Genomic DNA, 57,189 nt, shown 5'->3' on the forward strand with positions numbered 1-57,189 from the left:
ACCCGTGCGCCACTAAGGCCGAAGCCTTCGTTCGACTTGCATGTGTTAGGCATGCCGCCAGCGTTCGTTCTGAGCCAGGATCAAACTCTCAAGTTTGATGCTCGATACACACCCGGCGGAATAACCAGATATGCACCGCTCACTTCAAGGAGCCGTTCCTGCACTTCACATATGGATACGTGAAAGACACATGAAACGGCTTAAACTCTGACGACCCCAACGCACCTTGAATGCGCCAGACCCGCAGACCACCGTCCACATGTCCCTTCATCTATAACCTACAATGTCAAAGAGCCGCCGACGAAGAAACCGGACAACCGCCCATCCCCCGTATCCCTACCGGGGAGAACAGCGTCCTTCCTATCTGACGACCGACCAAGCAACGCTGCCTCAGCAGCCCGCCCCGTCCGGTGACGACGCATATATGCAGCACACACAAAGGGGTCAAGCGATTCGATGACAGTTTTTTGGCGCCGAGATGTCAGTTCGTCGCACGAGCCATCCAGCGGACAGACCGGCTGATTCACGTCAATGGTCGGAACGTCACCCGCACTCCGATCGGTTGACCGCCCGACCCATGATGGAGATCGCGCCGTGACCGACCGCCCCGCCCCGCCCTATCCCGAGCAGCAGCAGCCGATGCCCGGCACCACCGCGGCGATGAACCCGCGCCCCGACCATGGCGAGCACAGCTATGTCGGCCGGGGCCGGCTCACCGACAAGAAGACGATCATCACCGGCGGCGACAGCGGGATCGGCCGAGCGGTCGCGCTCGCCTTCGCGCGCGAGGGCGCCGACGTGCTGATCTCCTACCTCAGCGAGGAGGAGGACGCGCGCGAGACACAGCGACTGGTCGAGCAGGCCGGGCGCCGGGCGGTGCTGGTCCCCGGCGACATCAGTGACCCCGCGCACGCGCGCGCCGTGGTCAATCGCGCCGTCGAGGCGTTCGGCCGCATCGACGTCCTCGTCAACAACGCCGCGCACCAGGCCAGCTTCCAGTCGATCGAGGACATCGCCGACGACGAGTGGCAGCGCACCTTCGCCACCAACATCCACGCGATGTTCTACCTGTCGAAAGCCGCGGTGCCGTACATGCGCGAGGGGTCGTCGATCATCAACACCACCTCGATCAACGCCGACCAGCCCAACGAACAGCTGCTCGCTTATGCCACCACCAAGGGCGCGATCCACAATTTCACTGCCGGGCTGGGACAGATGCTCGCCGCGCGTGGGATCCGCGTCAACGCAGTCGCGCCGGGTCCGGTGTGGACGCCGCTGATCCCATCGACCATGCCGCCCGAGAAGGTGCGGAGCTTCGGCGACAACACGCCGATCGGCCGGGCCGCCCAGCCCGCCGAGCTGGCGCCGGCCTATGTCATGCTCGCCAGCGACGAGGCGAGCTACATCCTGGCCGCGACGATCGCGGTCACCGGCGGCCGCCCCTTCCTGTGAGGGGCTGGCGCGATCGGACGACCCTGCCCGCGCGCCGACCTGACGTGCCAATGCCATGGTCGACGAGCGGGGCGCAAACCGTCGGCAAGCGCGGCGCGGGGTGGCCGGCGCCGCCTCGGCCTGCGCCCGCACGGCCGAGGCGCCACCGTTGCGCGCCGGCCACAGCCCGCGCGCGATCGTCCCGGACCGGTCCCGCCGGCTCTTTGAAATCGATTAACGCGGGCATAAAGCCAGCTCGACGCTGCCACCATCGAGAGAGCAGCGCGACTCACGTCCGTCAGGAGGGGAAGATGCCGCTACTCACCTCGCGCCGCGCCGTTTTGCTGGCGGGCGCCGCGCTGTTGCCGCTCGCGCCCGCGTCGGCGCAGACCGTCGCCACCGATCCGCCCGCCGCGACCCAGCCTATTGACCAGGCCGGTGCGCCCTCCGCCGCGCAGGACGCGCCGGGCGCCGCGCCCGCCGCGGCGCCGGCGGCCGACGACGCCGACGGGCTGCAGGACATCGTCGTCACCGGCCAGACCTCGCGCGACCGCCCGCTGATCACCTCCTCGGCCGACATCACCTACGCCACCCGGGACGACATCGATCGCCGCGCGCCACGCTCCACCGCCGACATGCTCGAGCTGGTGCCCGGCATCTTCGTCGAGGGCACCGCGGGCGAGGCGTCGAACAATTACTCGGTGCGCGGCCTCCAGGGTGGCGGGCAACGCTTCGTCCAGCTCGAGGAGGACGGCATGCCGATCCTCTACGGCGGCGGTGGCGCCGACTTCTTCTTCCAGCAGGACCTCACGATCGACCGGCTCGAGGCGGTCAAGGGCGGCTCGTCGGGCGTGCTCACCGTCAACGGCGCGGGCGCGACGATCAACTTCATCTCGAAGCGCCCCAATCAGGACCGCTTCGAGGCGATCGCGCGCGGCACCTACTACAATTACGGGCTCAAGCGCGCCGACCTCTACGTCTCCGCGCCGCTCGCCGAGAATCTCGCCTTCAGCATCGGCGGCTATTATCAGAGCAGCCCGGGGGTGCGGCGCAACCCGTTCGACTATGACGGCTATCGCGTGAAGGCGATGCTGGAATACCGCTTCGACGACGGCGGCTTCCTGCGGCTCTCCGCCAAACGCGGCGACATGAACACGGCCTATTACGCCAGCATGCCGTACCGCTACGACAACGGCAAGCCGAGCGGCTTCCCGGGCCTCGACACACAGCGCGACAATATCGGCGGCGACGCCTTCCGCAACATCGCGGTGCCGGTATCGACCTTCGTGGAGAGCGACGGCATCCGCGACTTCCGTTACGACCAGGGCATCAAGGCGATCTCCAACCAGTTCCGCGTCGACTTCGAGAAGCCCGTGACAGACACGTTCGACGTGTTCCTGCGCGGCCGCTATCTCGACTACAAATACGATTTCAACGGCCTATTCCCCGGCTCTGGCACCGGTAACGCCGGTCTGGCGAGCGCGGTCAGCTACCTGACGCCGGGCAGCGGCTCGCCGATCAGCGACCTGCTGTCGCTCGGCTCGTTCGCCTTCCCGACGACCGCACGCTTCGGCATCCGCAACCTGCGCACCGGCACGGTGCTCGGCTCGAACCAGACGAGCGAGCTCAACGCGCTCAACGGCAACGGCTTCCTCCAGCGCACCACGCTCAACCACGACCGGCTCGACGCGCACGACTTCGGGCTCAACCTGGGCGGGCGCTGGGAATATCAGGGCGGCAGCTTCACCAACTCGCTCACCGCGGGCATGATGTACTACGCCGTCCACCGCCGCCAGAACCAGTCGGCGGTCGCCAGCGTCGTCAACGACGTGCGCAACGACAGCGACATCTACGACATCGTCGCGCTCGACGGCGGCAACAACGTGATCGGCACGCTGAGCGACAACGGGCTGGTCTCCTACGGTGACTGGGGCAACGGCATCCGCGTGCGCGACGACAACGCCGTGTCGCTCTACGCCAACGACGAGCTGGCGATCGGCAAGCTGCGCATCGACGGCGGCATCCGCTTCGAGAACATCCAGTCGACCGCGCGCGACGGCATCGACGCCGCCGCGATCGACGCCGCCAACCGCATCGTCGAGATCCGCCCGGGCGTGTTCCAGCAGCTGGTACCACAGGGCACCGCCGGCCTCGTGCCGACGGTCGGCCCGACCTTCGCCGGTCGATATGCCACGCTCAACCGCACGCAGGAGAAGATCGCCTGGACCGTCGGCGCCAATTACCTGATCACGCCGAACCTCTCGATCTACGCCCGCTACGCCGACGGTTTCCAGACCAACAGCGCCGACCCGATCACCACGATCAAATTGTACGAAGCGGGGATCCGTTATCAGTATGAGCGTTTCTTCAGCGGCTCGGTCACGGCATTCCGCACCAACTTCGACGACCAGAACTACAATTTCGCCAACCCGGAGAACCCGGCGCAGCAGCAGAACATCAACGCCGACCTGCGCACGAAGGGCATCGAGGTCGACCTGATGCTGCGCCCGGTGCGCTGGTTCTCGATCGACGGCCAGGCGGTGTTCCAGGACCCGCGGCTGGAGAACCTCCAGCTCGATGGCGCCACCCAGGCGGGCTATGAGGGCAATCGACCCGAGCGGACGCCCTCGACCTTGTGGACCGTTACCCCCGCGATCCAGCTGCCCAACGGGCTGGGCGACATCTACGCGCGCTACAAATATGTCGGCAAGATCTTCGCCGACGCGGGCAACGGCGTGGCGCTGCCGGGCTATGGCGTCACCAGCGCGGGCATCAACGTCAACGTCACGCCGCAGCTGCAGGTGAGCTTCAACGCGGAGAACATCTTCAACGTCGTCGGCCTGACCGAGGGCAACCCGCGCCAGGGGCAGACGCAGGCGATCACCGAGGGCTACTTCTACGCCCGCGGCATCGTCGGCCCGACCTATGGCGGGTCGGTGACGCTGCGCTTCTGAGTGGATGGGGGGCAAGCGGTGTCGCATCGCCCCCACCCCGCGTTCCCGTCCACGCGGTCACATGAGGCCGTTACCCTCGAGGGTCGCGCGCGAGCCGCCCCACGGGATCCGAACCGTGCTCCCGCGCACGCAGGAGTCCCGCGTCGACCGCGCGCCGGCCGCGATCCTGGGCTCCCGCGTGCGCAGGAGCACGCCGGGCGCTACTATGCTGATGCTGCAGCCCCTCTCATCCGGAGCCCGACCATGACCCGCGCCGCCCGTCTTCTCGCCGCGCTGCTGCTCGCGGGCAGCGCCGGTGTCGCGCTCGCCCAGCGGCCGCCCGAGCTGGCCTATCAGCTCAACGAGGGCGACAATCTCAACGCCTTCCTGCGCGACGGCGCCACCGCGGCGCACCTGCTGCTGCGCGACGGTGCGGAGCCTCGCATCCTCGTCGCTTTCCCCGCCGGCAACAGCGGGGTCGGGCTGTGGTTCGCGCGCACCGCCGCGCCGGTCACGTGGCGGCTCGACCGTGCGCCCGCGGCGATCACGCTGCCCGACGCCCGCGGGCGCCCACTCCACGGTATCCGCGCCGTCGCCAGCCTCGCCGCGCCGCGGCTGGCGCTGCGCCAGGCGGTGCTCTCCAACGTCCGGTTCCTGCGCGACTATCAGTCGGTCGGCCGCTTCCCGTCCGAGGTCGCGGTGGCGCCGCGGGTCAACCGCGACACGATCACCTACGCGCGCGACCGGGCCGACGGTGCACCCGGTTATCGACTGACGCTGCGGGTGCTCGCCGGCCGGGTCGAACGCGGAACGCTGGTGGCGGGGCGCGACGGCCGCATCCGGGTCGAGATCACCGCCCTCACCGGCGACACTCCGCTCACCGGCATCGCGCTGCCCGAGCTGCTCAACGCCGCGGCCGCCGACGATCCCGCCGCGCGCGACGCGCTGCGTTTCCTCAGCTATCGCGAGAAGTTCCTGGCGGGCTCGTGGCGCTTCGACACCTATTTCGGGCGCGACACGCTGATGTCGGTGCGGCTGCTGATGCCCGCGCTCCAGTCCACCGCCGTGGAGGCGGGGCTCGGCGCGGTGCTGGCGCGGCTCGCCGCCGACGGCGACGTCGCGCACGAGGAGGGCCTCTCCGAGTTCGCCCTGCTCGAGAACCGCAAGGCCGGGCGCAACGGCGACGCCGCGACGCTCGACTATGCGATGATCGACGACGATTTCATGCTAGCGCCGGTGGCCGCGGCCTATCTGCTCGAGCACGCAGACCCATCGCGCGCGAGCGCCTTCCTGGCGCGGCCGATCGCGAGCGAGGCGCGCCCCGGGACCAGCGAGCCGGCGGGCGCCTCGCTGTTGCGCAACCTGCGATTGGTGATCGAGCGCGCGCGCGGCTTCTCCGAGGCGCCCGCGGTCGACCGGCTCGTCGCGCTGCGCCCGGGCCGCATGACCGGACAGTGGCGCGACAGCGAGGAGGGGCTCGGGCGCGGGCGCTACCCCTATGACGTCAACGCGGTGCTGGTGCCCGCCGCGCTCGACGCGGCGGCACGGCTGAGCGCGGCGGGCCTGCTCGAGCCCTATGCGAGCGCCGCCGATCGCGACGGACTGGCGCGCGCCGCGGCGATGGCGGCGACGTGGCGCGAGCGCGCGCCCGCCTTGTTCCGCGTCGAGCTGCCCGCGCGCGAGGCGGCCCCGAGGATCGCGGCCTATGCGCGCGCGCTCGGCGTGTCGGCGGGGCCCGCGTTGTCCAGCCTGGGGCAGACGCCGCTGGTCTATCACGCGCTGTCGCTCGACGAGCGCGGCCGGCCGGTGCCGATCCTCAACTCCGACGAGGGCTTCGCGCTGCTGTTCGGCGCACCCCCCGCGGCCGAGCTCGAGCGGGACGTCGCCGCGCTGATGCGCCCCTTCCCGGCCGGGCTGATGACCGATGTCGGGATGCTGGTCGCCAACGCCGCGCTGGCGGACGCCGCGACCCAGGCGCGCTTCACGCCGGCGGCGTATCACGGCGCGGTGGTGTGGTCGTGGCAGCAGGCGCTGTTCGCCGCTGGGCTCGAGCGCCAGCTGAAGCGGCGCGACCTGCCCGCCTCGACCCGTACGGTGCTGACCGAGGCGCAGGCGCGGCTGTGGCGCGCGATCGCGGCGACCCGCGCGACGCAGAGCTCGGAACTGTGGTCCTGGGCCTATGCAGACGGCCGCTACAAGGTGGTGGCGTTCGGCGCGGGCAAGAAGGACGTCGACGAATCCAACGCGGCACAACTGTGGAGCACGGTGTACCTGGCGGTGCGTCCGCCGCATTGAGCGCGCCACCGCTGCTGCGCACCCAGGCACCCAGAGCCACGGCGCCGCGCCCCTGGGCTTCGGGGTCCGCCGGAGCGCGCAACGCTGTGACCGCCTCGCCGGCGCCTCACCCCATCGCCGCCGCCAGCGCGGCGTCGTGCGCGGGCAGCGTCGGCGCGGCGCGCGCGATCAGCGCGGCGAGCGCGCGTACCTGCTCGGCGTTGGCGGCACCGTCCAGCGCGTCGGCGAGCGGGTGGTAGCCCTCGGCCGCGATCCCCTGCCCCTCCAGCACCGCCAGCCAGCTCGCCTCGCGGAAGAGCTCGTCGGGCTCCAGCATCAGCCGCCCGCCGCGGCGGTACAGCGCCTCGCGCTCGACCAGTGCCGCGGGCAGCGCCATCTCCCGACACGCCGCCCATAGCGGCTCGGGCTTCCCGCGCTGCGCGTGATAGTGGAGGATCAGGAAGTCGCGGATCCGCTCCATCTCCGCCGCCATGAGCCGGTTGTAGCGTGCCGCCAGCGCCGCGTCGTCGCCGCGCTCGGGGAAGAGCGTCAGGAGCTTGGCGATGCCGCTCTGGATCAGGTGGATGCTGGTGGATTCGAGCGGCTCCAGGAAGCCCGCCGATAGCCCGATCGCGATCACGTTGCCGCGCCACGGCTCAAGCCGCGCGCCCGCGGTGAAGCGCAGGAAGCGCGGCTCGGCCAGCGCCTCGCCGTCGAGCCGGGCCAGCAGCGTCGCCGCCGCCTCGTCGTCGGATAGATGCGCCGAGGCGTAGACATAGCCGTTGCCGGTGCGGTGCTGCAGCGGGATCCGCCACTGCCAACCCGCCGCCAGCGCGGTCGAGCGCGTGTAGGGCAAGGTCGGCCGCGTCGCCGCGCACGGCACCGCCACCGCGCGGTCGCACATCAGCCAGCGCGACCAGTCGTCGTAGCCGACGCCCATCTCACCCGCGATCAGCAGCGCGCGGAAGCCCGAGCAGTCGACGAACAGCTCGCCCGCGAGCCGCTCGCCGCGTCGCGTCGTCAGCGCCGTGATCCGTCCGCCCTCCGCGTCGCGCTCGACCGTGCCGAGCCGCCCCTCGATCCGCATCACGCCCGCCGCCTCGGCGAGCGCGCGCAGATGCGCGGCGTAGCGCGCGGCGTCGAAATGATAGGCGTAGCCGAGCGTCGACAGGATCGAGCGCTGCTCCGCCGCGGGCTTGGCGAAGCGCCCGTCCAGCGCCGCCCGGGTGGTGAGCGACAGCGCCGCGAGCGGCAGGTCGAGTCCCTCCCCGCGGGCGCGCAGCCAGCGGTGATGGAAGGCGACGCCGGGCAGCGCCGCGCCATATTGGCCGAACGGGTGGAAGTAGCGATGCCCCGGCCGCGCCCAGTCGACGAACTCGATACCGAGCTTGTAGGTCGCCCCCGTCGCGCGCAGGAAGGCGGGCTCGTCGAGGCCGATCAGCTCGTTGAACCAGTGGATCGTCGGGATCGTCGCCTCGCCCACGCCGACCGTGCCGATCTCCTCCGACTCAAGCAGCGTGATCGCGACCGAGCGGCCGAGCTGGCGTGCGAGCGCGACCGCGGTCATCCAGCCAGCGGTACCGCCGCCGAGGATCACCACCCGCCTCACCCGCTCCCGCTCCGCCACGCCGGTCTCCTCTCCGGCACCGGTGTAGAGCGGAACGCGGCATTAGGGGAGCGGGCACGCGTGCGATGCACTTCGTGCCCGCGCCGCTTTCGCGCCGCGGTCATCCTGGGACGAGTGCACGATGGTACGAGAAGAGGATCCAGGACCAAGCGCGCCGATCTCACCCCGACCCGCACTGGCCGCGCCCCTCCCGGCTCTGCTATCGCCGCGGCGATGACCTGCTCCTCGCTGTACGCTCGCGCGCGCGTCGCCGCCGCGCTGTCGCTGCTGGCGCTGCTGGCACTGCTGCCGGCGCCACTCGCCGCCGCCGAGGTCGACCCGGTCACCGCCGCCACCGCGCGGCTGATCAAGGCGGAGCGGGAAGTGCGCGCGGTCGACGGCGCGCTCGACCAGTCGGCCGATCGCGAGGCGCGCGACACACTGCGCGAGCGAGTCAATGCCGCGCGCGAGGACGCCGCCGCCGCCGCCGACGACCTCACCGACCAGCTCGCCCTGGTCGACGCGCGCGCCGCGCAGCTCGGCCCCGCCGCCGCGAGCGAGGCGCCCGACTTGGCCGCGCAGCGCGCGCGGCTGGCGCGCCAGCGCACCGCGATCGATTCGAACAGCAAGCGCGGGCGACTGATCGCGGTCGAGGCGCAGCAACTGGTCGAGGAGATCGACCGCACCGAGGCCGAGCAGTTCAGCCAGACGATCGCGGCGCGCGTTCCCTCGCCGCTGTCGCCCGCTTTCTGGGGAGCGGTGCTCCAGGCGGCACCGCGCGACCTGCGCCGGATCGAGGTGATGCTCACGCTCGGCACGCGCCAGCTCGCCGCGGGCTGGCGCGACGCGCCGATCTGGCCAGCGCTACTCGGCCTGCTTGTCGCGCTCGCGATCGCCCTGCCGGGGCGCGCCGCGGCGGTCCGGGTCGGGCTGCGCTTCCTGATCGACGACGCGCCGGGCCATCGCGTGCGCCGCTCGGGCAACGCGATCTGGCGCGTACTGGTCGGCACGCTCACCCCGCTGCTCGCCAGCTTCGCGCTGGTGCAGGGGCTGCGCTGGTCCGGGCTGGTGCCCGCGGTGTGGAGCGACCTGGCGGACTCGTTCGTCCAGGCGACCTCCTTCGCCGGCTTCACCGTCGCGGTCACCGGCGCGGTGCTGATGCGCCACCAGCCGAGCTGGCGGGTCGCGCCGATCGCCGACGACGTCGCGCGGCGGCTGCGCCCGTTCAGCTGGCTGCTCGCCGCGGTCGCTTTCTTCGCGATCATGGTCGAGCGCTTCAACACGTTGGTCGGCGCCAGCGCCGCCGCGCTGAGCGCGACCCAGGCGATCGAGGCGCTGCTCCACCTCGCGCTCCTCGCCGCGGCCCTGGTCGCGCTCGGGCGGCTGCGCGCCGCGCGTGCCGAGGACGAGGAGGCGCCCGCGCGCGCGGGGCTCGGCGCGGCGGCACTGGTCGCCTGGGTGGTGGTGCTGGTCGCCACCTTCGCGCTGCTGCTCGGCTATCTCGGGCTCGCGCGCTTCGCCGGGCAGCTGGTCGCCTGGGGGCTGGTGCTGGGCAGCGCCACCTTCCTGCTGATGGCGGCGATCGACGACGTCGCCACCACGGTGTTCGCGCGCGACGGCGGACTCGGGCGGACGCTGTCGCGCGCGCTCGGCGTGCGGGGCGCCCTGATCGAGCAGTTCGGCGTGCTCGCCTCGGGCGTGCTGCGGCTGGTGCTCGCGCTGACCGCCTTCGGGCTGCTCTTCTCGCCGTTCAACGGCGGCAACGGCGTCGGTGCGCTGGCCTCCCGCCTGGGGACGCTGGCGCAGGGCGTGCAGGTCGGCGGGATCGCGATCTCGCCGGGGACGATCCTGCGCGGCATCGTCGTGCTGTTCGTCGGGCTGGCGCTGGTGCGCGGCTTCATGCGCTGGCTCGAGCAGCGCTACCTGCCCGCCACCGACCTCGACGGGTCGGGGCGCAACTCGGTCAGCCTGGTGGCGCGCTACGTCGGCGTGGCGCTGGCGGTGATCTGGGCGCTGGCCTCGCTCGGCATCGGCGTGGAGCGGATCGCGCTCCTGCTCTCCGCGCTGTCGGTCGGCATCGGCTTCGGCCTGCAGGCGATCACCTCCAACTTCGTGTCGGGGTTGATCCTGCTGGCGGAGCGGCCGATCAAGATCGGCGACTGGATCCGCGTCGGCACCGACGAGGGCGACGTCAAGCGCATCAGCGTGCGCTCGACCGAGATCGCGCTGCCCGATCATTCCACGCTGATCGTTCCCAACAGCGAGCTGATCACCAAATCGGTGCTCAACAAGACGCTGGCGAGCCCGCTCGGCCGCATCCAGGTGCAATTCTCGGTGCCGCTGGAGAGCGACGCCGACCGGGTGCGTGCGATCGTCGCCCAGGCCTTCGCCGACGAGAGCGCGATCCTCGACGATCCTGCTCCCGCGATCTTCATCGACTCGATCGTGGACGGGCGAATCTTCTTCAACTGCTTCGCGCACGTCGGCTCACCCCGCGCCGCGTACAGCGCCCGCAGCGCGATCTTCACCGTGCTGCTGCGGCGCTTCCGCGAGGAAGGGATCGAGCTCGGCACGGTGCCGCAACGGCTCGAGCTGCTCTCGCGCGACGCGGCGAGCGGCCTGGTTCGGGCCGACCTGCCGGGGGACGAGCGGCGCCCCTCCGCTTAGCCGGTCGCTATGCGAGTCCGCCCCGTGATCGAACCGAGTCCGGGGTGACGGAGGTGTGTGGCGCCGCTCTTCTCGAACAGGCGAGGACATCGGGTCGGCACGATGGAGTCGGATGGATCCAGCATCGGATTCGAGAGATCGGATGTGCGTACGCGGCGCTCCCCCCTCCGAACAGGGGGGCTCTCGAACACGGAGCCCACTATCACTGCGGCTCCGCAACGTTCGGGCAATTGGAAGGAATCGCGGGCACCGGGTTAGTGTATCGTCAGCCCATCCGCTCTATGGCTCGACGCGGGGAAGGCGCGGGCACGCGATCGGGGGTGCGATGGTGAGGCGGCTGTATCGTTGGTACGCCGGGATCGGGGACGATCCGCGGCTGGCGATCGCGCAGGTCACCAACCTCTATCGCCAGGTGCCGCTGCTCTACGGCCTGCTGCTGATCAACTCCTTCGCCGTCGCGGTGACGCATCGCGACAGCGCGCCGGCGTCGCTGACCGTGACGATCCCGGCGCTGCTGTTCGTGGTAACGTTCGTGCGGCTGGTGCGCTGGGCGCGCGCGGGGCGGAGCGGCGTCGTGCCCTCGCCCGCGACGGCGCGGCGACAGCTGCGCACGATCACCGCCGCCGCGGCGCCGGTCGCCACCGCCTATATGGTGTGGTCGCTGCTGCTGATGGGATACGGCGGCGCGGCGCAGCAGACCCATGCCGCGGTCTATCTCTCCACTACGGTGATGGGATGCGTCTTCTGCCTGATGTCGCTGCCCCAGGCCGCGCTGCTGGTGGCGATGATGGTGGTGCCGCCCTTCATCGCCGCCTGCCTGGCGCACTATCAGGTCATGTTCGCGGTGATCGCCACCAACGTCGCGCTGGTGGTCGCCGTTTTGCTGCGCGTGCTGTTCAACAGCTTCGACTATTTCCGCGATCAGGTGGCGGCGCGCGCCGCGCTGGAGCGTCAGCACGCCGAGCTGGTACGGCTCAACGCCGAGAACGGCCGGCTCGCGCTGACCGACAGCCTCACCGCGTTGCCCAACCGCCGCCAGTTCCACCACGACCTCGACCTGCTCGCCGCCGCGCGCGACGAGATGCCCTTCGCGGTGGGGCTGCTCGACCTCGACCGGTTCAAGCCGGTCAACGACACCTATGGCCATCAGGTCGGCGACCTTCTGCTGGTCGAGCTGGCGCGGCGGATGTGCGCCATCGCGGGCGGCGCCACCACCGTCTACCGGCTCGGCGGCGACGAGTTCGGGCTGCTCACCGTCGGCGCGCGCGACGAGGCGGTCGCGGCGGCCGAGTGGCTGTGCCAGAGCATCGCCGCGCCGTTCAGCGTCGGCGAGCTGCGCGTCGCGGTCGGCGGCTCGCTCGGGCTGGCGCTGTCGGGCGATGCGGGCGCACCCGTCAAGCCGGCGGGCGAGCTGTTCGATCGCGCCGACTACGCGCTGTATCATGCCAAGCGGGTCAACGGCGGGGGCACCTGCGTCTTCACCCCCGACATGGCGCGCGCGATCCGCACCGACCGCGCGATCGAGGCGGCGCTTCAGGCGAGCGCGCTCGACGAGGAGCTGCGCGTCGTCGCCCAGCCGATCCTCGCCGCGGCGAGCGGTACCGTGGTCGCGGTGGAGTGGCTCGCGCGCTGGCGCAGTCCGCTGGTCGGCGAGGTGCCGCCGGCCGAGTTCATCGCCATCGCCGAGCGATCGTCGCTGATCCACGGCATCACCCTGGCGGTGGTGCGCAAGGGGCTGGCGGCGTCGCACGCGCTGCCGGGCGACCTGGCGCTGTCGTTCAACCTCTCGGCGTGCGACCTCCACTCGCCCGCGACCATGGCAGCGATCGAGCGCGAGATCGCCGCCTCGGGCGTGGCGCCAGAGCGAATCTGGATCGAGGTGACCGAGACCGCGGTGATGCGCGACCCGCCCGCCGCCGCGCGCGCGCTGACACAGCTGCGCGCCCGCGGCATCAAGGTGGCGCTCGACGATTTCGGCACCGGCCACTCCAGCCTCAGCAACCTTCACCAGCTACCGCTCGACAAGGTCAAGATCGACCGCAGCTTCCTCGCTGACGTGGAAGCGTCGCGCGGCTGGGCGGTGGTGGCGGCGGTGGTGGCGTTGTGCCGCTCGCTCGCGCTGGAATGCGTGGCCGAGGGAGTGGAGACCGAGGCGCAGCTCGACGCGCTGCTGCGGATCGGCTGCGGCGCGGTGCAGGGCTATCTGTTCTCGCCCCCGGTCGAGGCCGAGGCGGCGGCGGCGCTGGTGCGCGATTGGCAGCGGCGGCGCGAGGCGGCCTAGTTCGGCATGCTGCGCGAGATGCCGACTCCCTTTCTTCCGTCTTCCTAAACTCGTCTCGGAGTCCACCGCCGCGCTAGCTCCTCACGCTTCAGGAGTGCGGCCCTGTTGATCCCGATGATCTCAGGATGAGGCGAGCGAGATAGGCGACCTGTCCGCATGGGATCAACAGCGCCCCTCTCACCGCGGCTTCGCGGTCGAGGCGCGGACCTTGAGCTCGCCCGCGATCACGACCGGCGCGGCGGGGCGCGCGCGCCCGCCGAGCTGCGCGATGATCAGCTCCACCGCGCGCGCCGTCGTCGCCGCGATCGGCTGCTCCAGCGCGGTGAGTGGCGGGTGCGCGAAGCGCGCGATCGGCGTGTCGTCGAAGCTCACCACCGACAGATCCTCGGGCACGCCGAGACCGCGCTCGCGCGCCGCGGCGAGCACGCCCAGCGCCATCTGGTCGCTGCTCGCCAGGATCGCGCTCGGCGGTACCGTGGCACCGAGCAACCGGCGCGCCGCCGCCTCGCCGCTCGGGAAATCGAAGTTGCCGACCTCGAGCAGCCCCTCGCAGCTCGCCCCGGCGTCGCGCATCGCGCCGCGCCAGCCGTCGGCGCGCTGCGCGCTGGTGGTGTAATCGTCCGGTCCGGCGACGAAGCCGATGCGGCGATGGCCCAGCGCGAGCAGATGCTCGGTCGCGCGCCGCGCCCCCGCCTCGTCCGCCATCGACAGCACGATCCCCGCACCTCCGCCCTGCGCGCCGATCCGCGCGAAGGCGATGTCGTGGCGGTCGAGCAGCTCGGCGATCAGCGGGTTGTCCGAGTGCGGCGGGGTGAGGATCACGCCGTCTGGCTGGAGCGCGGCGATCGTCGCGGCCAGCTCGCGCTCGATCCGGTCGCCGTGCGTGTCGACCAGCTCGAGCAGCAGGCGATAGCCGTGGCGCGCGCAGGTCAGCATGCCGCCGAGCAGCATCTGGTCGACCCAGTCGGTGCCCTGCCGCGCGCGCCAGTCGCTGATCGTGCGGTCGCGGTCGTTGAGCGCGAGGATGAGGTAGCTGCGCGAGCCGCCCATGCGCTGCGCCGCGAGCGAGGGGACATAGCCGAGCCTGGCGATCGCCTCGCGCACGCGCTCGGCCATCGCCGGGCGGACGTTGGGCTCGTTGTTGATCACCCGGCTGACGGTCTGTAGCGAGACGCCGGCGTCCGCCGCGACATGCTTGATCGTGACCGACTGACGCCGCCGTGCCATCTGTGCTCCCCCGAACGCCGGTCACTCCGGTCGGCCTGCCATAGCCAAGCCCGCGGCGCCCCGCCATCGCGTTGAGGTCCGGGGTGGCGCACCCGGCACCTGGGCCTATCATGCGCGAGTCCATGGCCTTCACCGCCCTTCCCCGACCAGCGCGCCCGGCGTGGTTCCTGCTCGCCTTCGCGCTCGCCAACGCCGGCGGGGTGATCGGCTACCTGCCGCTGCTCACCTTGCTGCTGCCGCTCAAGATCCACGCCGTCGCGGGCGACGCGCGCATCCCGCTGCTGAGCCTCACCGCGATCTGCGGCGCGGTGGCGGCGAGCGCGTCCAACGTGCTGTTCGGCTGGCTGAGCGACCGCTCGGTGGTGCGCGGCGGCGGCCGGCGGCGCTGGATCGCGGGCGGGCTGGTCGCGACCGCGGCGAGCTACGCGCTGGTGGCGGCGGCGCCGGGCGCGGCGACGATCGTGGCGGCGGTGGTGCTGTTCCAGGTCGCGATCAACGCGGTGCTCGCGCCGCTGCTGCCGATCCTGGCGGACGAGGTGCCCGACTCGCGCAAGGGTCTCGCCGCCGGGCTGATCGCGCTCGGCAACCCGGTCGCGGCGCTGGTCTCGGCGCTGCTGGTGGCGGACGAGGCGCTCGGCGACGCCACGCGGCTGGCGCTGCTGCCGCTGCTCACCGCGCTGACGCTGCTGCCGCTGCTGCTCCTTCGCGGCGACGCTGGCGCGGGCGATCCTGCCCCGGCGACCGCGCCGCGATTGCCGCGCCGCGACCTGCTGATCGCCGCCGCGGCGCGGCTGCTGATGCAGCTCGCCAACGCCGCGCTGTCGCTCTACCTGCTCTACGTGTTCGAGAGCGTCGCGCCGGGCGAACGCCCGCTCGTGCTCGCGCGCCAGGTCGGGACGCTGCTGACGATCTGCTACCTCCTTCCCTTGCCGCTCGCGCTGCTGGTCGGACGCTGGTCGGACCGAGTCGGGCGGCGCCAGCCCTTCCTGGTCGCCGCGGGATCGGTCGCGGTCGCCGGGCTGGCGGCGATGGCGCTGGCGGGCGGCACCACCGCCGCGGCGGTCGGCTTCGCGACCTATTCGATCGGCTCGGCGGTGTTCCTCGCGCTCCACTCGGCCTTCGCGCTGCAGCTGCTGCCCGACCCCGGGCGGCGCGGGCGCGATCTGGGGCTGCTCAACCTCACCAACACGCTGCCATCGCTGCTCGGCCCGCTGCTGACCTGGTCGCTGGCCACGCCGCGGGACTTCGCGCTGCTGCTGACGGTGCTGGCGGTGCTCACCGCGCTCGGCACCGCGGCGGTGACGCTGGTGCGTGCGCGGCGCTGAGGCGGTTGCCAGCGCCCCGGCAAGGTCGCACATCAGCGCCATGTCCACCGGCCGCGCCGACCTGCCCGACCTCAGCTATTTCCTCGCGATCGCGCGCCACCTCAGCTTCGCGCGCGCGGCGGTGGAGCTGCGCGTCACCGCCTCGGCGCTGAGCCACTCGATGAAGGCGCTGGAGGCGCGGCTCGGCGTGCGGCTGCTCCACCGCACCAACCGCAGCGTCACGCTGACCGCCGCGGGCGAGCAGCTGCGCGACTCGATCAGCGACCCGCTGCGCGCGATCGACGGCGCGATCGAGGCGCTCAACCGCTTCCGCGACGCGCCGGCGGGGCGGATCCGGCTCAACGTGGTGGTCGACGCGGCGCGGCTGCTGCTGGCGCCCGTGCTGCCCGGCTTCGTCGAGCGCTACCCCGACATCGAGGTCGACGTGGTGGCGAGCAATCGGCTGGTCGACGTCGTCGGCGAGGGCTTCGACGCGGGCATCCGCTACGGCGGGACGGTGCCCGAGGACATGATCGCGCTGCGGCTCTCGCGCGACATCCGCTGGGTAGTGGCGGCCGCCCCGGCCTATCTCGAGCGCTTCGGCACGCCGTCGCACCCGCGCGACCTGGTGGGGCACCGCTGCGTGCGGCTGCGCCAGGGAGCGGGGCGGATCTACCATTGGGAGTTCGAGCGCGGCGAGGAGGCGCTGGCGATCGACGTGCCCGGCGCGCTGACGATCGACGACACCGAGATCGGGCTGGCGCTCGCGCGCGGCGGTGCCGGGCTGATGTACGGGCCCGAGCCGGTCTTCGCGGGCGCGCTGGCGGCGGGCGCGCTGCGGCTGGTGCTGGACGACTGGGCGGCGGTGGGTGGCGGCTACCATCTCTATTACTCGAGCCGCCGCCAGGTGCCGACCGCGCTGCGCCTGCTCGCCGACCATATCCGCGAGCGCCGGCCGCTGGGGTGAGATCGGGGGGGAGCGGCGGAGCGCACGTGTGACGCGCGCGCGGCCGATCTCACCCGGCGCGGTTCGCCAGCGCCGCCTGCGCCGCGGCGAGCCGCGCGATCGGCACGCGATAGGGCGAGGCCGAGACGTAGTCGAGGCCGACCTGCTCGCAGAAGGCGATCGACGCCGGGTCGCCGCCGTGCTCGCCGCAGATGCCGAGCTTGATCCCCGGCCGCGTCGCGCGCCCGCGCTCCGCCGCCAGCGCCACCAGCTCGCCCACCCCCTCGACGTCGAGGCTGACGAACGGGTCGCGCGCGTAGATGCCCTGCTCCACATAGGCGCCGAGGAAGCGCGCCGCGTCGTCGCGGCTCACCCCCAAGGTCGTCTGCGTCAGGTCGTTGGTGCCGAAGGAGAAGAACTCGCCGCTCTCGGCGATCTCGCCGGCCCGGAGCGCGGCGCGCGGCAGCTCGATCATCGTACCGACCAGATACTCCACGCGCTGCCCGCGCTCGGCGAACACCGCCTCCGCGGCGCGGTCGACCACCGCTCTCATGAGGTCGAGCTCGCGCTTGGTCGCGACCAGCGGGATCATCACCTCGGGGATCGGCGCCTCCCCGCTCTTCCCGGCGACGTCGAGCGCGGCCTCGAAGATCGCGCGCGCCTGGGTCTCGTAGATCTCGGGATAGGTCACCCCCAGCCGGCAGCCGCGATGGCCCAGCATCGGGTTGAACTCGTGCAGCTCGGCGGCGCGGCGGCGGAGCACATCCACCGCCACCCCCGCCGCCTCGGCCACCTCGGCGAACTCCTTCTCCTCGTGCGGCAGGAACTCGTGGAGCGGCGGGTCGAGCAGCCGCACCGTCACCGGCAGACCCGCCATCACCTCGAAGATCGCGGTGAAGTCGGCGCGCTGCGCGGGCAGCAATTTCTCCAGCGCGGCGCGGCGGCCGCGCTCGTCGCTCGCCAGGATCATCTGGCGCACCGCGGTGATCCGGTCGCTCTCGAAGAACATATGCTCGGTGCGGCACAGCCCGACGCCCTCGGCGCCGAAGTCGCGCGCGGTGCGGCAGTCCGCCGGCGTCTCGGCGTTGGCGCGCACCTTGAGGCGGCGCACCGCGTCGGCCCACACCATCAGCGTGCCGAAGTCGCCCGCCAGCTCGGGCTGGATCGTCGCGACCTCACCCGCCATCACCTCGCCGGTGGCGCCATCGATCGTCAGCACGTCGCCCTCGCGCAGCTCGCGGCCGCCGACGCGCGCCACCTTCGCGCGCGCGTCGATCGCCAGCGCCCCCGCGCCCGAGACGCACGGCCGCCCCATGCCGCGCGCCACGACCGCGGCGTGGCTGGTCATCCCGCCGCGCGCGGTGAGGATGCCCTTGGCGGCGTGCATCCCGTGGATGTCCTCGGGGCTGGTCTCGGTGCGCAGCAGGATCACCGCGCGCCCGTCGGCGGCCCAGCGCTCGGCGGTGTCGGCGTCGAACACCGCCGCGCCCGAGGCGGCGCCCGGGGAGGCGGGCAGCCCCTTGGTCAGCACGTCGCGCGCCGCCGCGGGATCGAGCGTCGGGTGGAGCAACTGGTCGAGCGCGGAGGGGTCGACCCGCGCGATCGCCTCCTCGCGCGTGATCAGCCCCTCCTCCGCCATGTCGACCGCGATCTTGAGCGCGGCCTTGGCGGTGCGCTTGCCCGAGCGCGTCTGGAGCATCCACAGCACGCCCTGCTGCACCGTGAACTCGATGTCCTGCATGTCGCGATAATGCGTCTCGAGCGTGTCGAACACGCGCGCCAGCTCGGCATAGACCGGCGGCAGCGCCTCCTCCATCGACAGCGGCCGCGCGCCCGCCCGCTCGCGCGCGGCGCGGGTGAGATACTGCGGCGTGCGGATGCCCGCGACGACGTCCTCGCCCTGCGCGTTGATGAGGAACTCGCCGTAATAGGCGCGCTCGCCGGTCGAGGGGTCGCGCGTGAAGGCGACCCCCGTGGCGCTGGTGTCGCCCATGTTGCCGAACACCATCGCCTGGACGTTCACCGCGGTGCCCCAGTCGCCCGGGATGTGGTTGAGCCGGCGGTAGACCTTGGCGCGGTCCGACTGCCACGAGCCGAAGACCGCGCCCACGGCGCCCCAGAGCTGGTCGTGGACGTCCTGCGGGAAGGCCTTCCCCCAGAGCTGCTCCACCAGCTGCTTATACTCCGCGACCAGCCCGCGCAGGTCGTCCGCGGACAGCTCGGTGTCGAGCGTGTAGCCGCGGTCCTCCTTGGCGATCTCCAGTGCCTCCTCGAACGCGCCGTGGTCGAGCTCGAGCACCACGTCGGCGTACATCTGGATGAAGCGGCGGTAGCTGTCCCAGGCGAAGCGCGCGTCGCCGCTCGCCGCCGCCAGCCCCTCGACCGTGGCGTCGTTGAGGCCGAGGTTGAGGACGGTGTCCATCATCCCCGGCATCGAGACGCGCGCGCCGGAGCGGACCGAGACGAGCAGCGGGTCCGCCGCGTCGCCGAAGCGCCTGCCGGTGATCCCCTCGACATGCGCGATCCCCGTCGCGACCTCGGCGCGCAGCGACTCGGGGAAGCGTTCGCCCTCCTCGTAGTAGCGCGCGCACATCGCGGTGGAGATGGTGAAGCCCGGCGGCACCGGCAGGCCGATCGAGGCCATCTCGGCGAGGTTGGCGCCCTTGCCGCCGAGCAGGTTCCGATCGCCCGCCTTGCCCTCGGACACCCCGCCACCGAAGCGATAGACATATTGCTCGGTCATGCTTGCAAGTCCTTGTTTCGGCGCGGGCGGACGGGCGAATGTTGTGTAAGTTGAGTCGCTGGCGCGGTGTGACTCAACCTTCGATCCGGCCGAAATCGGCGACGGTATGCACCGCGGCGCGGACGCGCGCGAGCAGCGCCAGCCGCGCCGCGCGCTTGGCCGGATCGGGGTCGTTGACGGTCACATTGTCAAAGAAGGCGTCGATCGGGGCGCGGAGCGTCGCGAGCGCGGCCATCGCGCCCTCGAAATCCTCGCGCGCGACCGCGGCGGCGGCGGCGGGCTCGGCCGAATCGAGCGCGGCGATGAGCGCGGCTTCGTCCTTCTCGGGCGTGTAGGACAGGGGCGCGTGCCGCTCCGCGGGCGCGTGCTCCTGCGCATGCAGGAGCCCAGGGTCACCGGGTGCGTCGCCATCCTGGGCTCCTGCGTTCGCGGGAGCACGGTCGAGGATGCCTTCCTTCTTGAGGATGTTGGCGGCGCGCTTGTAGCCGGCGAGCAGGTTGGCGCCGTCCTCGGTGCCGACGAACGACTGGAGCGCGCGAACGCGCGCGAGCAGGCGGACGAGATCGTCCTCGCCGCCGAGCGCGAAGACGGCGTCGATGAGGTCGTGGCGCACGCCCGCCTCGCGCTGCTGTACCTTGAGGCGGTCGGCGAAGAAGTCGAGCACCTCGCGCGATGCGACCTGGCCCAGCGGGAAGCGCAGGCCATTGTCGAGGATCAGCGCGATCACGCCCAGTGCCGAGCGACGCAGCGCGAACGGGTCCTTGGAACCGCTCGGGCGCAGGTCGGCGGCGAAGAACTGCGTGATGCTGTCGAGCTTGTCGGCGAGGCTCACCGCCACCGTCACCGGCGCGGTCGGCACCTCGTCGCCCTGCCCGACCGGCTTGTAATGGTCGCGCACCGCCTCGGCGACCGCGGCCGGCTCGCCCTGCGTAGCGGCGTAATAGCCGCCCATCAGGCCCTGGAGCTCGGGGAACTCGCCCACCATGCCGGTGACGAGGTCGGCCTTGGCGAGCGTGGCGGCGCGATACGCCTGCTCCGCAAGTGACCTCAGATCCTCCCCGGTACGGAGTATCGGGTCGGATCGTCCCCCGGACGATCCTTGAACATGCGGGGCATGTTCAACCCGATACTCCGTGCCGGGGAGGATCACCCCCTCTTCCACCAGCCAGCGCGCGAGCTGGGCGACCCGCTCCACCTTGTCCGCCACCGTGCCGAGCTTCTCGTGGAACACGATCTTCCCGAGCTTCTCCGCCTGCTGCTCGAGCGGCACCTTGAGGTCGGTCTCGTAGAAGAAGCGCGCGTCCGACAACCGCGCCGCCAGCACCTTGCGGTTGCCGTCGACGATCTTCGCCCCGCCGTCGCTGGCGGCGATGTTGGCGGTGCACACGAACGCGTCCGCGAGCCGCCCCTCGCCGTCGCGGCACACGAAATACTTTTGGTTCACGCGCGCGGTGAGCTGGATCACCTCGGGCGGCACGTCGAGGAAGGCGGGGTCGAAGCGGCCGAGCAGCGGCACCGGCCACTCGGTCAACCCGGCGTTCTCCGCCACCAGCCCCTCGTCCTCGACCAGCTGCAGCCCCGCCCCCGCCGCCAGCGCGGCGGCGCGATCGCGGATCAGCGCGGCGCGCTCGTCCTGGTCGACGATGACGTGGCAGGCGCGCAGCTTCTCGACATAGTCCGACGCCGAGCCGATCGTGATCGCGCCGGGATGGTGGAAGCGGTGGCCGAGCGTCGCCGCGCCGCTCTCGACCCCCGCGACGCTGACCGGCACGACCTGCTCGCCGAACAGCGCGACGATGCCGTGGAGCGGGCGGACCCAGCGCAGGCTCTCGGTCGAGCGCGACTCCGCGCCCCAGCGCATCGACTTGGGCCAGGGGAAGGCGCGAAGGATGCGGGGGATGATGGCCGCCAGCACATCGACGGTCGAACGTCCCGGTGTGGTCGTCTGCGCGTAATAAGTAAGTACGCCTTTGCCGTCCGGCTTTTCAAACAGCTCGCCGCGCGACAGGCCAACCTTCTTTAGAAAGCCCTCGATCGCCGCTTCTGGCGCATCAACTTTCGGCCCCTTGAACTCCTTAGTGTCGCTCTCGGTTTTCTCAGCAAGCCCTTCTGCGATCAAGACGAGCCGACGCGGTGTTGCATAGGTTCGCACCTTGCCTTGAAAAAGCGCACCCTCCGTGCGGATCTCTGTCTCAAACGCCCATCGTAAATCCTCGCGCGCCTTCGCCTGCATGCGGGCGGGGATCTCCTCCGAGCGGAGTTCGAGCAGGAAGTCGGTCATGCTTCTGGACGCTTCATGTGAGGTGAGCCCCCTCCACCATCGCGCTGCGCGCGACGGTCCCCCTCCCCGCGAGCGGGGAGGATCAGCTCCTCCCCGGCACGGGGAGGGGGACCAGCCGAAGGCTGGTGGAGGGGGATGGCCGCGAACGCGGCGACCGCTTGGGCCGCCGCGTCGGCGTCACGGAGGATCTCGGCCGCAGGTAGGTGGAGCACGCGATAGCCTTGAGTGCGCAAGAAGGCGTCGCGGCTTACGTCGCGTTCGGGCCGCTCGCCGCGGCCATGGGCCTCGCCGTCGACCTCGACGATCGTGCGCGTGGCGGCGCAGTAGAAGTCGGCGACATACGGCCCGAGCGGGTGCTGGCGGCGGAACTTCACGCCCGCCGCGGCACCTCTGACGCGCTGCCACAGGAGCACCTCGGGCAGCGTCATCTCGCGGCGGAGGCGCCGGGCGGTGGCTAACTCGGGGCGCAGCGCCCGCGGCGCGCCCCCTCCACCATCGCGCTGCGCGCGACGGTCCCCCTCCCCGCGAGCGGGGAGGATCTTCTCGGTCGCTCCCGCGGCGACGGACCGATCCTCCCCGGCACGGAGCAGCGGGTCGGATCGTCCCCCGGACGATCCTTGACCATGCGGGGCATGGTCAACCCGATGCTGGGGACCGCCCGGCGCAGCCGGGTGGTGGAGGGGGCTCTCCGCGGGCAAAGCGCCCGCCGCACCGCCCGCGCCGTCCCCGAAGCGGCTCACGCCGCCCACCCGTTCTTCTCCATCCACGCGCCGCACGCGCCCTTCGCGAGGTCGCGGACGCGGCCGATATAGGCCTGGCGCTCCGCCACCGAGATCACGCCGCGCGCCTGGAGCAGGTTGAACGTGTGGCTCGCCTTGATCGCCTGCTCATAGGCCGGGATCGGCAGCCCCGCGGCGAGGCTGTTCTCGCACTCGGCCGCGGCCTTGCGGAAGGCGTCGAACAGCGCGTCCGTGTCCGCCACCTCGAAGTTCCACGCGCTCATCTGGCGCTCGTTCTCGAGGAAGACGTCGCCGTAGCTTACCCCGGAGTCGTTGAAGCGCAGGTCGTAGACGTCGTCGACGTCCTGGATGTACATCGCCAGCCGCTCGAGCCCGTAGGTCAGCTCGCCCGCGACGGGCCTCATGTCATAACCGCCCATCTGCTGGAAATAGGTGAACTGGGTCACCTCCATCCCGTCGCACCAGACCTCCCAGCCGAGCCCCCAGGCGCCGAGCGTCGGGCTCTCCCAATCGTCCTCGACGAAGCGGATGTCGTGCACGCCCATGTCGACGCCGATCGCGGCGAGGCTGCCCAGGTACAGCTCCTGCAGGTCGGGCGGGCTCGGCTTCAGGATCACCTGATATTGGTAATAATGCTGGAGCCGGTTGGGGTTCTCGCCGTATCGGCCGTCGGTCGGGCGGCGGCACGGCTGGACGAAGGCGGCGTTCCACGTGTCGGGCCCGAGCGCGCGCAGCGTGGTGGCGGGGTGAAAGGTGCCCGCGCCCATCTCCATGTCATAGGGCTGGAGGATCACGCAGCCGCGCTCCGACCAATAATGGTGGAGCCGCAGGATCATCGCCTGGAAGCTGAGCGGGCGGTCGGTGCTGGCGTCGGTCACGTCGGCGCTGTGGCGGAAGCCCGGCGGGGAATCAAGCGAGTGGCCCGCGTGGCGACGGCGCGCACCGACGGCCTGCCAACACCAAGTAGTTGAGAGAACTGCCGCGCCATGCCGCAGAAGAAACCGAGCCCGGCGTCAGGACAGGTCCGTGATCGACCAATCGAGTCGGCGATTGTTCAGCAACACGCTGCTACGCCGCACGCCGCCAGATCAACGGAAGGAGTGCACATCTTGGCGTATCCCTTTCTCTTCACTACCCTTCTACTCGCCGGCACGGTGCCGCCGGCGCCCGTACCTTCGTCCTCGCCGGCGATCCCGGCCCGGCTCGCGCGCGATCGCCCCGCCTGCCGCCCGCTCGGCCTCGCCCCCGGGGTCGTGCCGGCGACCTCGGTGCTGGCGGCGCGCGCCAACATGCTCCAGGCGGATATCGGCAACGCGCGCAGGGCGCGGACGCTGACGCCGGAACAGGCCGACTCGCTGTGGCACCAGGCCGACCAGGTCCGCCAGCGGGTCGCGGGCAAGGCGCGGCTGCCGGTGACGGTGCGCGGGGAGGCGAACCGCGCGCTCGAGTCGGTCGCCGCGCAGCTCTGCCGCGGCTGAGCGCGCCCGCGCCGAGGCCCCGCGCCGCGCTTGCCCGACGCGGCGCGGGCGCCGATAGCGCACCCTTTCCTTCGCCGGGACGCCGCCGCATGAACGCTGCCATGAAGACCGCTTTCTCCGCCCTCGCGCTGCTGCTCGCGCTCCCCGCCTGCGCGCAGCAAGCGCCCGCCCCCGCCGCGCCGGCCGACGCCGACCCCGCCCTGTGGGTGGTGAAGGACGCGGACACGACCATCTATCTGTTCGGCACGATCCACGTGCTCAGGCCCGGCCTGTCCTGGTTCGACGAGGGCGTGAGGAAGGCGTTCGACCGCTCGCAGACCCTGGTGCTCGAGATGGTCGAGCCCGACCCGCAGACCGCGCAGCAGATCGTGGCGGCCAAGGCGTTCGCCCCCGCGGGCAGCGCGCTGACGAGCCAGCTGCCGCCCAACTACCGCCCCGCCTTCGCCAAGGCGATGGGCGAGGGCGGCGTCACCGCCCAGGCCTATGACCGGATGCGCCCGTGGTTCGCCGCGGTGACGCTGTCGCTGCTGCCAGTGCAGAAGCTCGGCTACCAGGCCGCCAACGGCCCGGAGAAGGTGCTGACCGAGGCGGCGCGCGCCGCGGGCAAACAGGTCGTCGGGCTGGAGACGTTCGAGGGCCAGCTCGGGATCTTCGACACGCTGTCGCAGCCGGCGCAGCTCCAGCTGCTGGAGAGCACGCTCGACGAGCTGCCCACCGCCGAGCGTACCTTCGACCGGCTCGTCACCGCCTGGTCGAAGGGCGATCCCGACGGCGTGGCGAGCGAGATGAACGACTCGCTCAAGGACTCGCCCGAGGTCGCCAAGGCGCTGCTGGTCGACCGCAACAGGCGCTGGGCCGCCTGGATCGCCGAGCGGATGAAGCGGCCGGGGACGGTGTTCGTGGCGGTCGGCGCGGGGCATCTCGCCGGCGCGCAGAGCGTCCAGGCGCAGCTCGGCGCGTATCGGCTGAAGGCGGTGCGGGTGAACTACTGATTGCGTTCCGGGCGCGTCGCGGCTAAGCGCGCGCACTTCCGTCATGGTCATCCCTGGAGGCGTGGCGGGAGCATATCAGTCATTCCACGTTTCGGAGCACCAACATGAGCGATACCATCACGCTCGCGGCCGAGACGCGTGACCGGGTTGGCAAGGGAGCCTCCCGCTCGCTGCGTCGCGAAGGCCGCGTCCCCGCCGTGATCTACGGCCAGAACAAGGAGCCGTCGGCGATCCACCTCGAGGAGAAGGCGCTGGTCAAGGCATTGATGACCGGCCACTTCATGAACTCGGTGATCATGGTCGACGGGCAGCGCACGCTGGCCAAGGACGTCGCCTTCCACCCGGTGACCGACCGCCCGACCCACGTCGACTTCTTCCGCATCGCCGCCGACGCGACCGTCACCGTCGCGGTGCCGGTGGTGTTCGCCGACGAGGAGGAGTCGCCCGGCCTGAAGAAGGGCGGCGTGCTCAACGTCGTGCGCCACGAGCTCGAGCTGGTGGTCGACGCCAGCAACATTCCGACCGAGATCACCGTGTCGGTCGCTGGCAAGGACGTGGGCGACACGATCCACATCAGCGAGGTGACGCTCCCCAACGGCGCGACCCCGGCGATCGAGGACCGCGACTTCACCGTGGCGACGCTGGTCGCGCCGTCGGCGCTGAAGGCCGAGGGCGCCGCCGACGAGGCCGAGGACACCGCGGCCGAGGGCGAGGCGTCGGGCGAGGCCTGAGCCGCGCGCTCCGCGTGAGCCGTACGGGGGCAGGGCAGCGGCGACGCTCCCCTGCCCCTTCGCTTTCCGGGCCGGGCCCGTCGCCCCGCTTGCGCCTATCGGGAGACCATCACCGTGCAACTCTGGGTGGGCCTGGGTAATCCCGGCGCGCAATATGCGATGCACCGGCACAATGTCGGCTTCATGGCGGTCGACTCGATCGCCGAGGTGCACGGCTTCGCGACGCCGGCGAAGAAGTTCCAGGGCTGGCTCCAGGAGGGGCGCGTCGACGGGACCAAGGTGTTGCTGTTGAAGCCCGCCACCTTCATGAACGAGAGCGGCCGCTCGGTCGGCGAGGCGCTGCGCTTCTACAAGCTCGGCATCGAGGCGCTGACCGTCTTCCACGACGAGCTCGACCTCGCGCCGATGAAGGTCAAGGTGAAGCAGGGCGGCGGGACGGCGGGGCACAACGGGCTGCGCTCGATCGACCAGCATCTCGGGCCCGACTTCCGCCGCGTGCGGATCGGGATCGGCCACCCCGGCCACAAGGACCGCGTCACCGGCCACGTGCTCGGCAATTACGCCAAGAGCGAGATCGAGCCGCTCAGCGACCTGCTCGGCGCCGTGGCGGCGGAGGCGGGCTGGCTGGCCAAAAGCGACGACGTGCGGTTCATGAACGACGTCGCGCTGCGGCTGGGCGGGTGAGCAGATCCTCCTCGGCCGCGGGGCGGGACCGCGGCCGTAGGGCGTGGTGGAGGGGACTTCCGCAAACGAGGCGATGCGCGTGCGGATAGCCCCCTCCACCACTCGCCTGCGGCGAGCGGTCCCCCTCCCCGTGCCGGGGAGGATTTTGGCCAGTCCCCTACCCCGCTAAGCCTCCGCCCGATCGCCAAGGACCCATCATGCCGACCCGCCAGCTCTTCCCCACGCATTTCTACGAGGCGCGGCTCGACCAGCCCGCGCTGCTCGCCGAGCTAGCCGAGTCCTGTGCCGCCCTCGCCGCCGAGGACATGGCCGGCAAGCGCTGGTCCAAGGCGCACGGCTATCGCGGCTACACCAGCTACGCCTCGCTCGACGACCTGCCCCAGCGCGACCCGGCCTTCGCCGACCTGAAGCGACTGCTCGACCGCCACGTCGCCGCCTTCGCCGCCGAGGCCGGGCTCGAGCTCGGCGGGCGCAAGCTCAGGCTGGACAGCCTGTGGGTCAACGTGATGAAGCCGGGCGGCACCCACTCGGGCCATCTCCACCCGCACAGCGCCGTCTCGGGCACCTTCTACGTCGCGGTACCGCCCGGCTCGGGCGCGCTCAAGCTGGAGGACCCGCGGCTGCCGATGCTGATGGCGGCGCCGCCGCGCGAGGGTACCTTCGTCTACGCCGAGCCGGCGCCGGGCACGCTCTTCCTCTGGGAGAGCTGGCTGCGCCACGAGGTGATGCCCAGCACCGCCAAGCAAGAGCGGGTCAGCGTCAGCTTCAACTACCGCTGGTGACGTCCTCGGGAAAGTCGGCGCCGAGCGCGGCGTCGCGCTGCGCCTCGATCTCCGCGACTCGCGCGCGCAGCCGCTCGGTCACCGCGTCATAACCCCAGCGGCCGAGCACGAGGTGGCGCGGGGGCGTGTCGCGCTCGACCGCCTCGATCATCGCCGCCGCGGCGCGTATCGGGTCGCCGGGCTGGTTGCCCGAATAGCCCTTGGTCGATTCCATCCTCGCCTTGGCCGTGTCGGCATAGTCGGCGATCGTGCTCGGCGTCTGGCGCAGCGAGCGGCCCGCCCAGTCGGTGCGGAACGGCCCGGGCTCGACGCAGGTGACCGCGATGCCGAGCGGCGCCACCTCTGCGGCGAGCGCGTCGGAGAAGCCCTCCACCGCGTGCTTCGACGCGGCATAATAGCCCGAGGACGGGAAGCCCACGAGCCCGGCGACCGAGGTGACGTTGACGATGGCGCCGGCGCGGCGCGTGCGCATGCCCGGCAGCACCGCGCGGGTCAACGCGAACAAGCCGAAGACGTTGGCGTCGAACTGCGCGCGGATCTCGCGCTCCTCGCCCTCCTCGATGCTCGACTGATAGCCGTAGCCCGCGTTGTTGACGAGCACGTCGATCCGGCCGAATCGCTCGGTCGCGGCGGCCACCGCCGCGTCGACCTGCGCCTGGTCGACCACGTCGAGCGACAGCGCGAGCGCGCGATCCCCGAACTGCTCCACGAGATCGGCGACGCGGCCCGAGTCGCGCGCGGTCACCGCCGCGCGCCAGCCGCGCTCCAGCACCAGCCGCGCGAGCTCGCGCCCGAAGCCGGTGGAGCAGCCGGTGATGAACCAGACGGGGTCGTTGACGAGCGCCATGTCGCGTCTATCCTGCGGTGATAGGGAGAAAAGCGCCGAACGTCCCGGGTCCCCGCGCCGTTCCCACTGGCATTTTCGGCGGATCGCGCCCATGTGCGCAGTCCTCATGGACTTTCCGAATCTTCCTGTCGCGCTGGGCAGCGCGCTCGCCGCGCGTGGCTATACCGCGCTCACCCCCGTTCAGGCCGAGGTCACGGCCGAGGCCGCGCACGGCCGTGACCTCCTCGTCTCCGCGCAGACCGGCTCGGGCAAGACCGTCGCCTTCGGCCTCGCCATGGCCGAGCAGTTGCTGAGCGAGGACGGTGCGCTGCCCCCGGCCGCGGCGCCGCTGGCACTGGCGATCGCGCCGACGCGCGAGCTCGCGCTCCAGGTCGCCAAGGAGCTGGCGTGGCTCTACGCCGACGCGCGCATCGCCACCTGTGTCGGCGGCATGGACGCCAGCCGCGAGCGGCGCGCGCTCAACCACGGCGCGCATATCGTCGTCGGCACGCCGGGCCGACTGCGCGACCACGCCGAGCGCGGCGCGCTCAACCTCGGCAAGCTGCGCGTCGCGATCCTCGACGAGGCCGACGAGATGCTCGACATGGGCTTCCGCGACGACCTCGAGGCGCTGCTCGACCAGACGCCGACCGAGCGCCGCACCCTGCTCTTCTCCGCGACGCTGCCGCGCCCGATCGTCCAGCTCGCCAAGACCTACCAGCGCGACGCGCTGCGCATCTCCACCGTCAGCGAGCAGCGCGGCCACGGCGACATCGCCTATCGCGCGGTCACCGTCTCGCCCGCGGACATCGAGCATGCGGTGATCAACCTGCTGCGCTTCTACGAGGCGGAGACCGCGATGCTGTTCTGCGCGACGCGCGACAACGTCCGCCACCTCCACGCCGGGCTGGTGGAGCGCGGCTTCGCCGCGGTGGCGCTGTCGGGCGAGCACTCGCAGAACGAGCGCAACCAGGCGCTCCAGGCGCTGCGCGACCGCCGCGCGCGCGTCTGCGTCGCCACCGACGTGGCCGCGCGCGGGATCGACCTGCCGACGCTCAGCCTCGTCATCCACGTCGAGATGCCGCGCGACGCCGAGGTGCTCCAGCACCGCTCCGGGCGCACCGGGCGTGCGGGCAAGAAGGGCACCGCGGTGCTGATCGTGCCCTATCCGCGCCGGCGCCGCGTCGAGTCGATGCTGCGCGGCGCGCGCATCGCGGCGGAATGGGCCGAGGTGCCGAGCGCCGAGGCGATCCGTGCCAAGGACCGCGAGCGGCTGCTCGAGACCTTGCTCGCGCCGGTCGAGGTCGACGAGGACGATCGCGCGCTGGCCGGCGAGCTGCTGGCGCAGCGCTCGCCCGAGGACATCGCCGCCGCGCTGGTGGCGGCGCAGCGCGCCGCGCTGCCCGCACCCGAGGAGCTCACCGGCCAGGCGCCGAGTGACGCGCCCAAGGCGCACCGCGAGGGCTTCGACGACGTGGTGTGGTTCCGCATGAACATCGGGCGCCGCCAGAACGCCGACCCGCGCTGGGTGCTCCCGCTGCTGTGCCGCCGCGGGCACGTCACCAAGAGCGAGATCGGCGCGATCCGGATCGGTCCGATGGAGACGCAGTTCCAGGTGCCGCGCGCGCTCGCGGGGCGCTTCGCCGCGGCGGTGCGCGCCTCGGCGAACAGCGACGGCGAGGACGAGAACGGCGTGCGGATCGAGCCGATGGACGGCGCCGCCCCGCCGCGCGCCGCGCGCGTGCCGCAGCGCCGGCCGAACGGCGCGCCGACCGCGCGCGGGCCGCGGCGGCGGTAGGGCGATAAGGCGGCGGTGAGAGGGCCACGGGGCCGCGCGGGAGCGTGCCTCGCAGCTACTCCTGTCCTCGCGGCGAACGCCGGGGCCCAGTCGGGAAAGCCGTAGTGAGACTCACCGACGTCCCCCACCTGGGCCCCGGCTTTCGCCGGGTTGAAAAAGAGGGGGGAGCGAAGCGCTCGTATCGTGACGCTTTCTTTCTTGCCGCCTACACCCCACGCCTCCGTCACCGAGGCGCTGCCATGACTCTCCCTCGCGCGCTGGCACTCGCGCTCGCCACCGCCCCCACGCTCGCGGCGACGGCGCCCTCCGCGATCGTCGCCGCCGAGTTCGTCGACCCCGCCCCGCCCTACCCGCAGGCGCATGCCTCGACGATCGTCCAGCTCGCCGACGGCGCGCTCGCCGCGTCTTGGTTCGGCGGCAGCGGCGAGGGTCGCCCCGACGTGCGCATCTGGTACGCGCGCCGCACCGCCTCCGGCTGGGAGAAACCGCGCGCGGTCGCCGCCGGCGACGGTCAGCCGACGTGGAACCCGGTGCTGTTCCAGCCGCCGGGCGCGCCCCTCCGGCTGTACTACAAGGTCGGGCCGAACCCGCGCGACTGGTGGGGCATGGTGATCGAGTCGCGCGACGGCGGCCGCCACTGGGGCGCGCCGCGCCGCCTGCCCAGGGGCGTGCTCGGCCCGATCAAGAACAAGCCCGTGGTCGCGCGCGACGGCGCGTGGCTGGCGCCGTCGAGCCGCGAGGTCGGCAGCGCCGCGCACAACCGCTGGTATGCTGTGGTCGAGCGCTCGACGGACCGCGGGCGGACGTGGCGCGCGCTGCCCGCGATCGCCGCGCCGCGCGGGCTCGAGGCGATCCAGCCGAGCCTGCTGACGCTGCGTGACGGCCGGCTGATGGCGGTGGCGCGGACGCGGCAGGGCGTGCTGGCGGCGAGCTGGTCGCGCGACGCGGGACGCCACTGGTCGCCGCTGGCCGCGCTGTCGCTGCCCAACCCGAACGCGGGAACCGACGCGGTGACGCTCGCCGACGGTCGCCAGCTGCTGGTCTACAACGACAACACCAACCGCCCGGGCAGCGACACCGGCCCGCGCTGGCCGCTCGCGGTGGCGCTGTCCGACGACGGGATGCGCTGGCGCAAGGTGCTGACGCTGGAGAGCGAGCCGCGGCCGGACGGCTACGCCTATCCCGCGGTGATCCAGGCGCGCGACGGGCTGGTCCACGTGACCTACACGTGGAACCGCGAGCGCGTCCGCCACGTCGCGATCGACGTGGGGCGGCTGCGGTAGACGAGAGCGGGCGCGGCCCCCTGCCCGTTGCTCCCGCGCGGCCCCCGCCGTAAAGCCCCGCCATGTCTCAGCCCCCCGACTCCGAGCCGATCGTCATCGCGGTCCCCAAGGGTCGTATACTCGGCGAGGCGCTGCCGCTGCTCGCGCGCGCCGGGATCGTGCCCGAGCCCGCCTTCGGCGACGAGAGCAGCCGCGCGCTGCGCTTCCGCACCGCCGATCCCAGCATCGAGCTGATCCGCGTCCGCGCCTTCGACGTCGCCACCTTCGTCGCGCACGGCGCGGCGCAGCTCGGCATCGTCGGTTCGGACGTGCTCGCCGAGTTCGACTATCCCGAGCTGTACGCGCCGGTCGACCTCGACATCGGTCACTGCCGCCTGTCGGTCGCCGAGCCCGCCGAGCTCGCCGCGCGCGACGACCCGCGCGGCTGGAGCCACGTGCGCGTCGCGACCAAATACCCGCACGTCACCGCGCAGCATTTCGCCCGCCGGGGCGTGCAGGCCGAGTGCATCAAGCTCAACGGCGCGATGGAACTGGCGCCGACGCTCGGGCTCGCCGCGCGCATCGTCGACCTCGTCTCCTCGGGGCGGACGCTCAAGGAGAACGGCCTGGTCGAGGTCGAGCCGATCATGGCGGTCTCGGCGCGGCTGGTGGTGAACCGCGCCGCGATGAAGACGCGCGCGCACGTCTTCCCGCTGGTCGAGGCGTTCCGCGCCGCGGCCGGGGCGGCCGCCGTGAGGGGCGCGGCATGATCCGGCTCGACACAAGCGACGGCGACTTCGCGGCGCGCTTCGACGCACTGGTGGACGCGCGCCGCGAGACCGCGGTGGACGTCGCGCGCGACGTCGCCACGATCGTGCGCAGCGTGCGCGACGAGGGCGATGCCGCGCTCCACGCCTTCACGCAGAAGCTCGACCGCCACGACCTCGACCGCACCGGCTGGCGCGTCGACCCTGCCGCCTGCGCCGCGGCGTTCGAGGCGCTCGAGCCCGAGCTGCGCGTCGCACTCGAGCTCGCCGCCGCGCGCATCCGCGCCTATCACGAGAGGCAGCGGCCGACCGACACCGACTTCACCGACGCCGCGGGCGTGCGGCTGGGCGCGCGCTGGCGCGCGGTCGACGCCGCGGGCGTGTACGTGCCGGGCGGACGCGCCGCCTACCCGTCGACGCTGCTGATGAACGCGATCCCCGCCAAGGTCGCGGGCGTGGAGCGGCTGGTGGTGGTGACGCCGACGCCCGACGGCGCGATCAACCCGCTGGTGCTCGCCGCGGCGCATCTCGCCGACGCGGACGAGGTGTGGCGCGTCGGCGGGGCACAGGCGATCGCCGCGCTCGCCTATGGCACCGAGCGGATCGCGCGGGTCGACGTCGTCACCGGGCCGGGCAACGCCTGGGTCGCCGAGGCCAAGCGCCAAGTCTATGGCGTGGTGGGGATCGACATGGTGGCGGGGCCGAGCGAGATCGTCGTCGTCGCCGACGCGGCCAACGATCCCGAGTGGATCGCGGCCGACCTGCTCAGCCAGGCCGAGCACGACACCACCACCCAGTCGATCCTGTTCGCCGACGACACCGCCTTCGCCGGGCGCGTCGCCGACGCGGTCGAGCGCCAGCTCACCGCGCTGCCGACCGAGGCGGTGGCGCGGGTGGCGTGGGAGGACAATGGCGCGATCGTGGTGGTGCCGACGCTGGCCGAGGCGATGCCGCTGGTCGACCGGCTCGCGCCCGAGCACGTCGAGCTCGCCTGCGACGACCCGCGCGCGCTGTTCGACCTGCTGCGTCACGCCGGCTCGGCGTTCCTCGGGCGGCACACGCCTGAGGCGATCGGCGACTATGTCGCGGGGCCCAACCACGTGCTGCCGACGGGGCGCCGCGCGCGCTTCGCCAGCGGGCTGGGCGTGACCGACTTCATGAAGCGCACCAGCTTCCTCCAGCTCGACGAGAGCGCGCTCAACGAGCTGGGCCCGGCGACGATCGCGCTGGCGCGCGCGGAAGGGCTACCCGCGCACGCGCAGTCGGTGGCGCTGCGGATCCGGACGAACCGGTGAAATGCTCCCCTCCCCTTCAGGGGAGGGGGCGTCACCGCAGGCGAGACGTTCGAGGAAGCGCCCCGCCATGCCCTCCCCTAAAAGGGAGGGAGTGTCAGGTATGCGACTCAACTCCTCCCCGGCACGGGGAGGGGGACCAGCCGAAGGCTGGTGGAGGGGGGGGCGTCCGCGGGCGCTGCGCTGCGGGGAGAGCCCCCTCCACCACCGCGCTGGCGCGCGGCGGTCCCCCTCCCCGCGAGCGGGGAGGATCACGTCTTTGTAGATGCTAGCGCGACTCTCGGCGCCCGTTCAGAACGCCAGCCCCATCGCGGTCCTCACGCCCGGCAGCGCCTTGACGCGCGCGAGCAGCGCGGCGTCGACCGGCTGGTCGACCGACAGCAGCAGCACCGCCTCTCCGCCCGCCTGGCGCCGCCCCAGGTGGAAGGTGCCGATGTTGACCCCGGCCTCGCCCAGCAAGGTACCGATGCGGCCGATGAAGCCCGGCGCGTCCTCGTTGACGACGTACAGCATCGCGCCGGTGAGATCGGCCTCGACCTTGATCCCGAACAGCTCGACCAGCCGCGGCGCCGAGTCACCGAACAGCGTCCCCGCCACCGAGCGCTCGCCGTCGGCGGTACGCACCGCGACGCGGATCAGTGTGTGATAGTCGCCCTCGCGCTCGGTGCGGATCTCGCGCACCTCCATGCCGCGCTCGCGCGCCAGCAGCGGCGCGTTGACCATGTTCACCGTGTCGGTCTGCTCGCGCAGGAAGCCGGTGAGCACCGCCGAGGTGATCGGCTTCGGGTTGAGGTCGGCCGCGGCGCCCTCGCGGTGGATCGACACGCGGTCGATCGCGCCGGTGGCGAGCTGGCCGACGAGCGAGCCGAGCTTCTCGGCCAGTCCCATGTACGGGCGCAGCTTGGGCGCCTCCTCGGCGGAGAGGCTCGGCACGTTGAGCGCGTTGGTGACGCCGCCCGAGACGAGATAGTCCGCCATCTGCTCGGCCACCTGGATGGCGACGTTGACCTGCGCCTCTGTCGTCGACGCGCCGAGGTGCGGGGTCGAGACGAAATTGGGCGTGCCGAACAGCGGGCTGTCCTTGGCGGGCTCGGCCACGAACACGTCGAGCGCGGCGCCCGCGATATGGCCCGAGTCGAGCCCTGCCTTCAGCGCCGCCTCGTCGATCAGCCCGCCGCGCGCGCAGTTGACGATGCGCACGCCCTTCTTGGTCTTGGCGAGATTCTCGGCCGAGAGGATGTTGCGCGTCTGGTCGGTCAGCGGCGTGTGGAGCGTGATGAAGTCGGCGCGCGCGAGCAGTTCGTCGAGCGTCACCTTGGTCACGCCCAGCTCGACCGCGCGCTCCTCGGTGAGGAAGGGGTCGAACGCGATCACCTTCATCTTCAGGCCGAGCGCGCGGTCGGCGACGATCGACCCGATGTTGCCCGCCCCGATCAGCCCCAGCGTCTTGCCGGTGACCTCGACGCCCATGAAGCGGTTCTTCTCCCACTTGCCCGCCTGGGTCGAGGCGTCGGCCTCGGGCAGCTGGCGCGCGAGCGCGAACATCAGCGCGATGGCGTGCTCGGCGGTGGTGATCGAGTTGCCGAACGGCGTGTTCATCACCACCACGCCCTTGGCCGAGGCGGCGGGGATGTCGACGTTGTCGACGCCGATACCGGCGCGGCCGACCACCTTGAGGTTGGTGGCGTGCTCGAGGATGTCCTTGGTCACCTTGGTCGAGCTGCGGATCGCGAGGCCGTCATACTGGCCGATGATCGCCTTGAGCTCGTCGGGGGTCTTGCCGGTGATCTCGTCCACCTCGACGCCGCGCTCGCGGAAGATCTCGGCGGCACGGGGGTCCATCTTGTCGGAGATGAGTACCTTGGGCATGGGTAGTTCCTTGCGTTACCAGCCGTCATCCCCGCGGAGGCGGGGATCCAGAGCCGCTGACGGTGCGGCCCGTGCGACGACCTGCGTGTCTGAATCCCCGCCTTCGCGGGAATGACGAAGTGGAGGCGGGATGACGATCGGGGAGGGGTTACGCTGCCGCCTTGGCGGTGGCGTAGGCCCAGTCGAGCCAAGGACCGAGCGCGTCGATGTCGGCGGTGTCGACGGTGGCGCCGCACCAGATGCGCAGCCCGGGGGGAGCGTCGCGATAGCCGCCGATGTCATAGGCGGCGCCCTCCGCCTCGAGCAGCGACACCATCTTCTTGATCACCGCCTCCTCGGCGTCGACCGTCAGGCACACGCTGGTCTTGGAACGCGACGCCGGGTCCGCGGCGAGGTGCCCGAGCCAGTCGCGCTCGGCGACGATCCGGTCGAGCGCGGCGGCGTTGGCGTCCGAGCGCGCGATCAGCCCGCCCTTCCCCAGCGACTTGGCCCATTCCAGCGACCAGATCGCGTCCTCCACCGCCAGCATCGACGGCGTGTTGATGGTCTCGCCCTTGAACACGCCCTCGGTCAGCTTGCCCTTGGAGACGAGGCGGAACACCTTGGGCAGCGGCCAGGCCGGCGTGTAGCTCTCCAGCCGCTCGACCGCGCGGGGCCCGAGGATCAGCACGCCGTGCGCGCCCTCGCCGCCCAGCACCTTCTGCCAGGAGAAGGTGGCGACGTCGATCTTGTCCCACGGCAGATCGTAGGCGAACACGCCGCTGGTGGCGTCGGCGAAGCTCAGCCCCGCGCGGTCGGCGGGGATCCAGTCGCCGTCCGGCACGCGCACGCCGCTGGTGGTGCCGTTCCAGGTGAACAGCACGTCGTGGCTCCAGTCGACCTGCGCGAGGTCGGGCAGCTGACCGTAGTCGGCGCGGATCACGGTGGGATCGATCTTGAGCTGCTTGACCGCGTCGGTCACCCAGCCCTCGCCGAAGCTCTCCCAGGCGAGTGCGGTGACCGGGCGCGCGCCCAGCATCGTCCACATCGCCATCTCATAGGCGCCGGTGTCGGAGCCGGGGACGATGCCGATCCGGTGCGTGTCGGGCAGGTCGAGCAGCGCGCGCATCAGGTCGATGCTATATTGGAGTCGCTGCTTGCCGAGCTTCGAGCGGTGCGAGCGTCCGAGGACGTCGGTGGCGAGCTTGGCGGGATCATAGCCGGGCGGCTTGGCGCACGGGCCGGACGAGAAATGCGGGCGGGCCGGCCGGGTGGCGGGCTTCGCGGGCGCGAGGGTGGCGTCGGCGGCGGTCGTATCAGTCATGTCTGACTCTCCTTACAGAGAGCACGCGCGGCGTTGGGACCGCGTGGCCCGCCGGCGGCCCTAGACGTGCCGACCCACCTTGGCAACCGATTGTCGCACCGACGACTCCGCTCCGCCCCGAGGGCTTGTCGCGGGCCGGCGCGTGCCGCACAGCCGGCCCATGCGACGATCTGGTCGGACGATGCTGTTGGCGGCGCTGCTGCTCGCCGCCTGCGGGCGGACCGAGCGCCCCGCCCCGCCGAGCGCGCGCGGCGAGTTGGAAGGCCCCAGCCTGCGTGAGACGCGCCAGTGCTTCGCCGACCTGCGCGCGCTGGGGGTCGACTTCCAGCCGCTGCCCGACAAGCAATATGGCGGCGGCTGCGCGCTGGTCGGCACGGTCAAGCTGCTCGACATCGGCGTGCCCACCGCCAACCTCGGCGCGGTGCGCTGCGGCGAGGCACGGACCTACGCCGCCTGGGCGCGCAACGGCGTCGCCCCCGCGGCCTATCAGATCCTCGGCGCCGAGCTGTCACGCATCGTCAGCATGGGCAGCTACGCCTGCCGCAACACGATCGGTACCAAGGGCCCGGCGCGGCGCTCGGGCCATGCGCTGGCCAACGCGATCGACATCGCCGCGTTCGAGCTCAAGGACGGGCGCCGCATCTCGATCCTGAACGACTGGCGCTCGCCCGACCCGGCGGTGCAGCAGTTCCTGCGCACCGTCCACGCCTCCGCCTGCCGGCGCTTCGGCACGGTGCTGTCGCCCGACTATAACGCGGTGCACCGCGACCACCTTCACCTGGAGGACGACGGCGCGCGCTTCTGCCGGTGAGCCGGCCCATGTTCTTGCGACCGTCACGTTCCCGTCCTATCGATCCGCGATGACAGATACCCGCGTACCCAGCCGCGTCTTCCCGCGCGCCAAGCAGGATGCCGAGGTCGCCAAGACCAACGTCTCCACCCCGCAGACCGAGAGCCCGGCCTATCGGCTCGCCTTCCAGGACATGGACTTCCTGCTGCGCGAGGACCTCAGGCCCGTCCGCTTCCAGCTCGAGCTGCTCAAGACCCAGCTGATCTTCGAGGAAGCGCATATCGGCTCGACCTTCGTCTTCTACGGCTCGGCGCGCATCCCAGAGCCGAGCAAGGCGCAGGCGCTGCTCGATCTCGCCACCGACGAGAAGAGCCGCCGCGTCGCCGAGCGACTGGTGGCCAAGAGCAGATATTACGAGATGGCGCGCGAGCTGGCGCAGCTCTGCTCCAACTTCCCGCGCGACGAGGCGGGCAAGCGCCACTTCGTGGTGTGCTCGGGCGGCGGCCCCTCGATCATGGAGGCGGCCAACCGCGGCGCCGCGGACGTCCACGCCGAGTCGATCGGGCTCAACATCGTGCTGCCGCACGAGCAGGCGCCGAACCCCTATGTCACGCCGGCGCTGAGCACGCAGTTCCACTATTTCGCGCTGCGCAAGATGCACTTCCTGCTCCACGCGCGCGCGCTGGCGGCCTTCCCGGGCGGGTTCGGCACCTTCGACGAGTTGTTCGAGCTGCTGACGCTGATCCAGACCGGCAAGGTCGAGCCGATCCCCGTGCTGCTGTTCGGGCGCGAGTTCTGGGAGCGCGTGATCAACTTCGAGGCGCTGGTGGAGGAAGGCGTGGTGTCCGAGCGCGACCTCGGCATCTTCCGCTACGTCGAGAGCGCGGCCGAGGGCTGGGCGGTGGTGCAGCAATTCTACCGCGACCGGCACGAGCGCGGCGACGTGCCGCGCTGAGAGGCGCGGCGGGGAGGATGCGTCGGGGCGCCCCGCGCATCCTTCCTGCACCGCTGACGCCCCGACTTCGGCGCATTTCTTCCGTCATTCCTGCGCAGGCAGGAATCCAGACACGCCCAGGCCCGTGCGAGAGGCGCGACCTCAGCGTGTCTGGATCCCCGCCTCCGCGGGGATGACGGTTCCGCGGAGAGCGCGCGCTTCGACCTGCTTCGGCGTCGTTCCTGCTTCGACCACCCCCTGCCCACTCACCCATCCCGGCGCGGGATCGCGCACCGCGGCGTGGATCAGCCACAGCAGCGCCACCGCGCGCACGCTCGCGGCGACGAGCACGTCCGCCTGCGTCGCCGACATTGCCGCCCCCTCCCAGCCCGCGAACAGCCAGAACTCGGCGAAATAGGCCGCGAGGTCGCCGAGCAGGAACAAGGCGAGCGGGCGCGCGCGAGTCGCGGTGAGCACCAGCAGCGGCCACAGCCATAGGTCGAACTGCGGCGAGTAGACCTTGTTGGTCAGCAGGAACCAGGCGAGCACCGGGGTGAACAGCAGCCACGGTCGCGCGCCGTGGCGGCGGCAGCCGACCGCCACGATCGTCGCCGCGCCGCCGAGGAACAGCAGCAGCGACCACAGGTTGCGCGTCGCCACGTCGGTCCGCCACCAGCCGAACTGATCCGCGAGCTCCCACAGGCTCGCCGCGGTGCCGCCGCGCTCGCTCGAGAAAGCGTAGAACTCGCGCCAACGGTCGAAGGCGAGCCACGCCACCGGCAGGTTCACCGCGCCCCAGGCGCCGACCGCGATCACGGCCAGCAGCGCCGCGCGACGGACGCGCGCCGCGCCGTCGCCACCGCTCAGCAGCGCGCCCCATCCCAGGAGCGGCAGCAGCAGGACGGGGAACAGCTTGGCCGCGCCCCCCAGCGCCGCGAACGCGGCGGCGCGCGGCGCCTGCCCGCGCGACGCCGCCCGCATCGCCGCGACCGCGAAGGTGACGGCGAGCAGGTCCCAGTTATGGCCGAGGTACAGCACCAGCGGGGGCGCCAGCGCCCAGGCATATTGCCGCCATAGGCTCGCCCCCGTCCCGCGGATCAGTTCCAGCACGGCATAAGCGAGGAGCGCGTTGCCGAGTGTGACCGCGTTGAGGAAGTCGGCGGCATCGGCGCGCGTCCCCGCCATCAGACGCGCGAGCAGCGCCTCGAGCCAGATCAGCCCGCCGGTGAGCACGGGATATTCCATCCGCGCCTGGAAATAGGGCACCTGCCCCGCGGCGAGCCCGCGCTGGCCCCAGAAGGGCACCGCGTCGCTGTAGCAGCCGGTGACATATTGCTCGCCGCCGCTCCAGGCGGCGCCGCAATGCGCCTTGAAACCCCAGCCGAAGAGGCAGGTCAGCGCCAGCGCGAGATAGGGTCCGTTAGGCCCGAGCCGATCGATGATCCTGCGCACGGGACTGATCCATGGCAGGTCGCTTCGCCCTCGACAAGCGGGGCGAGTGAACATAGATCGAACACATGGCGCAGCTCGACGTCCGCCAGAAACTGGAGATCCTCGCCGACGCGGCGAAGTATGACGCGTCGTGCGCGTCGTCCGGCACCGCCAAACGCACCTCGGCCGACGGCAAGGGGCTGGGCTCGACCGAGGGCATGGGCATCTGCCACGCCTATGCGCCCGACGGTCGCTGCATCTCGCTGCTCAAGATCCTGCTGACCAACAGCTGCGTGTTCGACTGCCATTATTGCATCAACCGCAAGAGCTCGAACGTGCGCCGCGCGCGTTTCACGGCGCAGGAGGTAGTGAACCTCACCCTTTCCTTCTACCGGCGCAATTACATCGAGGGACTGTTCCTCTCCTCCGGCATCATCAACACCTCGAACTACACGATGGAGCAGCTGGTCGAGGTCGCGCGCTCGCTGCGCGAGGACCATCTTTTCCGCGGCTACATCCACCTCAAGACGATCCCGGACGCCGATCCCGAGCTGGTCCACCAGGCCGGGCTGTACGCCGACCGCGTGTCGATCAACGTCGAGCTGCCCACCGTCGGCGGCCTCCGCCGTCTCGCGCCCGAGAAGGACGGGGCGCGGATCGAGGGGGCGATGGGCGAGATGAAGGCGGCGATCACCGACACCGCCGACGCGCGCACCCGCTACAAGTCCGCGCCGCGCTTCGCGCCCGCGGGCCAGTCGACGCAGATGATCGTCGGCGCCGACGCCGCGACCGACGGCGACATCGTCCGCAAGGCGTCAACATTGTACGACCGCTTCGGCCTGCGACGCGTCTATTACTCGGCGTTCAGTCCGATCCCCGACGCTTCGGCGGTGCTGCCGCTGCAGCGCCCGCCGCTGATGCGCGAGCACCGCCTGTATCAGTCGGACTGGCTGATGCGCTTCTACGGCTTCTCGACCGACGAGGTGGTCGCCGCGGCGGACGAGGCGACGGGCATGCTGCCGCTCGACGTGGATCCCAAGCTCGCCTGGGCGCTCAAGTTCCGCGACCGCTTCCCGGTCGACGTCAACCGCGCCCCGCGCGAGCTGCTGTGGCGCGTGCCGGGGCTCGGCACCAAGGCGGTGAAGAGCATCCTGGCGGCGCGGCGCTGGCGACGGCTGCGGCTCGACGACGTGGCGCGGCTCACCGTCTCGATCGCGCGGGTGCGGCCCTTCATCGTCTGCGAGGACTGGCGGCCGGTGGTGCTCGCCGACCGCGCCGAGCTCAAGCCGCTGGTGGCGCCTAAGGTCAAGACGCAGCAGCTGGAGCTGTTCGCCGCGTGAGAGTGACTCGCGGGTGAAACGCATCGTCGCGGTGGCGCGCTGTGGCGGGGTGATTGTCCGATCTCGTCCAGAGGAGACGCCTGCCTCTCCCCTCCCCTTCAGGGGAGGGGCCGGGGGCGCGCCGTCGCCGCGGAAGCAGCGCTCGCGGAGAGCTCTCACCCCTACCCCTCCCCTCCCGGGGAGTGGCTCGGACGTGCGCTAGCCTTGCGCGTCGTCACCCTCTCCGCGCCCGACGACGTCGACGGCTGGCGCGACGCGGCGCGCGCGCTGCTCGCCGAGCATGTCGCGCCCGACGCGGTCGTGTGGCAGGTCGGCGCCGCGGCCACCGACCTCTTCGCCGCGGCGGTCGCCGAGCCGCCCGCCGCCCCGCGTCACGACGCCACCGCGCCGGCGATGCGGGTGCCGCGCGCCTTCCTCGATCTCGCCAACAGCGCCGCGCTGCACCGCGACCCGGAGCGCTTCGCGCTGCTCTACGCGATGCTGTGGCGGCTGCGCGACATGCCGCGGCTGACCGACGATCACGCCGACCCGCTCGTCCGCCGGATCGAGACGCTCGCCAAGTCGGTGCGGCGCGACATCCACAAGATGCGCGCCTTCGTCCGCTTCCGCTCGGTCACCGAGGCGGACGGCGACCGCTACGTCGCCTGGTTTGAGCCAGAGCACCACATCGTGCGCGCCAACGCGGCCTTCTTCGTCAACCGCTTCGCCAGCATGCGGTGGTCGATCCTGACGCCCGAGCTGTCGCTCCACTGGGACGGCGCGGCGCTCCACGAGGGGCCGCCGGCGGCGCGCGGCGACGCGCCCGAGGGCGACCCGATCGAGGAGGTGTGGAAGACCTATTACGCCAGCATCTTCAATCCCGCGCGCGTCAAGGTCGGCACGATGCTGCGGGAGATGCCGCGTAAATACTGGAAGAACATGCCGGAGACCGCGCTGGTGCCGCAGCTGCTGGCGAGCGCGCAGGCACGGGAGAGCGGGATGATCGACAAGGCGCGCGCGCGGGAGAGTGCGGTGGGCGACAACGCGCAGGCGGCGTGGGAGGCGCTGCGCGACGAGGCGTCGGCGTGCACGCGCTGTCACCTCTACAAGCCGGCGACGCAGACGGTGTTCGGCGAGGGTCCGGTCGACGCGACGATGATGTTCGTCGGCGAGCAGCCCGGCGACCAGGAGGATCTCGCCGGTCACCCGTTCGTGGGTCCCGCCGGTCAGGTGTTCGACCGCGCGCTCGCCGCCGCGGGGATCACCCGCGCGGAGACCTATGTCACCAACGCGGTCAAGCATTTCAAGTTCGAGCCGCGCGGCAAGCGACGGATCCATGCCAAGCCCGACGCGGGTGAGATCGAGGCGTGTCGCTGGTGGATTGAGCAGGAGCAGATGCTGCTGCGCCCCAAGGTGACCGTCGCGCTCGGCGCCACCGCGGCGCGCAGCCTGTTCGGCAAGGTGATGACGATCGGGCGCGAGCGCGGTCGTGAGCAGCGGCTGCCCGACGGCGGCGCGGCGTGGATCACGGTGCACCCGAGCTACCTCCTCCGCCTCCCCGACGAGGCGGCGAAGGCGAGCGAGTATGAGCGCTTCGTCGAGGATCTGCGGATGGCGCACGCGGCGCTGGGGTGATCCGAACAGCAATCCTCCCCGGGACGGGGAGGGGACCGCCGGCGGAGCCGGTGGTGGAGGGGGATCGCCGCACACGGAACGGCGCGTCTGCCGCGAGCCCCCTCCACCACTCGCCTATGGCGAGCGGTTCCCCTCCCCGCCAAGCGGGGAGGATTTTACGCCGCTCTCACAGCTCGCGCGGGTCCGGCCCCATCCGGCCATCCGGATCGTCCATCGCGTCGATCGCCGCGACGTCCTCCTCGCTCAGCCGCAACTCGGTCGCCTGCCAGTTGCTCGCGAGATGCTCCGGGTTCCCCGCCTTGGGGATCACCGCCAGCCCCTTGGCGAGGTGCCAGGCGATAAGGACCTGCGCTGGCGTGGCGTCGAGCCGCTCCGCGATCGCGACGACTCGCTCGTCGCGCAGCGTCTCGCCCTGGCCGAGCGGCGACCAGCTCTGCGTGACGATGCCGCGCTCGCGATTGTACGCCTGCACCTCGCGCTGCTGAAAAGTCGGGTGCAGCTCGATCTGGTTGACCGCGGGCACCACGCCGGTCGCGTCGATGATCGCGTCCAGATGCTCGGGCAGGAAGTTGGACACGCCGATCGAGCGCGCCTTGCCCGCCTCGCGCAGCTCGACCAACGTCTGCCACGCCGCGACGTAACGTTCGCCCTCGGGATGCGGCCAGTGGATCAGATATAGGTCGACGTGGTCGCGCCCGAGCAGCGCCAGGCTGGCGTCGAGCGCCGCCTCGGCGTCGCCGTGCTGGTCGTGCCACAATTTGGTGGTGAGCCACACGTCGTCGTGGCCCAGCCCTTCGCCGACGCCGCGCTCATTGTGGTACAGCGCCGCGGTGTCGACGAGACGGAAGCCGAGATCGAGCCCCGCGCGCACCACCGTCGCCACCTGCGAATCGGGGATCTGATAGGTGCCGAGCCCGAGCTGGGGCATGGCGCGGCCGTCGTTGAGCGTGAGATCGGTCATGCGCGTCGAACCGTTGCTGAACAACGCGGTTCCACTTTGCCGCTTCCCTTTCGCACCCGCGTGACGCAAGCGCGGCATCATGGTCGAGAAGATCCTTGCCGCGCTCGCCGGCTTCGCCATCGCCGTGATCTCCCGCGGCGGTTATCTCGGCATCGCGCTGCTGATGGCGATCGAGAGCGCGTGCATCCCGCTGCCGTCCGAGATCATCATGCCGTTCGCGGGCTATCTCGTCTCCACCGGCGAGCTGAACCTGTTCCTCGCCGCGACCGCGGGGGCGATCGGGTGCAACATCGGTTCGGTCGTCGCCTATGAGATCGGGCGACGTGGCGGTCGGCCGATGGCGGAGAAGTTCGGCCGCTACGTGCTCGTCGGCCCGGGCGAGCTCGACCTCGCCGATCGCTTCTTCAACCGCTGGGGCGGCTGGGCGATCCTGATCGGGCGCATGCTGCCCGTGGTCCGCACCTTCATCGCCTTCCCCGCCGGGGTCGCGCGGATGAAGCTGATCCCCTTCCACCTCTACACCTTCCTGGGCTCCTGGCCGTTCTGCCTGTTACTCGCCTGGATCGGCATGACGCTGGGCGACAAGTGGAACAGCGACCCGCGGCTGAAGGCGTTCTTCCACCGCGCCGACGCGGCGATCGGCGTGGTGCTGGTCGCGGCGATCGCCTTCTACGTCTGGCACCGGGTGCGCGGCCTGAAGAAGCACAACTGAGCCGTCAGCGCGGGCGCTCCCCGCGCCGGGGCCCCGGCCCGCGCTCTCCCGCCCCACGGCCGGGGCGCGGCGTGCGATAGCCCTCCGCCCGGTTCTCGCGCCGCAGCTCGCGATACTCGCGCCGCACATCGCCGCGATATTCCTGCCGCGCGTCGCTTCGCCCCTGGCGGAACTGGTCGCGCGTGATCGTGCCGCTTCGATAGGCGTCGCGGTTGGTGCGCAGGTCGCCGCGATAGTCGCGCCGCTCGCGCCCGACGTCGCGGCGAAAGTCGCGCCAATTGTCGCGCACGTCGCGATCGTGGTAACCGTAGCGGCGCTGCTGCCAGTAGCGCTGCTGGTTGCCGTTCCACCGGTACGGGCGGCGATACTGATCGTAGACGTAGACGCCGGTGCCGGGATAATAGAAGCCGTCGTTCCAGCCGTAATAGCTCGGCGCATAGCCGTAGCCGCCGTAGCCATAGCTGCCGTACGGCTCGTCGTAATAGCCGCCACTGCCGACGCCGAAGCCGACCCCGCTATAGCCATAGCCGGTCGAGCAGGCAGAGGTCATGGCCGCCAGCCCGCCGAGCAGGCCAGCGGCGACGATGTGGGTCCATCTCATCGGAACACTCCATACACCGGAGGAAGCGGCGAATACGCGCCGCCGGTGCGATGCCAACGGCGCGGGCCCGGCGCGAGTTCCAGTGCGGCTCAGTGGCTCTCGAACGCCACCAGCGCGCTCACCGCGAGGCCCTCGGCGCGCAGCCGCTCGGCGCCGCCCAGCTCGGGCAGGTCGACGAGGAACTGCGCCTGGCGCACCGCGGCGCCGGCCTTGCGCAGCAGCCGCACCGCGGCGCGCGCGGTGCCGCCGGTGGCGATCAGGTCGTCGACCAACAGCACGCGCGCGCCGGGCGCGCAGGCGTCGGCGTGGATCGCGATGCGGTCGCTGCCATACTCGAGCGCATAGTCCTCGGCGATGGTCGCGCCGGGCAGCTTGCCGTCCTTGCGGATCAGCAGCACGCCGGCGCGCAGCGGCACCGCCAGCGCGGCGGCGAAGAGGAAGCCGCGCGCCTCGATCCCCGCGACCAGGTCGACCGGCCCCTCGGTCGCCGCCACCATCCGCTCGACGCAGGCCGCGAGGCCGGCGGCATCGAGCAGCAGCGTGGTGATGTCGCGGAACTGGATGCCGGGCTTGGGAAAGTCGGGGATGGTGCGGATCAGGGCCCGAAGGTCGTCGTTCATGCGCGGCTCCGCTGCGGGAGATGGGGACGCGCCGGGGCGCGGTCGTCGGGGTACCTAGCCGCTGGGGAGCGGAAGTCCATCTCGCCCGATCGCGGGAGCGCTTGCCCTGATGGCCGCGAACGCGCCAGGATGTCGGCGAACGGGTGAGGGGCAGCTGATGCGCGCGACGATGACGGCGATGGTTCTCGCCTCGGCCATGCTGGCATGGCCGGCGACCGCGGCGCCGAAGGTGGAGGAAGTGTCGCTCGAACAGCTCGGCGCGCAGCTCGCCGCCGGGCGGACCAGCAGCGTCGCGCTCACCCGCGCCTATCTCGCGCGGATCGCCGAGATCGACCGCACGGGCCCGACGCTGCGCAGCGTGATCGCGCTCAACCCCGACGCGCTCGCCCAGGCGCGCGCGCTGGACGCCGAGCGCGCCGCCGGCCGCGTCCGCGGGCCGCTCCACGGCGTGCCGATCCTGATCAAGGACAATATCGAGACCGCCGACCCGATCGCCACCACCGCGGGCAGCCTCGCGCTCGCGCGCAACGTGACGCGCCGCGACGCGCCGATGGTGGCGCGGCTGCGCGCCGCGGGGGCGGTGATCCTCGGCAAGACCAACCTGTCCGAATGGGCCAACATCCGCTCGACCCGCTCGATGAGCGGCTGGAGCGCGGCTGGCGGGCTGGTGCGCAATCCCTATGCGCTCGATCGCACCGCCTGCGGCTCGTCCTCGGGCTCGGGTGCCGCGGTCGCGGCCAGCCTCGCCGCCGCGGCGGTGGGCACCGAGACGGACGGCTCGGTCACCTGCCCTTCCTCCGCCAACGGCGTGGTCGGGCTCAAGCCGACGCTGGGGCTGGTCAGTGCCGAGCGGGTGGTGCCGATCAGCCACAGCCAGGACACGCCCGGCCCGATGGCGCGGAGCGTGCGCGATGCCGCGCTGCTGCTCGGCGCGATGACGGGTGGCGCCACCGATTATGCCGCCGCGCTCTCCACCAGCGCGCTGAGCGGCGCGCGCGTCGCGGTGATCCGCTCACCCGAGCTGCGCCCCGCGCTCGCCGCGCGCTACGACGCCGCGCTGGCGGTGCTGCGCGCGGCGGGCGCCGAGCTGGTCGAGGTCACGCCGCCCAAGCTCGATGGGCTCGGCGAGGCCGAGCTGCTGGTGCTCAAGACCGAGCTCAAGGCCGATCTCAACGCCTATCTCGCCACCACCCCCGCGGGGGTGACGACGCGCACGCTCGCCGACGTGATCGCCTTCGACCGCGCGCACGCCGACGCCGAGATGCCCTATTTCGGCCAGGAGCTGTTCGAGGCCGCCGAGCAGACCAAGGGACTCGACGACCCCGCCTATCGCGCCGCGCGCGCGACCTCGCTGCGGCTGGCCGGCGCGCAGGGGATCGACGCGATGCTGCGCCAGGCGCGCGCCACGCTGCTGGTGGAGCCGAGCTACGACGCCGCCTGGCCGAGCGACCGAGTCTATGGCGACCAATATGGCGGCCCGTCGGCGTCGCAGCTGCCCGCGATCGCGGGCTACCCGCATCTCACCGTGCCGATGGGCCTGGCCGACGGGCTGCCGGTCGGGCTCTCCTTCATCGCCACGCGCGGCGGCGACCAGGCGGTGCTCGGCGCGGGCTATGCCTATGAGCAGCGCGCGAACGCGCGAGTGGCGCCGCGCTACCTCGCGCAGGCGGGCGTGAACGCCGCGGCGGACGCCGGCGCGGCGCGCTGACGCACGCGGCTCATCGCCGCGCGGTGAGCCGCTCATCGTGGGATGACGGAGACGGTGCGCGCGCGCGGCGTTGTGCGCGCATCATCCTCGCGGAGACCATCCCATGAAGATCACACGCAGCGGCGCCATCGCCTCATCGCGCGGCCCGGCGGACTATTTCACCGGCACCGTTCGGCTCGACATGCCCTTCGAGGGGAGCGGCGGGCTCGCGGGCACCACCGTCACCTTCGAGCCCGGCGCGCGCACCAACTGGCACACGCACCCGCTCGGCCAGACGCTGCTCGTCACGTCCGGCCGCGGCCGGGTGCAACGCGACGGCGGCGCGATCGAGGAGGTGCGCCCGGGCGACATCGTCTATTTCGCGCCCGACGAGCGCCACTGGCACGGCGCCGCGCCCGACACCGCGATGACGCACGTCGCCATCGCCGAGAAGAAGGATGGCAGCGCGGTCACCTGGCTCGAGCCGGTCGGCGACGCCGACTATCGCGGCGAGGCGGCGGCATGACCCGCCCCCGCCTCACCTGCCTGATGGCGGGCTCGCTCGACGGCCGCCTCCACCCGAGCCGCTGGACCGAGAGCCCCGACGGCACCGCCGCCGACTGGACCGGCGCCTATGAGGCGATCCACGACCGCCATGACGCCGACGGCTGGATCGTCGGCCGCGTCACCATGGCGGAGATGGCGAAGGGCGAGCCGCACCCGCCCGCCGGCGCGGGCGCGCCGCCGCGCCCGCTCCACGTCGCGCGCGACCGCGGACCCTATGCGATCGCGCTCGACCGCGGCGGCAAGCTCCACTTCACCGCCGGCGAGCTGCACGGTGACCATGTGATCGTGCTGCTCGGCGCCGACGTGCCCGACCGACACCTGGCCGAACTGGTCGGCGACGGCGTGTCGTACGTCGTCGTGGACGAGCGCGACGGCGAGCTCGACCTGGCCGCCGCGCTCGACATGGTGGGCGAGCGGTTCGGCGCGCGCCACCTGCTGCTCGAGGGCGGCGGCGGGGTGAACGGCAGCTTCCTCGCCGCCGGGCTGGTCGACCACTTCGAGCTCGTGCTCGCACCCGCGCTCGACGGCGGCGACAGCCGCGCGATCGTCGCGGGCGATGCCGGGCTCAAGGGCAAGGTACGACTGGAGTTCCTCGGCGTGGACCAGCTCGACCACGGCGCGCTCCACCTGCGCTACGCGGTCACGCCGGTTCAGGACGCGGTGTAGCGGTCGCAGGTGTAGCGCTGCGCCGCCGGCGCGGGATTGTAGATCTGGTCGAAGGTGCGCCGGTCGCGCACGATGAACGAGGCGGTATAGCGCATCTGCTGCACCCCCGCGCTCAGCCAGCGGCTGCTGATGATCGGGTTGTAGAGGTAGTTGACCTCGACGAACATCACCCCGGTGCCCGGCGGCGCGGTGACCTGCGCGCCGGGATTGCCCATGCCCGTCACCACCGTACCGGCATAGCCGCTGCCGCTCTGCGTGCCGGCGTCGGTCGGCGTGGTGCCGTAGTGCGAGTCGTTGGCCGCGCCACCCTGCGTGCCGAGGCAGCGCTGCCAGTGGATATATTGCTTGCCGTTGTTCTCCTCCAGCGAGGAGACGATGATCCGGCCGCGCGTGGTAAGCCCCAGCTTGGCGCCCTGGAGCCGCGCCGCGGTCAGCACGTCGTTGATGTCGACCTCGCGCAGCTGGGTCGAGTTGTCGCTCTGCATGCTGCCGACGCGCGACGCGTTGTCGGCGAGGTTGAGCGCCATCTGGCTCACCTGGAGCGAGGTCAGCGCCAGGTTGCTCGTCTCGATGCCATAGCAGCCGAGCGTCAGCACGACGGGCAGCGTGAGCGCGAACTCGATCATCGACACGCCCGAGCGGTCGCGCCGCAGCCGTGCGGCGAGCGGGGCGAGGCTCAGGTGCATATCGACTTCACCACGGTGTTGGTCTGCGTCTTGTACGGCTGGTTCTTGAGCAGGGTACTGGCCGACAGCGACTGCACCTTGGGCCAGCCGAGCAGCGCCGCCATCGGGAAGATGCGGTTGTAGGTCAGCGTCACGGTATAGTTGGTGACGTCGTTGGCACCGCCCTGCCCGCCGACGCCGGGATCGGCGTCCCACACGCCGTTGCCGTTGACGTCGTCGAAACACTCGCCGGCGTCGCGCACGCCGTTCCTGTTCTGATCGTCGAACGCCTCGGGCTTGACCAGCGAGAAGCTGGCGTAGCTCTTGCGCGCGGTGGTGATCGTCATGCCGCCGCCGAGCGACGCCAGCATCGTGCGCACCTTGGCGTCGATCGCGCCCTGGTCGGCGGCGTTGTTCTCCAGCGCGCTGTCGCGGCCCGCCTTGACCACCGCGCCCTCCAGCACGGAGCGGACGTAGACGCCGTACATGAGGTCGAAGAGCCCGAGCACGACCATGAACAGCACGGGCGCCAGCAGCGCGAACTCGATCGTGCTCACGCCGCGCCGGTCGCGGCCGAGGCGCGCGCGCGCGCTCACTGGTCGATCCGCAGCATCGCCACCTGCTTGGCGATCTTCTGGAAGATCGCGGTCAGCCCGCTGCCGGTGGTGGTGTACAGCGCCTGCGAGCTGTTGCGCGCGCATTGCGTGAGCTGGTCGCTCGAGCTGGTGTCGATCGCGACGGTCCAGACGTCGATGCCGAGCTGGCGCGCGCGGCCGCACTCGTAGAGGAAGCGCGCGTTGTGATAGTTGGTGAGATTGCCGGTGTCGCCGTTGCTGACGCGGCGGTCGAGGCTCTCCACGCCATAGAGGCCGTACAACGAGGCGTTCGGCGACATGTCCCCGTCGGTGAGGAAGACGATCACCTTACGCGGCGCGGGCTGGCCGGTGCGGCCGGTATTGTCCGCGGCGAAGATGCCGGCGGAGCTGAGCAGCCGCGTTCCCCAGATCATGCCCGTATCGTGATACGTGCCACCGAGCGGTTTGAAGTCGGGCGCATCGACGTAATTGGCGATCTCCGAGGTCGTCATCGCCGACAGGCGATGGATCGGCTTGCCGCAGGAATAATAGCCGAGCTGCCGCCGACTGGCGCCACCGAGGTTGTTATGATCCTCGCCGTTGCCGGTCTCCCCGTTGAAGTTCGTCCGGTTATACTCGACGTCGGCCCACATCGGCCGCCACCGGGTCTTCACATCGCTGGTAGGGATCAGCTCCGGCGTGAGATCATAGGAGTCGGAGGTGAAGTCGGTCGTGCCCGCCTGGGTATAGCGCTCCTCGATACAACCGTCCCAGATGGAGGTCGCGCCGGTGATCTTGCTCGGATCCGGGACCGACACGCCCGTGAGGAACTTGGAGATGTCCAGCTCCTTTTTCGCGTAATCATAGGTCGGCACCATGTTGCGGGTGACGTTGCCGTAGCATCTGCCACTGCTCCACAGCTGGCCGCCGGAGTAGGTCGCGGTGGCGGTGGTGTTGAAGGTGCCGGCGGTGCCGTAGGAGCGCGTGCCCATCACCGTCGTACAGTCGGTCTGCGACTTCGAGTTGGGGCTGCCGGTCGCGCTCTCCTGCGCCTCGCCGCCGTTGAACGAGCGAGTCTGATAGGACCACGTCTTGTCCGACGTCGTACCGCCCAGCAGATAGGCAGGAGACACCTGATAGATCGCCTTGCCGGCGTTGATCGTCGAGGTGTAGGTGACGAAGCCGTAGCGCACGCGCGTGCTGCTATCCACCGACGAGGCGATCACCGCGGCGAAGTCCTTGACCGCCTGGCGCAGCGCCTTGATGCGCGAGCCGTTGCCGGCGGTGGTCTCTGGCACGGCGTAGCTCGTCGAGCCGAGATAGCCCTGCATCGCGTCCGGATCGCTGCTCGGACGCGTATACGGTTGAGCCGGGTTGGCGCTGGTGTAGCTGTTGCACTGCGCGTCCGTGTCCTCCGGGCGGCACGCCATCGAGCCGGTCGTGTCGAGCACGAACACGATGTCGGTATCGGCGATGTCGTAGCGCGCCTTGCACGTCACGGTGAGGTTCGACGCCGCCATCGCGAACATCTTCATCACCGTCATCGGCACCTGCACCGTCGCGGTACCCGCCACCTGCTGGTCGCTCGTCTTGACCGGGGTGAAGGTCGGGTTGGTCGCGCCGAAATAGCCCGCACCGAAATTGTTGGTGAAGAAGGTCTTCGCCTGCGCGGTCGCGGTGGCGTCAAGCGACGCGCTGCCGTCGCTCGCCATGAACCGCCGCCCCGCCAGCACGCCCGCGTCGCACGCCTGCTGCAGCCGCGACTTGACGACGTACATGCGCGATACGTCCAGCGCCGAACCCGCGAGCGCCGCGAGCGGGATCATCGCCACCGCCATCATCGCCGCGACGTTCGCGCCGCGATCGCGCGCCAGACGGGTCAACCAGGAGAAGTTCGTCATGCGCATGCGACCGCGTCGGGGCCCGACGCGTCGCTGGCGCGCGCGGCGAGCGGGGAAAGCCGATCGCCCCTCCCCGTTCGCGGAGATATCGGCGACATGAGGTCCACGACCCCGTCGCTCACTTCTAAGTCACTCGTACTTAAGGATTCGTTCGCGCGACCGTATACGTCGCCCGCGCCGCCTCACTCGTCGGGCGCGCCGCGCACGCCCACGGTGGCGACGATCACGTTGAGCAAGGGGCGACGGCTCGCATCCTCCACCGTCACGCGCCAATGCCCTTCCTCGGCATAGCCGGGGTGCTCGGAGAGATAGCCGCCGAGCTGGCGCACCGCCTCGCTGCGCGCCTCCGCCACATCGTCGCACTCGATCCCGGTCGCGTCCCGCTCGCGGCCGGCGAACTGAAAATAAAACAGAGCCATGCCGCTCAGAAGCCCGGGGGAAGGCGATCGTTCCGGGTGGTGCGCCGGGGCAGCGCCGCGCGCGGCCACTGCCCCGGCGCCGGATCAGCGCGCCGCGCCGATCCGCCGCACCTTGATGTTGCGATAGGCGACGGGCTCGCCGTGGTCCTGCAGCGCGATCACGCCGCTGGTGAAGGTGCCGTACAGCGGCATCTTGGCGAACTTGGACTTGGCCACGCGCGCCTTCCACGCGGCGTCGCCGTAGGACACGTCGGCGGTGGGCACGCCGTTGAGCCACTGGCGGATGCGGCCGGGCTCGACCAGCAGGCGCGCGTGGTTCCAGCTGCCCGCCGGGCGCGACACGCCCGCCGGCGGCACGGTGATGTCGTAGAGCGAGCCGGCGCGGTGCGACGGGATCTTGCCGTCGGGATGCCCCTGGTCGTCGAGCACCTGCATCTCCAACCCGGTCTCGTAGCTCTGGTTGGTGCCGGGCACGTTGCGGGAGAGATAGATCACGCCGCTGTTGCCGCCCTTCTCCACCTTCCAGTCGAGCGTCAGCTCGAACGGACCGTACATCTCGGCGGTGGCGAGGTCGGCGCCGCTCATGTGACCGCCCGCGGCGGTGAGCTCGATCGCGCCGTCGCGTACCACCCAGGACGGCGTCGGCGCACCGCCCTTGAACGAACGCCAGCCGGTGAGATCGCGGCCGTTGAACAGCAAGGTCCAGCCGGCGGCGCGTTCCTTGGCGCTGAGCGTGTTGGTCGCGGCCGCGCCGCGCTGCGCCAGCCCGGGCGTCGCGGCCAGCGTCAGCGCGAGCGCGGCCATGCCGGCCTTCGTCAGATTTCGCATCGTGTCTCTCCTTCTCGTCCGCGCCGCCCGATCGTCGGCCGGCGCCGGTGCGACCCGCGCGCACTCAAGCCCATGCGCCGCGCCGGCGCAACGCTGCTCAGGGCGTCCGCCCGCGCAGCGTCTGCTCGAGATCGCCTCGCGCCGCGCGTGCCATGTCACCGAGCAGCCGCGGCGCGACCAGTGTACCCGAGCGCGCCCGCGCGAACACGTCCGCCGCTTCCGGGTGCATCGGCAGCACGACGTCGGCGCGCAGCCGCTCCATCCGGTCGAAGGTGGCGCGATAGTCGCGCACGATCGAGGGGTAGCGGCGGTTGTTGATCAGTCGGTTGCCCGCGACGGTCATGCTGCCGGCGAACACCACCTCGCGGGGGCGCCCGTGATCCACCACGCGAATCACCCAGCTGGTGCAGCCGGGCGTGTGGCCGGCGGTCGCCACCGCGCGCAGCGTGACGTCGCCCAGCGTGACGCGCTCGCCGTCCTTCACGGCAGCGACGCGCGCGACCGGGGCGAAGCGCCGGACGCCGTAGTTGGTCTCGCCCGGCGGCACCCCGGCGCGCAGCGCGGCGACGTCGCCGCGGCCCGCGAGCACGCGCGCGCCGGTGTCGCGCCGCATCCGCTCGAGCCCGCCGACATGGTCGTAATGCGCGTGGCTGACCAGGATGAGCTTGACGTCGCTGAGCCGCACCCCGAGCGAGCGGATGTTGCGCTCGATCGCGGGGACGTTCTGCGCCATCGTCGCGTCGACCAGGATGGCGCCGGCGCTGGTGCGGATGAGATAGGCGCCGAGCCCGCGCGTGCCGACATAGGTGATCGGCCCGATCAGCCGCAGCGGGGGGCGCGGCCGGGTCCACGCGGGGGGATCGTCGCTCGCGGCGGCGAGCGGCGCGGCGGGGAGCGCGAGCGCGGCCGCGGCGAGAGGAAGCGCGATCCGGATCGCGGGCGCTCTCCTCGTCGATCTCCGCTGCCAGTCGCGCGAGACGCCCGCGGACTCCTGCGCCCGCGGGAGCCCGCGCGCGTCCTGCGACTGGCCCGGGGCTCCGGCATTCGTCGGAGCACGATCCACCTCGAGCGGGCCGGCCCCGAGTGCGCCGATCCCCGCGCGGCGGCGCGCGCCGCCGAATGACGCGGGCGGGCAGCCCCCGGCCGCTCGCTCGTCCCGCGTCATTCCCACTCGATCGTCCCCGGCGGCTTGGAGGTGTAATCGTAGGTCACCCGGTTGATGCCCTTCACCTCGTTGATGATCCGCGTCGCCACGCGCGGCAGGAAATCGCCCGGGAACTGGAACGCCTGCGCCGTCATGCCGTCGGTCGAGGTCACCGCGCGCAGCGCCAGCACCGAATCGTACGTCCGCCCGTCTCCCATCACGCCGACAGAGCGCACCGGCAGCAGCACCGCGAACGCCTGCCAGATCGTGTCGTACAGCCCCGCCGCGCGGATCTCCTCGAGGTAGATCGCGTCGGCCTTGCGCAGGATGTCGCAGCGCTCCTTGCTCACCTCGCCCGGGATGCGGATCGCCAGGCCCGGCCCCGGGAACGGATGGCGGCCGACGAAGGCGTCGGGCAGGCCCAGCTCGCGGCCCAGCGCGCGCACCTCGTCCTTGAACAGCTCGCGCAGCGGCTCGACCAGCCTCATGTTCATCCGCTCGGGCAGGCCACCGACATTGTGGTGGCTCTTGATCGTCACCGACGGGCCGCCGGTGAAGCTCACGCTCTCGATCACGTCGGGGTAGAGCGTGCCCTGCGCGAGGAACTCGGCGCCGCCGATCTTGCGCGCCTCGTCCTCGAACACGTCGATGAAGGTCTTGCCGATGAACTTGCGCTTGGCCTCGGGATCGGTGACCCCCGCCAGCCCGCCGAGGAACAGCGTCTCCGCGTTCACGTGCACCAGCGGGATGTTGTAATGGTTGCGGAAGAGCCCGACGACCTGATCCGCCTCGCCGGCGCGCAGGAGGCCGTGGTCGACGAAGACGCAGGTGAGCTGGTCGCCGATCGCCTCGTGGATCAGCACCGCCGCGACCGCCGAGTCGACCCCGCCCGACAGGCCGCAGATCACCCGCCCCGCGCCCACCTGCGCGCGAATCTCGGCGATCTTGGTGGCGCGGAACTCGGCCATCGACCAGTCGCCCGCCAGCCCGCAGACGTGGCGCGCGAAATTGGCGATCAGCTTGCCGCCGTCCGGCGTGTGGACCACCTCGGGGTGGAACTGCATCCCGTAGTAGCGGCGCTGCTCGTCGGCGGTGAGCGCGAAGGGCGCGCCCCTCGACGAGGCGACCGGCGCGAAGCCCGGCGCCAGCGCCGCGACGTGATCGCCGTGGCTCATCCACACCTGGTGCCGCTCGCCCGCCTGCCACAGCCCGTCGAACAGCCCGCAGGCGGCGTCGACCTCGACATAGGCCTCGCCGAACTCGCCCGAATTGCCCTTCTCGACGCGGCCGCCGAGCTGGGTGTTCATCACCTGCTGGCCGTAGCAGATGCCGAGCACGGGCACGCCCGAGTCGAACACCGACTGCGGCGCGCGCGGGCTGCCCTCGTCGACCACCGAGGCCGGGCCGCCCGACAGGATCACGCCGCGCGGCCGCATCCGCTCGAACGCCGCGGCGGCGGACTGGAACGGCGCGATCTCGCTGTAGACCCCCGCCTCGCGCACGCGGCGCGCGATCAACTGGGTCACCTGGCTGCCGAAATCGACGATGAGGATGCTGTCGGGATGCTCCATGGCGGGCCTGTAGCGGCTGCGCCCCGGGCTTGGAAGGGGCGCGAATGTTGCGAATGTTGAGTCCCTGGCGGGGTTCGCGTCCGCCGATGGCGCGCCTGTCGAGTCGACCGGAGCGCGCCCGGGCCGGCGCGCGGCGGGGGTCTCACGACGCGTGGCGCCGCGTTCCGCGTCACTCGGCGGCCGCCTGCGCCGCCATCGCCACCAGCTTGGCCACGGTGTTGACGTTGCGCGCGGTCCCTCCCGCCGCGGCCGGCAGCCTGAGCCGCGACCGCCCCATGCCGGCGCCGTAGGCGACATGGATCTCGCGCTCGCCGAGCGCGAGGCGCTCGCCGTCCGGCGCCACCGCGCGCTCGATCGTGTCGGCCGGCGGCGCGGCGTCGAGGAAGATGATCACGGTGGTCGACGGGGGCGCGTCGGCGAAGGGCGACGCGCGGAGCGCCGCCGCCAGCTCGGCCGCAGTGCGCACCGCGACACCTACCTCCCGCCCCATGGCGTCGTGCAGCGCCGCCTCCAGCCGCCGCTTCACCGCCGCCGCGTCGAGCGCGCTGGTGAAGACCACGTTGCCGCTGGCGATATAGGTCCGCACCGCGGCGAAGCCCGCCGCCTCGCACAGCCGCCGCAGTTCGGCCATCGCCAGCGCGCCGCTGCCGCCGACGTTCACCGCCCGCAGCAGCGCGACATAGGCGGTCATCCCCGGCTCACCGCGCACAATTTGTTGCCGTCGGGATCGCGGACATAGGCCAGCACCGCGCGGCCGACGCTGGTCTGGCGCGGCCCGGGCGCGTCCTCGATCGAGGTGCCGCCGTGCGCGACCGCGACGTCGTGGAAGCGCTGCACCTGCTCGGCCGAGTCGCAGCGGAAGGCCACCGTGCTGCCGTTGCCCACGGTCGCCGCCGCGCCGTCGATCGGCTGGCTCACCCCGAACATGGTGCCGTCGTGGCGATAGAACAGGCGCTCATGCCCGCTCGGCGCGACGTCGCGCCGCGCCGGGGGAGCGCCGAGCACGCCGAGCACCGCGTCGTAGAAGCGCGCCGATCGCGCGAGGTCGTTCGATCCGACCATGACATGGTTGAGCATTCTCTTCTCTCCGTCGCCCCGTCGCCGGCAGGATCTGCCAGATCGAGTGCGGGTAGGACAGCGCGTCCGATCAGCCCGCTATCGCGTAGGTGACGTAGACCTGGGCACGCGTCTCGATCGGTGCCGGCCGGGTGTCGAGCGTCACCGTCGAGACCGCGGGGGGCGCGGGCGGCGGCGGTGGCGGCGGCACCGCGGCGCGCTGCATCGCCCCGTACATCACCTGGTCGTAGCTCGCCTGGTCGCGCACCGACGTGATCGGCCCGAGCCGCACCCCCGCCCCGCCGGCCAGCGCCGAGGCGCGCCGACGCGCGTCCTCGAACGCCGCCGCGTTGGCGCGCGCCTGCGCCGCCTGCGGGTCGGTCAGCAGGAAGCCGGTGACGCGCGCGTCGCTCGCGCCGAGCCGGGCGGCCAGCGCGGCGGCGGTGGCGGCCTTGTCGACGGCCGGGGTGCGGACGCTCGTCTGCATCGTCGCGATATAGCCGACCACCGCGCAGTCGCCGCTGCTCAGCCGCGGCTGGCTGCCATAGCCTCGCTGGTCGGTGCAGCCCGCGCCGCGCGCCTCGATCACGATCACCTCGCTCGTGCTGATCTCCGCGCCTGCGCCGAGGAAACCCGCGACGCCGTCGCCCACCGCGCGCTGCTTGTCCGCGATGGCGCGCGTCGCGGCCTCGGGCGTCGCCCCCTCGCCCCGTAGATAGGCGACGAGCAGCGCGATCCCGGGCGGGGTCCGCACCGCCGCGGTGCCGGTGACCTGGATCGTGCGCTCCGCCGGCACGTCCGCGAGCGCGGGCGGTGCGGCGATCATCACGGGTAAAGCGAGCAGCGCGCGGATCGGCCTCATGGATCATCCTCCCTCGTCCGCGCGCAGC

47 protein-coding genes and 1 rRNA gene are annotated in these 57,189 nt (G+C 71.7%); 24 read left to right on the forward strand and 24 right to left on the reverse strand.

The genetic code is table 11. From position 1 onward, the window contains the following. Positions 1 to 96, reverse strand: a 16S ribosomal RNA gene (locus KZ813_RS08795); the annotation flags it as partial. A 498-nt stretch (positions 97 to 594) separates the two neighbouring features. Between KZ813_RS08795 and KZ813_RS08800 the strand changes: the two genes are divergently transcribed. The 3 genes from KZ813_RS08800 to KZ813_RS08810 all read left to right on the forward strand — a co-directional run bounded on the left by KZ813_RS08800 (position 595) and on the right by KZ813_RS08810 (position 6,659). Then, entirely contained in the window at positions 595 to 1,452 is an 858-nt protein-coding gene (locus KZ813_RS08800; protein ID WP_308461837.1) for a glucose 1-dehydrogenase, read from the forward strand. A 290-nt stretch (positions 1,453 to 1,742) separates the two neighbouring features. Further along, positions 1,743 to 4,385, forward strand: coding sequence for a TonB-dependent receptor domain-containing protein (locus KZ813_RS08805; protein ID WP_219754617.1), 2,643 nt, complete (start codon positions 1,743 to 1,745; stop codon positions 4,383 to 4,385). Between the two features lie 243 nt (positions 4,386 to 4,628). Next, positions 4,629 to 6,659 carry a hypothetical protein gene (locus tag KZ813_RS08810; protein ID WP_219754618.1) on the forward strand — a complete coding sequence of 677 codons (2,031 nt, stop codon included), beginning with the start codon at positions 4,629 to 4,631 and terminating at the stop codon, positions 6,657 to 6,659. Positions 6,660 to 6,765: 106 nt separating this feature from the next. Here KZ813_RS08810 and KZ813_RS08815 read toward each other — a convergent pair whose 3' ends face one another. Then, positions 6,766 to 8,265 carry a tryptophan halogenase family protein gene (locus KZ813_RS08815; RefSeq protein WP_308461838.1) on the reverse strand — a complete coding sequence of 500 codons (1,500 nt, stop codon included), beginning with the start codon at positions 8,263 to 8,265 and terminating at the stop codon, positions 6,766 to 6,768. A 213-nt stretch (positions 8,266 to 8,478) separates the two neighbouring features. Between KZ813_RS08815 and KZ813_RS08820 the strand changes: the two genes are divergently transcribed. Together KZ813_RS08820 and KZ813_RS08825 are read left to right on the forward strand one after the other, a co-directional pair. Then, positions 8,479 to 10,911 carry a DUF3772 domain-containing protein gene (locus tag KZ813_RS08820; protein ID WP_219754619.1) on the forward strand — a complete coding sequence of 811 codons (2,433 nt, stop codon included), beginning with the start codon at positions 8,479 to 8,481 and terminating at the stop codon, positions 10,909 to 10,911. Between the two features lie 325 nt (positions 10,912 to 11,236). Beyond that, positions 11,237 to 13,192, forward strand: a complete 1,956-nt coding sequence (locus KZ813_RS08825; RefSeq protein WP_219754620.1) for a putative bifunctional diguanylate cyclase/phosphodiesterase — start codon at positions 11,237 to 11,239, stop codon at positions 13,190 to 13,192. Between the two features lie 177 nt (positions 13,193 to 13,369). Here the strand turns inward: KZ813_RS08825 and KZ813_RS08830 are convergent, their stop codons facing one another. Next, positions 13,370 to 14,419 (reverse strand): LacI family DNA-binding transcriptional regulator, encoded by a 1,050-nt coding sequence (locus KZ813_RS08830; RefSeq protein ID WP_219754621.1) that lies wholly within the window; start codon positions 14,417 to 14,419, stop codon positions 13,370 to 13,372. Between the two features lie 122 nt (positions 14,420 to 14,541). Between KZ813_RS08830 and KZ813_RS08835 the strand changes: the two genes are divergently transcribed. Continuing rightward, positions 14,542 to 15,744, forward strand: coding sequence for an MFS transporter (locus KZ813_RS08835; protein WP_219754622.1), 1,203 nt, complete (start codon positions 14,542 to 14,544; stop codon positions 15,742 to 15,744). A 40-nt stretch (positions 15,745 to 15,784) separates the two neighbouring features. Continuing rightward, positions 15,785 to 16,690 (forward strand): LysR family transcriptional regulator, encoded by a 906-nt coding sequence (locus KZ813_RS08840; protein ID WP_219754623.1) that lies wholly within the window; start codon positions 15,785 to 15,787, stop codon positions 16,688 to 16,690. A gap of 49 nt (positions 16,691 to 16,739) precedes the next feature. On the opposite strand, the gene ppdK is transcribed toward KZ813_RS08840, so the two are convergent. From ppdK to KZ813_RS08860, 4 genes are all read right to left on the reverse strand, one after another. Then, positions 16,740 to 19,412 (reverse strand): pyruvate, phosphate dikinase, encoded by a 2,673-nt coding sequence (ppdK, locus tag KZ813_RS08845; RefSeq protein WP_219754624.1) that lies wholly within the window; start codon positions 19,410 to 19,412, stop codon positions 16,740 to 16,742. A gap of 73 nt (positions 19,413 to 19,485) precedes the next feature. Further along, positions 19,486 to 21,693, reverse strand: coding sequence for a glycine--tRNA ligase subunit beta (gene glyS, locus KZ813_RS08850; protein ID WP_219754625.1), 2,208 nt, complete (start codon positions 21,691 to 21,693; stop codon positions 19,486 to 19,488). Beyond that, the gene (locus KZ813_RS20370) at positions 21,690 to 22,469 is read right to left on the reverse strand and encodes an endonuclease domain-containing protein (protein WP_308461839.1); all 780 of its coding nucleotides are present in this window, start codon (positions 22,467 to 22,469) and stop codon (positions 21,690 to 21,692) included. Before KZ813_RS20370 ends, glyS begins: the two co-directional genes overlap by 4 nt. Next, entirely contained in the window at positions 22,430 to 23,269 is an 840-nt protein-coding gene (locus KZ813_RS08860; RefSeq protein WP_219754855.1) for a glycine--tRNA ligase subunit alpha, read from the reverse strand. The genes KZ813_RS20370 and KZ813_RS08860 overlap by 40 nt, the downstream gene beginning before the upstream one ends. 273 nt (positions 23,270 to 23,542) lie before the next feature. Between KZ813_RS08860 and KZ813_RS08865 the strand changes: the two genes are divergently transcribed. The 5 genes from KZ813_RS08865 to KZ813_RS08885 all read left to right on the forward strand — a co-directional run bounded on the left by KZ813_RS08865 (position 23,543) and on the right by KZ813_RS08885 (position 27,100). Continuing rightward, positions 23,543 to 23,911: a hypothetical protein gene (locus KZ813_RS08865; RefSeq protein WP_219754626.1), complete on the forward strand. Its 369-nt coding sequence runs from the start codon at positions 23,543 to 23,545 to the stop codon at positions 23,909 to 23,911. 89 nt (positions 23,912 to 24,000) lie between these two features. After that, positions 24,001 to 24,903 (forward strand): TraB/GumN family protein, encoded by a 903-nt coding sequence (locus KZ813_RS08870; protein ID WP_219754627.1) that lies wholly within the window; start codon positions 24,001 to 24,003, stop codon positions 24,901 to 24,903. Positions 24,904 to 25,007: 104 nt separating this feature from the next. Beyond that, complete coding sequence (locus KZ813_RS08875; RefSeq protein ID WP_219754628.1) at positions 25,008 to 25,634, forward strand: 50S ribosomal protein L25/general stress protein Ctc; 627 nt, start codon at positions 25,008 to 25,010, stop codon at positions 25,632 to 25,634. 114 nt (positions 25,635 to 25,748) lie between these two features. Continuing rightward, positions 25,749 to 26,318 carry an aminoacyl-tRNA hydrolase gene (gene pth, locus KZ813_RS08880; RefSeq protein ID WP_219754629.1) on the forward strand — a complete coding sequence of 190 codons (570 nt, stop codon included), beginning with the start codon at positions 25,749 to 25,751 and terminating at the stop codon, positions 26,316 to 26,318. 197 nt (positions 26,319 to 26,515) lie between these two features. After that, entirely contained in the window at positions 26,516 to 27,100 is a 585-nt protein-coding gene (locus tag KZ813_RS08885) for a TIGR02466 family protein (protein WP_219754630.1), read from the forward strand. Here the strand turns inward: KZ813_RS08885 and KZ813_RS08890 are convergent. Beyond that, positions 27,084 to 27,947 (reverse strand): oxidoreductase, encoded by an 864-nt coding sequence (locus KZ813_RS08890; RefSeq protein WP_219754631.1) that lies wholly within the window; start codon positions 27,945 to 27,947, stop codon positions 27,084 to 27,086. The genes KZ813_RS08885 and KZ813_RS08890 overlap by 17 nt on opposite strands. Before the next feature lie 106 nt (positions 27,948 to 28,053). Here KZ813_RS08890 and KZ813_RS08895 point away from each other — a divergent pair, with 106 nt between their 5' ends. From KZ813_RS08895 to hisD, 4 genes are all read left to right on the forward strand, one after another. Beyond that, positions 28,054 to 29,724 carry a DEAD/DEAH box helicase gene (locus KZ813_RS08895; RefSeq protein ID WP_219754856.1) on the forward strand — a complete coding sequence of 557 codons (1,671 nt, stop codon included), beginning with the start codon at positions 28,054 to 28,056 and terminating at the stop codon, positions 29,722 to 29,724. A gap of 239 nt (positions 29,725 to 29,963) precedes the next feature. Beyond that, complete coding sequence (locus tag KZ813_RS08900) at positions 29,964 to 31,007, forward strand: sialidase family protein (protein WP_219754632.1); 1,044 nt, start codon at positions 29,964 to 29,966, stop codon at positions 31,005 to 31,007. A gap of 62 nt (positions 31,008 to 31,069) precedes the next feature. Continuing rightward, positions 31,070 to 31,756: an ATP phosphoribosyltransferase gene (gene hisG / locus KZ813_RS08905; protein ID WP_219754633.1), complete on the forward strand. Its 687-nt coding sequence runs from the start codon at positions 31,070 to 31,072 to the stop codon at positions 31,754 to 31,756. Continuing rightward, a complete protein-coding gene (hisD, locus tag KZ813_RS08910; RefSeq protein WP_219754634.1) occupies positions 31,753 to 33,048 on the forward strand; it encodes a histidinol dehydrogenase in 1,296 nt (431 codons plus the stop codon). The genes hisG and hisD overlap by 4 nt, the downstream gene beginning before the upstream one ends. Before the next feature lie 288 nt (positions 33,049 to 33,336). On the opposite strand, the gene serA is transcribed toward hisD, so the two are convergent. Then, complete coding sequence (serA, locus tag KZ813_RS08915) at positions 33,337 to 34,914, reverse strand: phosphoglycerate dehydrogenase (protein ID WP_219754635.1); 1,578 nt, start codon at positions 34,912 to 34,914, stop codon at positions 33,337 to 33,339. 148 nt (positions 34,915 to 35,062) lie between these two features. Beyond that, a complete protein-coding gene (locus KZ813_RS08920) occupies positions 35,063 to 36,217 on the reverse strand; it encodes a phosphoserine transaminase (RefSeq protein WP_219754636.1) in 1,155 nt (384 codons plus the stop codon). Between the two features lie 181 nt (positions 36,218 to 36,398). Here KZ813_RS08920 and KZ813_RS08925 point away from each other — a divergent pair, with 181 nt between their 5' ends. After that, entirely contained in the window at positions 36,399 to 37,028 is a 630-nt protein-coding gene (locus KZ813_RS08925; protein WP_258046605.1) for an extensin family protein, read from the forward strand. 49 nt (positions 37,029 to 37,077) lie between these two features. Next, a complete protein-coding gene (locus tag KZ813_RS08930) occupies positions 37,078 to 37,962 on the forward strand; it encodes an LOG family protein (protein ID WP_219754638.1) in 885 nt (294 codons plus the stop codon). Between the two features lie 141 nt (positions 37,963 to 38,103). Here KZ813_RS08930 and KZ813_RS08935 read toward each other — a convergent pair whose 3' ends face one another. After that, complete coding sequence (locus tag KZ813_RS08935) at positions 38,104 to 39,393, reverse strand: glycosyltransferase family protein (protein WP_308461840.1); 1,290 nt, start codon at positions 39,391 to 39,393, stop codon at positions 38,104 to 38,106. A gap of 65 nt (positions 39,394 to 39,458) precedes the next feature. On the opposite strand from KZ813_RS08935, the gene KZ813_RS08940 reads away from it, so the two are divergent. Then, the gene (locus tag KZ813_RS08940; RefSeq protein WP_219754639.1) at positions 39,459 to 40,712 is read left to right on the forward strand and encodes a putative DNA modification/repair radical SAM protein; all 1,254 of its coding nucleotides are present in this window, start codon (positions 39,459 to 39,461) and stop codon (positions 40,710 to 40,712) included. Between the two features lie 204 nt (positions 40,713 to 40,916). Next, positions 40,917 to 42,326: a UdgX family uracil-DNA binding protein gene (locus KZ813_RS08945; RefSeq protein WP_219754640.1), complete on the forward strand. Its 1,410-nt coding sequence runs from the start codon at positions 40,917 to 40,919 to the stop codon at positions 42,324 to 42,326. 166 nt (positions 42,327 to 42,492) lie between these two features. Here KZ813_RS08945 and KZ813_RS08950 read toward each other — a convergent pair whose 3' ends face one another. Further along, positions 42,493 to 43,287: an aldo/keto reductase gene (locus KZ813_RS08950; RefSeq protein ID WP_219754641.1), complete on the reverse strand. Its 795-nt coding sequence runs from the start codon at positions 43,285 to 43,287 to the stop codon at positions 42,493 to 42,495. A 79-nt stretch (positions 43,288 to 43,366) separates the two neighbouring features. Between KZ813_RS08950 and KZ813_RS08955 the strand changes: the two genes are divergently transcribed. Continuing rightward, positions 43,367 to 43,999 (forward strand): DedA family protein, encoded by a 633-nt coding sequence (locus tag KZ813_RS08955; RefSeq protein ID WP_219754642.1) that lies wholly within the window; start codon positions 43,367 to 43,369, stop codon positions 43,997 to 43,999. 4 nt (positions 44,000 to 44,003) lie between these two features. On the opposite strand, the gene KZ813_RS08960 is transcribed toward KZ813_RS08955, so the two are convergent. Next, positions 44,004 to 44,600, reverse strand: a complete 597-nt coding sequence (locus KZ813_RS08960) for a hypothetical protein (protein ID WP_219754643.1) — start codon at positions 44,598 to 44,600, stop codon at positions 44,004 to 44,006. A gap of 89 nt (positions 44,601 to 44,689) precedes the next feature. Beyond that, the gene (locus KZ813_RS08965; protein ID WP_219754644.1) at positions 44,690 to 45,220 is read right to left on the reverse strand and encodes an adenine phosphoribosyltransferase; all 531 of its coding nucleotides are present in this window, start codon (positions 45,218 to 45,220) and stop codon (positions 44,690 to 44,692) included. A gap of 169 nt (positions 45,221 to 45,389) precedes the next feature. On the opposite strand from KZ813_RS08965, the gene KZ813_RS08970 reads away from it, so the two are divergent. The 3 genes from KZ813_RS08970 (at position 45,390) to KZ813_RS08980 (ending at position 48,140) form a co-directional block, all read left to right on the forward strand. Then, positions 45,390 to 46,928, forward strand: coding sequence for an amidase (locus KZ813_RS08970; protein WP_258046606.1), 1,539 nt, complete (start codon positions 45,390 to 45,392; stop codon positions 46,926 to 46,928). Between the two features lie 103 nt (positions 46,929 to 47,031). Beyond that, complete coding sequence (locus KZ813_RS08975) at positions 47,032 to 47,433, forward strand: (R)-mandelonitrile lyase (RefSeq protein WP_219754646.1); 402 nt, start codon at positions 47,032 to 47,034, stop codon at positions 47,431 to 47,433. Next, on the forward strand, positions 47,430 to 48,140 hold the full coding sequence (locus tag KZ813_RS08980) for a RibD family protein (RefSeq protein ID WP_219754647.1): 711 nt from the start codon (positions 47,430 to 47,432) through the stop codon (positions 48,138 to 48,140). The genes KZ813_RS08975 and KZ813_RS08980 overlap by 4 nt, the downstream gene beginning before the upstream one ends. Here the strand turns inward: KZ813_RS08980 and KZ813_RS08985 are convergent. The 10 genes from KZ813_RS08985 to KZ813_RS09030 all read right to left on the reverse strand — a co-directional run bounded on the left by KZ813_RS08985 (position 48,125) and on the right by KZ813_RS09030 (position 57,161). Further along, complete coding sequence (locus KZ813_RS08985) at positions 48,125 to 48,826, reverse strand: TadE/TadG family type IV pilus assembly protein (RefSeq protein ID WP_219754648.1); 702 nt, start codon at positions 48,824 to 48,826, stop codon at positions 48,125 to 48,127. The genes KZ813_RS08980 and KZ813_RS08985 overlap by 16 nt on opposite strands. Beyond that, on the reverse strand, positions 48,817 to 49,362 hold the full coding sequence (locus tag KZ813_RS08990) for a TadE family protein (protein ID WP_308461841.1): 546 nt from the start codon (positions 49,360 to 49,362) through the stop codon (positions 48,817 to 48,819). The genes KZ813_RS08985 and KZ813_RS08990 overlap by 10 nt, the downstream gene beginning before the upstream one ends. Before the next feature lie 35 nt (positions 49,363 to 49,397). Then, complete coding sequence (locus KZ813_RS08995) at positions 49,398 to 51,281, reverse strand: TadE/TadG family type IV pilus assembly protein (protein ID WP_258046607.1); 1,884 nt, start codon at positions 51,279 to 51,281, stop codon at positions 49,398 to 49,400. Positions 51,282 to 51,463: 182 nt separating this feature from the next. Then, positions 51,464 to 51,700 (reverse strand): DUF6894 family protein, encoded by a 237-nt coding sequence (locus tag KZ813_RS09000; protein WP_219754651.1) that lies wholly within the window; start codon positions 51,698 to 51,700, stop codon positions 51,464 to 51,466. 84 nt (positions 51,701 to 51,784) lie between these two features. Beyond that, the gene (locus KZ813_RS09005; protein WP_219754652.1) at positions 51,785 to 52,528 is read right to left on the reverse strand and encodes a 3-keto-disaccharide hydrolase; all 744 of its coding nucleotides are present in this window, start codon (positions 52,526 to 52,528) and stop codon (positions 51,785 to 51,787) included. 97 nt (positions 52,529 to 52,625) lie between these two features. Next, positions 52,626 to 53,693, reverse strand: coding sequence for a subclass B3 metallo-beta-lactamase (gene bla / locus KZ813_RS09010; RefSeq protein ID WP_219754653.1), 1,068 nt, complete (start codon positions 53,691 to 53,693; stop codon positions 52,626 to 52,628). Next, positions 53,690 to 55,243 (reverse strand): glutamine-hydrolyzing GMP synthase, encoded by a 1,554-nt coding sequence (guaA, locus tag KZ813_RS09015; protein ID WP_219754654.1) that lies wholly within the window; start codon positions 55,241 to 55,243, stop codon positions 53,690 to 53,692. The genes bla and guaA overlap by 4 nt, the downstream gene beginning before the upstream one ends. A 169-nt stretch (positions 55,244 to 55,412) precedes the next feature. Continuing rightward, positions 55,413 to 55,934: a DUF1697 domain-containing protein gene (locus KZ813_RS09020; protein WP_219754655.1), complete on the reverse strand. Its 522-nt coding sequence runs from the start codon at positions 55,932 to 55,934 to the stop codon at positions 55,413 to 55,415. Next, positions 55,931 to 56,320: a VOC family protein gene (locus KZ813_RS09025; protein ID WP_219754656.1), complete on the reverse strand. Its 390-nt coding sequence runs from the start codon at positions 56,318 to 56,320 to the stop codon at positions 55,931 to 55,933. Before KZ813_RS09025 ends, KZ813_RS09020 begins: the two co-directional genes overlap by 4 nt. A 70-nt stretch (positions 56,321 to 56,390) precedes the next feature. Continuing rightward, positions 56,391 to 57,161, reverse strand: a complete 771-nt coding sequence (locus KZ813_RS09030) for an SIMPL domain-containing protein (protein WP_219754657.1) — start codon at positions 57,159 to 57,161, stop codon at positions 56,391 to 56,393. Positions 57,162 to 57,189 lie beyond the last annotated feature (28 nt).

This window comes from Sphingomonas folli (genome assembly GCF_019429525.1).
Lineage (GTDB): Bacteria > Pseudomonadota > Alphaproteobacteria > Sphingomonadales > Sphingomonadaceae > Sphingomonas > Sphingomonas folii.

Coding starts and splice junctions, on each gene's coding strand:
- KZ813_RS08965 (WP_219754644.1), bottom strand. CDS start 45,220: ATGAACGACGACCTTCGGGCCCTGATCCGCACCATCCCCGACTTTCCC.
- ppdK (WP_219754624.1), bottom strand. CDS start 19,412: ATGACCGAGCAATATGTCTATCGCTTCGGTGGCGGGGTGTCCGAGGGC.
- KZ813_RS08975 (WP_219754646.1), top strand. CDS start 47,032: ATGAAGATCACACGCAGCGGCGCCATCGCCTCATCGCGCGGCCCGGCG.
- guaA (WP_219754654.1), bottom strand. CDS start 55,243: ATGGAGCATCCCGACAGCATCCTCATCGTCGATTTCGGCAGCCAGGTG.
- KZ813_RS08870 (WP_219754627.1), top strand. CDS start 24,001: ATGAACGCTGCCATGAAGACCGCTTTCTCCGCCCTCGCGCTGCTGCTC.
- KZ813_RS09030 (WP_219754657.1), bottom strand. CDS start 57,161: ATGAGGCCGATCCGCGCGCTGCTCGCTTTACCCGTGATGATCGCCGCA.
- hisD (WP_219754634.1), top strand. CDS start 31,753: ATGATCCGGCTCGACACAAGCGACGGCGACTTCGCGGCGCGCTTCGAC.
- KZ813_RS08805 (WP_219754617.1), top strand. CDS start 1,743: ATGCCGCTACTCACCTCGCGCCGCGCCGTTTTGCTGGCGGGCGCCGCG.
- KZ813_RS08995 (WP_258046607.1), bottom strand. CDS start 51,281: ATGACGAACTTCTCCTGGTTGACCCGTCTGGCGCGCGATCGCGGCGCG.
- KZ813_RS08840 (WP_219754623.1), top strand. CDS start 15,785: ATGTCCACCGGCCGCGCCGACCTGCCCGACCTCAGCTATTTCCTCGCG.
- KZ813_RS08930 (WP_219754638.1), top strand. CDS start 37,078: ATGACAGATACCCGCGTACCCAGCCGCGTCTTCCCGCGCGCCAAGCAG.
- KZ813_RS08920 (WP_219754636.1), bottom strand. CDS start 36,217: ATGACTGATACGACCGCCGCCGACGCCACCCTCGCGCCCGCGAAGCCC.
- KZ813_RS08830 (WP_219754621.1), bottom strand. CDS start 14,419: ATGGCACGGCGGCGTCAGTCGGTCACGATCAAGCATGTCGCGGCGGAC.
- KZ813_RS09005 (WP_219754652.1), bottom strand. CDS start 52,528: ATGCGAAATCTGACGAAGGCCGGCATGGCCGCGCTCGCGCTGACGCTG.
- KZ813_RS08825 (WP_219754620.1), top strand. CDS start 11,237: ATGGTGAGGCGGCTGTATCGTTGGTACGCCGGGATCGGGGACGATCCG.
- KZ813_RS08980 (WP_219754647.1), top strand. CDS start 47,430: ATGACCCGCCCCCGCCTCACCTGCCTGATGGCGGGCTCGCTCGACGGC.
- KZ813_RS08900 (WP_219754632.1), top strand. CDS start 29,964: ATGACTCTCCCTCGCGCGCTGGCACTCGCGCTCGCCACCGCCCCCACG.
- KZ813_RS08835 (WP_219754622.1), top strand. CDS start 14,542: ATGGCCTTCACCGCCCTTCCCCGACCAGCGCGCCCGGCGTGGTTCCTG.
- glyS (WP_219754625.1), bottom strand. CDS start 21,693: ATGACCGACTTCCTGCTCGAACTCCGCTCGGAGGAGATCCCCGCCCGC.
- bla (WP_219754653.1), bottom strand. CDS start 53,693: ATGACGCGGGACGAGCGAGCGGCCGGGGGCTGCCCGCCCGCGTCATTC.
- KZ813_RS08860 (WP_219754855.1), bottom strand. CDS start 23,269: ATGATCCTGCGGCTCCACCATTATTGGTCGGAGCGCGGCTGCGTGATC.
- KZ813_RS09020 (WP_219754655.1), bottom strand. CDS start 55,934: ATGACCGCCTATGTCGCGCTGCTGCGGGCGGTGAACGTCGGCGGCAGC.
- KZ813_RS08890 (WP_219754631.1), bottom strand. CDS start 27,947: ATGGCGCTCGTCAACGACCCCGTCTGGTTCATCACCGGCTGCTCCACC.
- serA (WP_219754635.1), bottom strand. CDS start 34,914: ATGCCCAAGGTACTCATCTCCGACAAGATGGACCCCCGTGCCGCCGAG.
- KZ813_RS08810 (WP_219754618.1), top strand. CDS start 4,629: ATGACCCGCGCCGCCCGTCTTCTCGCCGCGCTGCTGCTCGCGGGCAGC.
- KZ813_RS08940 (WP_219754639.1), top strand. CDS start 39,459: ATGGCGCAGCTCGACGTCCGCCAGAAACTGGAGATCCTCGCCGACGCG.
- KZ813_RS08925 (WP_258046605.1), top strand. CDS start 36,399: ATGCTGTTGGCGGCGCTGCTGCTCGCCGCCTGCGGGCGGACCGAGCGC.
- KZ813_RS08970 (WP_258046606.1), top strand. CDS start 45,390: ATGACGGCGATGGTTCTCGCCTCGGCCATGCTGGCATGGCCGGCGACC.
- KZ813_RS09000 (WP_219754651.1), bottom strand. CDS start 51,700: ATGGCTCTGTTTTATTTTCAGTTCGCCGGCCGCGAGCGGGACGCGACC.
- KZ813_RS08885 (WP_219754630.1), top strand. CDS start 26,516: ATGCCGACCCGCCAGCTCTTCCCCACGCATTTCTACGAGGCGCGGCTC.
- KZ813_RS08960 (WP_219754643.1), bottom strand. CDS start 44,600: ATGAGATGGACCCACATCGTCGCCGCTGGCCTGCTCGGCGGGCTGGCG.
- KZ813_RS08895 (WP_219754856.1), top strand. CDS start 28,054: ATGGACTTTCCGAATCTTCCTGTCGCGCTGGGCAGCGCGCTCGCCGCG.
- KZ813_RS08985 (WP_219754648.1), bottom strand. CDS start 48,826: ATGCACCTGAGCCTCGCCCCGCTCGCCGCACGGCTGCGGCGCGACCGC.
- KZ813_RS08950 (WP_219754641.1), bottom strand. CDS start 43,287: ATGACCGATCTCACGCTCAACGACGGCCGCGCCATGCCCCAGCTCGGG.
- KZ813_RS08955 (WP_219754642.1), top strand. CDS start 43,367: ATGGTCGAGAAGATCCTTGCCGCGCTCGCCGGCTTCGCCATCGCCGTG.
- hisG (WP_219754633.1), top strand. CDS start 31,070: ATGTCTCAGCCCCCCGACTCCGAGCCGATCGTCATCGCGGTCCCCAAG.
- KZ813_RS08820 (WP_219754619.1), top strand. CDS start 8,479: ATGACCTGCTCCTCGCTGTACGCTCGCGCGCGCGTCGCCGCCGCGCTG.
- KZ813_RS09025 (WP_219754656.1), bottom strand. CDS start 56,320: ATGCTCAACCATGTCATGGTCGGATCGAACGACCTCGCGCGATCGGCG.
- KZ813_RS08875 (WP_219754628.1), top strand. CDS start 25,008: ATGAGCGATACCATCACGCTCGCGGCCGAGACGCGTGACCGGGTTGGC.